The sequence below is a fragment of the Haemophilus parainfluenzae genome, from assembly GCF_014931395.1.
Classification (GTDB): Bacteria; Pseudomonadota; Gammaproteobacteria; order Enterobacterales; family Pasteurellaceae; genus Haemophilus_D.
In genome coordinates this window covers 57,672-115,342 of the sequence record NZ_CP063120.1, presented here as the reverse complement: position 1 = coordinate 115,342, position 57,671 = coordinate 57,672, and the positions used below count along the sequence as shown (strand labels likewise).

The following is a 57,671-nucleotide window of genomic DNA, read 5'->3' as shown; positions in this document are numbered from 1 at the left end:
CTTCGTGCGAAAAAATTTGCCAATCGCTTAAATGGTCGTTTCGGTATCAAAGTAGAATTGCAAGATGAGCGCTTAACGACGGTTTCTGCTAGAGATGAAATTTTCCAGCGTGGCGGTTATCGCGCTCTCAATAAAAGCAAAGTCGATGGGATCTCTGCTTGCTTGATTTTAGAAAGTTGGTTCGAAAGTTATTCAGAATAAGCCAAAAATAAACCGCACTTTAATGTGCGGTTTGTTGTATTGATGAGTTTATTTTTTTATCCAAATCAGACTCGCCATTCGGCCTGTTTTGCCATCTCGACGATAGGAAAAAAAGGTCTCTTTTTCTGTGAATGTGCAATGTTCACCGCCGTAAATTTGGGTAATCCCTAATTTATTGAGGCGTTGTGTAGCGATTTGATAAAGATTGCCGAGATATTTTCCTGATTCATTCGGATCGGGTCGAAAAGCCGTTTCTGCAATTGGGTCAAAAGCCATAAATTGCGCAATCACTTCTTTGCCAACTTGGAATGCATTAGGGCCGATAGCAGGCCCAAACCACGCAATAATTTCTTCGGGGGCAGATTGGAAACATTTCACGGTTTCTTCTAATACACCATCACAGAGTCCACGCCAGCCCGCATGTGCTGCAGCCACTTCAGTGCCTTGTTTATTGGTGAATAAAACTGGCAAGCAATCAGCGGTCATCACCAAACATACTTGGTTAGGTTGATTGGTGTAAACCGCATCGGCCTCTAAATTATTGCCCTCATAAGGCACCGTGATTACACGAATACTGTGTGTTTGAGTTAAAAACAATGGAAAGTGCGGCAGATTAAATTTTTCGACCAATAAAGTGCGGTTAGTTTTAACCGCACTTTTATCGTCTTCGACATGATCGCCTAAATTGAAACTATTGAAAGGCAGCAGGCTCACGCCACCTTCTCTTGTGGTTGTAAACGCTTGGATATGTGGTGGAACATTCCAGTTTGGAACAATGGTTTTCATCTTAATAATCCAACTCGTCTTTATGTTCGAGGTAATCCGCTTTTAAGGCATGAAGTAATTCGACAAAGTCATCCGGCAATGGCGCATACCATTCCATCATTTCTCCCGTAATCGGGTGAGCTAAACGCAACATAACCGCATGTAAGGCTTGGCGTTTAAAATTGCGTAGTACTTCAGTGAAGGCTTCGCTTGCATTTTTAGGTGGACGAGGACGACCACCATAAGTTTGATCGCCTAATAATGGATGTGCGATATGCGCCATGTGCACACGAATTTGGTGAGTACGCCCTGTTTCTAAACGTAAGCGTAAACGCGTGTAATTACGGAAGTTTTCCATAATGCGATAGTGCGTTACAGCGGGTTTACCCATTGGGTGAACCGCCATCAATGTACGTTTGGTGGCGTGACGAGCCATTGGCTGATCTACGGTTCCACCCTTGGTCATAATGCCACTGGCGATAGCTTCGTATTCACGAGTGATTTTACGTTTTTGTAAGTCACGCACAAGTTTGGTTTGTGCAGGAATTGTTTTAGCAACAACCATGAGACCCGTTGTGTCTTTATCTAAACGATGCACAATCCCTGCACGCGGTACTTCGGCAATAGGTGGATAGTGATAGAGTAGCGCGTTAAGTACCGTGCCATTTGGATTGCCCGCACCGGGGTGAACCACGAGATCTTTAGGTTTATTAATCACGATAATATCGTCATCTTCATAAACGATATTAAGCGGAATATTTTGTGGTTCAAAACGGTTTTCATCTTCCACTTCTACCGAAATTTCAATTTGCTCTCCGCCATAAACTTTTGCACGTGGAATATCGGCAATTTCACCGTTCATTTTTACCTGTTTTGCTTCAATCCAGGTTTTTAAACGCGAACGGGAATATTCTGGGAACAACTCTGCGAGGGTTTGGTCTAAACGCTGTCCCATTTGTTCGGGCTGAATTTCAGCCGTTAAGGTCATTTGTGGCATAAAAAATCCATCTAAAAATTTAAAAAGTTGGCTTATTGTGTAATGTTCTATACAATATTCGTTAATTGTAACTTATTTATTGATTTTCGTAAAAATTAAGGAAAAAAGAATGCGTAAAATAAAATCTCTTGCACTTATTGCATTGACCTCATTCGCGATTGCAGCTTGTAGCAGTGGTAATAAAGAAGTGGAACAGGCTTCTGTTGATGATCTTTATGCAAAAGGGGCGGCAGCATTGCAAGAAGGGAGCTATTCTGACTCGATTCGTTATTTAAAAGCGGCAACAGAGCGCTTCCCTGGTAGTACTTACCAAGAGCAAGCGATGCTTGATTTAATTTATGCAAACTATAAAACACAAGATTACACCGCAACGTTGGTCACTGTAGATAACTATTTACACCAATTCCCACAAAGTCCAAACCGTGACTATGCAGTGTATATGGCGGGTTTAACAAACTTAGCAACGGCCGATAACATGATTCAAGATTTCTTTGGTATCGATCGTGCAACGCGTGAAACAACTTCAATGAAAACAGCGTTTTCAAACTTCCAAAGCTTAGTGCGTGCGTTCCCAAATAGCCCATATTCACAAGATGCAGTAGCACGTATGGCATACATCAAAGATTCATTAGCTCGTCATGAATTAGAAATTGCAAAATTCTATGCAAAACGTGATGCATGGGTAGCGGTAGCAAACCGTGTAGTGGGTATGTTACAACAATATCCAGATGCTAAAGCGACTTACGAAGGCTTATTCTTAATGAAAGAAGCCTATGAAAAAATGGGTTTACAACAATTAGCAAGTCAAACTCAACAAGTCATCGATGCGAATAAAGATAAACAATTTGCGGACGTGAAAAAACCGGAAGAGTCTGATTTAATTCAACCGGTTAAAAAATAATCCCGTCCCTTGTGGGACGTGCTTAAATAAGCAAAATTATTCAAATAAAGGCTAGTCAAACCAATCAAATTGAGCTAGTATAAATTTAAAAGATTTCCTGGGGTGTTCGTGGATGGGTTATGTCCCTGAGCCGATACTTAGAACTTTATAAATCGGTTTCCCGCCATTGGTGTGTAGGCTTGACCTTTGACTTTGTCATTGGACTAAAGAAACCTAAAAATGGCCTTACCGGTTTCCTTGGACCGTCGGGTTCAAGGACTACTACTCGTAGCGGCACTCTGGGACCTTTCTCTTAAATCCATTCTTTCCAATCGAATGAAATCAACACAGCAAACGCTTCGCAATCAGCTTCGTCAGCAAATTCGTAAAACACGAGCAAATTTGACCGCACTTCAGCAGCAACAGGCGGAAGACTCCATCACTCAACAAGCTCTCGCATTAATTGAAGAACGAAATGCGCAGCATATTGCCTTGTATATTTCCTTTGATGGAGAAATCTCCACGGATAAACTCATCAAAATTCTTTGGGCGCAAGGTAAACAGGTTTATTTGCCCGTCTTGCATCCTTTCAATCCGAATCACCTTTTGTTTTTACGTTATTTGCCTGATACTCCGATGCTGAAAAATAAATTTGGCATTTGGGAACCTAAACTCAATGTGCAAAATGTATTGCCTTTGGATGAATTAGATATTCTTTTTACACCACTCGTCGCGTTTGATAGACAAGGGAATCGCCTTGGCATGGGCGGTGGTTTTTATGATCGCACCTTACAACATTGGCAGAAGTCTCCTTTTATCCCCGTGGGATTAGCCCATCAATGTCAGCAAGTCGAACAGCTTCCAACAGAAGTGTGGGACGTGCCACTTCATCAAATCTTAGTTGCTTAAACCTATCAAGAAGTAAAGTTTGATAGAAAAAATTAAAAATAGTTGATTTTTTCTCTTGAAATACCAAAAAAGGGTCTTATTTAATTACTCATAAAGGGGATGACCCCAACAATTTTATGCAGGAGAAGATAAGATATGAATATTGAAAAATTTACCACTAAATTCCAACAAGCACTCAGTGAAGCGCAGTCATTAGCGCTTGGTAAAGATAATCAGTTTATCGAACCAGTGCATTTATTGGCCGCACTTTTAAATCAACAAGACGGTTCAATTGCACCGATTTTGACAGCAAGTGGCGTGAATGTCGCGTTATTACGTAATGAATTAACCGCAGAATTGAATAAATTGCCACAAGTGTCAGGTAATGGCGGAGACGTGCAAATTTCTCGTCAATTACTTAACTTATTGAATTTATGTGACAAATTAGCACAACAAAAACAAGATAAATTTATTTCCAGTGAATTGTTCTTATTAGCAGCGCTTGAAGAGCGTGGCGCATTAAATGACATTTTGAAAAAATGTGGTGTGAAAAAAGAACAAATTTTACAAGCGATTCAACATATTCGCGGAGGACAAAGCGTGAACGATCAAAATGCAGAAGAAAGTAGACAAGCTCTTGAAAAATATACGATTGATTTAACAGCTCGTGCTGAAAGTGGCAAACTCGACCCGGTTATTGGTCGTGATGAAGAAATTCGTCGAGCCATTCAAGTATTGCAACGTCGTACCAAAAATAACCCAGTACTAATCGGTGAGCCTGGTGTAGGTAAAACCGCTATTGTGGAAGGTTTGGCACAACGTATTGTTAATGGTGAAGTGCCTGAAGGCTTAAAAAACAAACGTGTACTTTCTTTAGATATGGGCGCCTTGATTGCAGGTGCAAAATATCGTGGTGAATTTGAAGAACGTTTAAAAGCGGTATTAAATGAACTTGCAAAAGAAGAAGGTCGCGTGATCCTCTTTATTGATGAAATTCATACCATGGTTGGAGCAGGTAAAACTGACGGTGCGATGGATGCAGGTAACTTATTAAAACCAAGTTTAGCTCGTGGTGAATTACACTGTGTGGGTGCGACCACATTAGACGAATATCGTCAATATATCGAGAAAGATGCGGCGCTTGAACGTCGTTTCCAAAAAGTCTTTGTAGATGAACCAAGTGTAGAAGATACCATTGCTATCTTACGTGGTTTGAAAGAGCGCTATGAGATCCATCACCATGTAGATATTACTGACCCGGCAATCGTGGCAGCAGCAACACTTTCGCATCGTTATATTTCCGATCGTCAATTGCCGGATAAAGCCATCGACTTAATTGATGAGGCCGCTTCTAGCATCCGTATGGAAATTGACTCTAAACCAGAGCCACTCGATCGTCTTGAACGCCGTATCATCCAATTAAAATTGGAACAACAGGCATTACAAAAAGAAGAAGACGAAGCAAGCCGTAAACGTTTAGACATGTTAGAAAAAGAACTTTCTGAAAAAGAACGTGAATATGCTGAGCTTGAAGAAGTCTGGAAGTCAGAAAAAGCAGCACTTTCAGGTTCTCAACACATCAAACAAGCGTTAGATGCGGCGAAAACTGAAATGGAACAAGCGCGTCGTGCTGGCGATTTAAGTAAAATGTCTGAGCTTCAATACGGTCGTATTCCTGAATTGGAAAAACAACTTGCAGCCGCTGAAACCGGTGAAGGCAAAGAAATGAGCCTATTACGCTATCGTGTGACGGATGAAGAAATTGCGGAAGTACTTTCTAAAGCAACCGGCATTCCAGTTTCTAAAATGATGGAAGGTGAGAAAGAAAAACTCTTACGCATGGAAGAAGAATTGCACAAACGTGTAATCGGTCAGGAAGAAGCTGTTGATGCTGTCGCGAATGCAATTCGTCGTAGCCGTGCAGGGCTTTCAGATCCTAACCGCCCAATTGGTTCTTTCTTATTCTTAGGGCCAACTGGTGTGGGTAAAACTGAGCTTTGCAAAACATTGGCGAAATTCCTCTTTGACAGCGAAGATGCGATGGTACGTATTGATATGTCAGAGTTTATGGAAAAACACAGCGTATCTCGTTTAGTGGGGGCGCCTCCAGGCTACGTAGGTTATGAAGAAGGTGGTTATTTAACTGAAGCGGTACGTCGTCGTCCATATTCGGTAATTTTGTTGGATGAAGTGGAAAAAGCACATGCGGATGTATTCAACATCTTATTACAAGTGTTGGATGATGGCCGTTTAACTGATGGTCAAGGTCGTACTGTGGACTTCCGTAACACCGTGGTGATTATGACCTCTAACTTGGGCTCTGATTTAATCCAAGGTAGCAAAAACGAAAGCTATGGCGAAATGAAAGCCTTAGTGATGTCAGTGGTGAGCCAACATTTCCGTCCGGAATTTATCAACCGTATTGACGAAACTGTGGTATTCCATCCACTTGATAAAGAAAATATCCGTGCAATTGCAAGTATTCAATTAGAACGCTTAGCAAAACGTATGGAAACTCGTGGTTACGAATTAGTGTTTACTGAAGCGTTATTAGATTTCATTGGTGAAGTCGGTTACGACCCAATTTATGGGGCGCGTCCATTAAAACGTGCAATCCAACAAGAGATCGAAAACAGCTTGGCACAACAAGTTCTATCTGGTCAATTATTACCAGGCAAAGTAGTCACAATCGATTATGTAGATGGCAAAGTTCAAGCCAGACAATAATGTGTAAAATAAAAAGCCATTTAGTGAAAGCTAAATGGCTTTTTTATGCTTTGGTAAAAGAGAAAATAGGGTAGAATGATCCTGTTTATTGCATATAAAAATGAGGAAAGAAAATGACCGCACTTTTAAAAATTGGTTTGATTTCAATCTCTGATCGCGCATCAAGTGGTGTGTATCAAGATCAAGGGATTCCCGAGTTACAACAATGGTTAGAGCAAGCGTTGGTGGAGCCTTTTGAAGTAGAAACGCGATTAATTCCAGATGAACAGCCATTAATCGAACAAACCTTGAAAGAATTAGTGGATGAGTACCATTGTCATTTAGTGCTCACAACGGGCGGTACAGGGCCGGCAAAACGTGATGTGACACCGGATGCCACGTTAGCGGTAGCCGATCGTGAAATGCCTGGATTTGGTGAGCAAATGCGTCAAGTGAGTTTGCATTTTGTGCCAACAGCGATTTTATCTCGTCAAGTTGGCGTGATTCGTAAAAATAGCCTAATCTTGAATTTACCAGGGCAGCCAAAAGCCATCAAAGAGACTTTAGAAGGTGTGAAAGATGAGCAAGGTAAAGTCTTAGTAAAAGGGATTTTTAGTGCGGTGCCTTACTGCTTGCAATTAATTGATGGTATTTATATTGATACCAAGCCTGAAGTGATTACAAGCTTCCGTCCAAAAGCCGCACGTCGCGAAAATTTGGAGAAATAAAATGAAAAAAATTGAAGCCATTATTAAGCCATTTAAATTAGACGATGTGCGTGAAAATTTATCTGATATCGGTATCAGTGGCATGACAGTAACTGAAGTTCGTGGTTTTGGTCGTCAAAAAGGGCATACTGAGCTTTATCGTGGTGCGGAATATATGGTGGATTTTCTGCCTAAAGTAAAAATGGAAATTGTCGTGCCGGATGATTTACTTGAACAATGCCTTGAAACCATCGTTGAAACTTGCCAAACAGGCAAAATCGGTGATGGGAAGATCTTTGTTTATGATGTAGAACGTGTAATCCGTGTTCGGACAGGCGAAGAAAATGAGGAAGCCATTTAGTGGAAAAAAACGTAAATTTTAATCGCACTATAGTCGCTATGGCGGCTTTAGTGATTGTGTTTGCGGGAATTAAACTGGCAGCAGAAATTGTGGTGCCTTTTTTATTGGCATTATTCATCGCTATTATTTGTTCGCCAGTGATTAAAGCGATGACGCAACGCAAAGTGCCGCATGGTATTGCTATTGCCTTGCTGTTTATCTTAATTTTAATTGTATTCTTTTTCTTGGCGGGATTAATTAATAGCAGTGTGCAAGAATTTACACGCTCGATTCCTCAATATAAAGTGCTGCTTTCGGAGCGTATAAATGACCTCATGGCGTTAGCTCAAAAACTAAAATTGCCGATTGTGATTTCTCGCGAAGCCATTATGGAGCATTTTGATCCAAGTGTGATCATGAACTTTGTGAGCCGTTTATTATTAAACTTTTCTGGCGTGGTGACGAATGCTTTTGTGTTGATCTTAGCGGTGATTTTTATGCTGCTTGAAGCGCCAACCATGAAGCATAAACTTGCTTTAGTTTTAAGTGATAATGAACATGATGTTGTCGCGGAAGAACATCACATCGATCGTATTTTAGATGGTGTGATTAGTTATCTTGGTGTGAAAACGGTGATTAGTTTGCTTACCGGCGTCTCGACGTGGATTTTATTGGATGTAATGGATGTCCAATATGCGATTTTATGGGCAACCTTAAGCTTCTTATTAAATTACATTCCGAATATCGGTTCGATTATTGCAGCCGTGCCGATTGTTGTTCAAGCATTATTGCTGAATGGATTTGGTGTAGGCATGGGCGTAACCGTCGGTATTATTGCATTAAATATTGTGATCGGTAATATTATTGAACCGAAAATGATGGGTAAAACCTTAGGGCTTTCTACCTTGGTCGTATTCTTTTCGTTGCTTTTCTGGGGATGGTTGCTCGGTACAGTCGGTATGTTACTTTCAGTGCCGCTGACAATGGCGTTTAAAATCACTTTGGAAAGCTCTGAATCAACGAAGAAATATGCCGCTTTATTAGGAGATGTAAACGACTAAAGTGCGGTCATTAAATGTCATAATTTTAGTAATAAAAAAGCCACCGTTATGGTGGCTTTCTTTTTATCTGATGTTTAATAGATTAAGGTAAATCATCTACTTCTTTATCCACTTTTGGTGGAATCATATGTTCACGGCGTAGGCCGATATCATAAGCAATCGCAATCGCGATAAAGATTGATGAATAAGTACCAAAACCGATACCAATTAATAACGCTAATGAGAAGTTATGAATTGATGGACCACCAAAGAAGAACAAGGCAATCACAACAAGAAGCGTTGTGAGAGATGTCATGATGGTTCTCGATAAGGTTTGCGTTAAGGAAATATCAATAATATCGATGGTTTCTACACGGCGAATTTTACGGAAGTTTTCACGCACACGGTCGAATACCACGATACTATCGTTGATAGAATAACCTACAACGGAAAGAATCGCCGCCACGAAGGTTAAATCCATTTCGACTTGTAATGCAGAGAATACACCGAGTGTAATCACCACGTCATGCGCAAGTGAGGCAATACCACCAAAACCTAAACGCCATTCAAAACGTGAACCCACGTAAATTAACATCATTGCTAGGGTTGCAAGGGTCGCATAAACCGCACCTTGAGCCAGTTCTTCACCCACGTTTGGACCGACGAATTCGATACTGTTAATATGAATATTCGGGTCAATCGTTTGGAGCATGCTTTTAACGTGATCACCAATAGCAGAATCGTTATTATCAGCCGGTAAGCGGATCATCACATCTTGTACAGAACCCGTTGTTTGTACAATCGGGCTTGCAATCCCGTTTTGATTTAATGTGCCACGGATTTTCTCTAAATCAGCCGGTTGTGAGAAGTGAGTATCAAATACCACACCACCGGTAAAATCCAAGCCCCAGTTGAAGCCTTTTGTCACAATGAAGAAGAGGGAAATCGCCATTAAAATTGCGGAAAATGCATACCCTACAAATCTCACTTTCATAAATTCAGTGAGAGGGAATGGCAATTTAATCCCATTCACTTCACGGATAAAATGTCCGTTTTTATCTTTTGCAAATAATCTCATCTTATCCTACCTAAATTGATAATTTTTCAAGACGTTTACCGCCGTATAGGAAGTTCACGATAGCACGTGTTCCGGTAATTGCTGTAAACATTGAAATTGCCACACCTAATGCAAGGGTTACTGCAAAGCCTTGAATTGGGCCGGTACCCACAGCATAAAGAATGATTGCCGTTAAAATTGTGGTTAAGTTTGCATCGAAGATAGAGGTGAATGCACCGTTATAACCTTCGTTAATGGCTTGCTGGATTGGACGACCATTACGAATTTCTTCTTTGATACGCTCAAAAATAAGTACGTTGGCATCCACCGACATCCCCAGGGTTAATACGATACCCGCAATCCCCGGCATGGTGAGTGTTGCACCAGGTAGGATAGACATCAAACCGACTAATAAAACGATATTAATCACCAAGGCAAAGCTTGCGATAATACCAAAGACTTTATAGTAAACCAGCATGAAGACAATGACTGCAATTAAGCCCCAGAAGCTTGCATCAATACCTTGTTCTACGTTTTGTGCACCAAGAGAAGGACCGATTGTACGCTCTTCTACAATTTGCACTGGCGCAATTAATGCACCTGATTTTAATAACATAGAAAGGTTTTGTGCTTCTGCAGAACTGCTTACACCCGTAATTTGGAAGTTAGAACTGAAGCGACCTTGAATGGTAGCAACGTTAATCACTTCTTCACTTTTCTCTAAAATGGTTTTGCCATTTTCGTCTTTTTTACCGTTGTCTTTGTATTCTACATACAAGGTTGCCATTGGTTTTTTATAGTATTTCTTGGTAGTTTGCGACATGATTTCGCCGCCTTCACTATCCAAGGTTACACTTACTTGTGGCGTACTGGTGTTTTGGTCTAAACCAGAACTTGAGTTGATGATGTGTTCACCACCCAATACCGCACGTTTGTAAAGCGCAACAGGTCGACCTTGACGGTCATATTTGATTTCTGTATCAGAAGGCAACATACCACGAGCAGCTGATTCAGGATTTACTAATGAATTCACAATACGGAATTCAAGTGTTGCAGTTGCCCCTAAGATTTCTTTTGCACGAGCCGTATCTTGAACGCCCGGTAATTCGATAACGATACGTTCTGCACCTTGACGTTGGATAACCGCTTCAGCTACGCCTAATTCAGCAACACGTTTACGTAAAATCGTTAAGTTTTGCTCGATCGCTAAGTTACGTGATTCAGTTAATGATGCTTCAGAAAGCGCAAGGTTTAAAGTGTTATCACCAATATCAGACACGTCTAATGTTGGGTGTAACTGGCGAATAATACGCGCTGCTTTTGACATTTGGTCAGCGTTTTCTAACGTGACTGTGGTACCAAATTTGTCACCGTTTTTAATTGCGGTAAATTGAATTTTTTCTTTACGTAATTCGCTGCGTAATGTGTCTTGTAACTGTTCTTGACGTTTAGCTAAAGCAGAATTCATGTCCACTTCCATCAAGAAACGTACCCCACCACGTAAGTCTAAACCCCATTTCATTGGATTTGCACCAATGCTGCTTAACCAAGCTGGTGTTGCTGGTGCAAGGTTTAATGCGGTGGTGTAGTTAGTGCCAAGTTTTTCTGCAATTTTATCTTTGGCAAGAAGTTGGTCATCTGTGTTGTTGAAACGGGCAAGAATAGAGCCATTTTCAAGAACGATAGATTTGGTTGGAAGGTTATTTTCTTTCAGTACATTTTGTACTTCAGTTAATGCGGTGGTGTCTGCTTGTTGTCCGCGAGTACCGGAAATTTGCACCGCTGGATCTTCACCATAGATATTTGGAAGAGAGTATAAAGCACCAATGGCGACCACAAGGATCACCATTAGATTCTTCCATAATGGGTAACGATTTAACATAGTTTTCCCTTTAGGAATTTAAATTAGAGAGATTTTACAGAACCTTTCGGTAATACTGAAACGATGTAGTTACGGTTAATCGTGATTTCAGTGGTATCGTTTAAAGCGATAACAATTTCAGCACCTTCGGTTACTTTGGTGATTTTACCAATCAAACCACCAGCGGTTAATACTTCAGTGCCTTTCGCTAATTCAGACATTAATTTTTTGTGTTCTTTGTTACGTTTCGCTTGTGGACGGTAAATCATAAAATAAAAAATTAAACCGAAGATCACGAAAATAAATAACGTGGACATTGGGCTTTGTGCTTCCATTGTGTTTTCCTTATAAAATGAAAAGTTAAAAGTGTGCGTAAAATACCATAAAACGGCATTCAGTAAAAGCCGATGAAGGCAATAACACCTAGAATTTTTGGATTAATTGATTTTTTTCAAGCAAACTTCGAAGATTTGCTCAGAAAGCCAATGTTGATCTACTAATTCACATTGATTTTCTTCACAAAAAACAACAAAATTTTCCACCGCACTTTGACGATTTAATTGCAAAACTAATTCATCATTCGGCGCTAAATTTGCCAAAGCCTTCTTCGCCGTTAAAAGCGGAATCGGGCAGGAAAGTGCGGTTAAATCTAATTGATATTTCATGGATTAAGCTTGGCGACGCGCAAACATAATTTTGCCCATAGCAGTGAGTTGTTCTGCTGATAAATGTTGCTTACCAAGCTCAAATAGCGGCTCTTCAAGGGCAATGTGTCTATCATAGCTCGCCACAAATAGCGTAATCAGCCTTTCATCTACATCAGTGCGTTTCTCAGCAATTAATTCTTCTAGCTGCTCCGAAAGCTTTGCCCAATTTTCATGTAAAGTAACATGTTGGCGTTCTAATTCATCCACCGATTCTTTTGCTTGAGGCGCTTTTTCAATTAAAGCGGGGAAGAAGTCTTTTTCTTCATCCTCATGATGAAGGGGCGCCGCATGATTAAAATACTGCAAAATGGTTTTCACATCATTTAATACAGCTTGATTCACGCCATTCTTTTCTAAATAGCCTGGAAGAATGGTGAGCTGCTTACAAAAGCGTTTCACTTTGCTATGACAGGCGTAAAGCATATCAATCGGTTCATTCCAAGTGGCAAATTGCTGAGTTTCAAGGATTTGCATAAGGTTTCCTTTGTTAAAAGTGCGGTCAAAAAGCATTTCATTTTTCTACCGCACTTTCATTAATTATGATTTATCCGCTAATTGTAATGGAGGAACGGGTTTGCCCATGCGAGCATAGAATTCCACCACAAAATCATCAAAACGATCGTCTTCGATAGCTTGACGAATTTCCGCCATTAAACGTTGATAATAGCGTAAGTTATGAATGGTATTTAAGCGAGCGCCTAAAATCTCCCCACATTTATCTAAATGATATAAATACGCTTTTGTGTAATTTTTACAGGTGTAGCAATCACATTCTGGATCCAACGGGCTCGTATCATCACGATATTTTGCATTACGGATTTTCACAATGCCGTCTGTCACGAATAAATGACCATTACGTGCGTTACGAGTTGGCATTACGCAGTCAAACATATCAATACCACGACGTACGCCTTCCACTAAATCTTCAGGTTTACCCACGCCCATTAAATAACGCGGTTTATCAGCCGGGATTTGTGGGCAGATGTATTCTAAAATGCGGTGCATGTCTTCTTTTGGTTCGCCTACCGCTAAACCGCCCACCGCGTAACCGTCAAAGCCAATATTGACTAAGCCTTCTAATGATACTTTGCGTAATTCTTCAAATACACCACCTTGGATAATACCGAATAGGGCATTTTTATTGCCTAATTCATCAAAGCGATCGCGGCTGCGTTTTGCCCAACGAAGAGACATTTCCATGGATTTTTTCGCATAATCGAAAGTCGCTGGATAAGGCGTACATTCATCGAAAATCATCACGATGTCAGACCCTAAATCATATTGAATTTCCATGGATTTTTCAGGCGAAAGGAAAATGCGCTCACCGTTAATTGGGTTTTGGAATTTTACGCCTTCTTCGGTGATTTTGCGTAATTTACCTAAACTAAATACTTGGAAACCACCACTGTCAGTCAAAATCGGACGATGCCATTGCATAAAGTCGTGTAAATCACCGTGTTTACGCATCACTTCTTGTCCAGGACGAAGCCATAAATGGAAGGTGTTACCCAATAAAATTTCAGCACCTGTCGCACGCACTTCTTCTGGTGTCATGCCTTTTACGGTGCCATAAGTACCCACCGGCATAAATGCGGGGGTTTCTACGGTGAACGTGCCTTGTGGACGTTCAAACACCAAGCGACCACGACGCGCACTGCCGCTGGTTTTATCTAATTCATATTTCATTTTTTTCCTCAACGAATAAACAGTTCGTAGGTTGTTGTTCAATAAAAAAGCCTGTTAGTACAGGCTTCTTGTTAGGTATTTTATGAGTTGGTTGAAAATAAGTCAAACCACTTATTCTAACCCTTTCACATTGGGATTTTTAGTAATGAACATCGCATCGCCATAACTGAAAAAACGATAGCGATTTTCGACCGCACTTTTATAGGCATTCATGGTGTGGCTAAAGCCTGCGAAGGCAGACACCAACATAATCAACGTACTTTCCGGTAAGTGGAAGTTGGTAATCAACGCATCCACTACACGGAATGATTTACCCGGGTAAATAAAAATGGACGTATCAGAAAAATAAGGTTCAATTAAATCTGGGTTGCCATTTTCTTCCGCAGATAGGGCAGCTGTTTCAACAGAACGCACTGATGTTGTACCTACCGCAATCACACGTTTACCCGCTTTCTTCGTTTCAATAATGGCATTGCAGACTTCTTGAGAAAGTTCTACGTATTCCGCGTGCATAATGTGATCTTCAATATTTTCAACACGTACGGGCTGGAATGTACCGGCGCCCACGTGCAAAGTCACAAATTCAAAATTGACACCTTTTTCGCGTAATTTTTGTAAAAGCTCATCATCAAAATGCAAGCCAGCCGTTGGCGCAGCCACTGCACCAGGCACTTTGTTATACACAGTTTGATAGCATTCTTGATCCGCTTCTTCATCAGGGCGATCAATATAAGGCGGCAACGGCATATGACCGATTTCTTGTAACACATCAAGTACATTGCGACTCTTATCCGCTAATTCCACTTCAAAAAGCGTATCTTGACGACCAACCATGATTGCTTTTACGCCCTTATTTTCACCGAGCTTATCTTCGCCTAAAAATAATTCTGCGCCTTCTTTCGGGGCCTTTGATGAGCGAATATGCGCTAAGAAATGATGTTCACTTAACACACGCTCCACTAATACTTCAATTTTCCCGCCACTGGCTTTTCGACCAAACATACGAGCAGGGATCACGCGCGTATTGTTAAAAATCAATAAATCGCCTTCGTCGATTAAATCTAATACATCGGTAAAAGTGCGGTGAGAAATTTCCCCGTTTTCACCATTGAGTTGTAGCAAACGGCAAGAAGAGCGATCTTCTTTAGGATAACGAGCAATCAGCTCATCTGGTAAGTCAAAATGAAAGTCAGAAACACGCATAATTATAAATAATGAAAGCTAAAAATGGGGCATAGTCTAGAGCGAATAAGGGGGAAATACAAGGGAGAAATGTTGTTGGGTATGAATTGGGTTGAGAGATAGAGTAGGAAGGTAAATATTATACTATTCAAATTTATTAAGATTTGTTTCAACGTATAGCCACCGAAGGTGGCTGGTGTAAATCTGTTTCCATGCGCACGATATTGATAGGGTTTCAACACACAGCCGCCCGAAGGTGGCTGCAGATTTGAGGCCCATATTAAACGCACCAGTTAAGTTTCAACACACAGCCACCCGAAGGTGGCTGCCGATGACGGGGAATTTCTTGTTAGTGTCAGGAATGTTTCAACACACAGCCACCCGAAGGTGGCTGCCGTAGAATGTACCGTTGGCATTATGCCAGTGAGTGTTTCAACACACAGCCACCCGAAGGTGGCTGCTTCGCATCAGGATCTTTTTCTTGATAATAAATACTGTTTCAACACACAGCCACCCGAAGGTGGCTGCTCCCTACATAAAAAAGCAAGAAAAATCAGTGTATTAAACACTGTATTTCGCTAACTAATTTTATGATAAGGAGTTTGGTAAGTATAACCGCCACATTGTCGTTATACAAATAGATTAATTCATCCAAATTGTTAAAGAAAACGAAGATCGCTATCCTATCAGGATTTTAATGAGAACAATAGGTTAGCGAACTAAATGACAAGTACGTCTTTAAATATATCAACGGCCGGTTTGGCGCCATGATGTTCCACTTTATTACGCCATTTACTGCCTAAATGATAAAAATGCAGGCTGTCACATGTGGGGTCGTAGGTTTCCAACAGCTTGTTTTTCAACATGACCCACTGGTCAGGCGTGACATCGCATTCAAATACCGAATATTGCGCCCGAACGCCGTAATCTAAGCAATGTTTTGCGATACGGCGCAATCGCGCTTGCCCATTTGGATCGTCAAAAGAAATGTCGTAAGTAATCAGCATTAACATAGTTTATCTCATCAAAAACGGCGGATATTCCGCCAAATCCCCGCGCAAGTGCCGCGCCAACAGCATGGCCTGAATATACGGCAACAGCCCGATTTCCACTTCTTCGCCCAAAAACGGATGAACGATTTTCTCCTGCTTTTTCGCCTGCAAGGCTTGGAACAACAGCTTACGCGCCTCTGCTTTCAAACTTACCGCGCCGCTTGCTTCAGTAACAAAATCCTGCGGTTTGATTTGCCCGCGGTTAATCAGCGACAACACTAGCCTGTCTGCCCACCACGCGCGGAATTCTTCCAAAATATCCTGCGCTAGACTATCGCGCCCCGGCCGGTCGGCGTGTAGAAAGCCCACCTGCGGGTCTAGCCCCACGCCTTGCAGCGCGCCGCTGATGTCCTTGCCCAACAGACTGTACACAAACGATAACAGCGCATTCACCCCGTCTCTGGGCGGACGGCGGTTGCGCCCGTCAAAAGTAAAGCCGCTTTTTTCGCTCAAAAGCTGCCCGAACACACCGAAATAACGCGCCGCCGCATCGCCCTCAATGCCGCGCACCACGTCCAGCTCCGCCGCGTCCTTCAACTGCCGCAGCGAAATGTTCAAAGCATCGACCGCACTTTGAATCGCCGCATTCTCGCCATAATTGCGAATCTGCCGCTGAAGCACCCGCTTACCCGCCTGAATCTTCGCCGCAATGATATTGCGCGCAATCGGCACGGGATTTTGCTCCGACACCCGATACTGCGCCCGACGCAACAGCACATTGCCGCTCTGCCGCCCCTGAAGCCGTCCCAAGAAACGCCCGTTTTCCGTAAAAAAAGCCAAATTCACATTATTTTCACCGCAAAACCCCAGCAGAAACGGCGACACCAGCACATTCCCAAAACAGAAAATATGCCCGATGGAATGCACCGGCAACTGCGCCACCTTCTTACGCTCCTGCTCCACCACCAGCGTCTCCCGCTCCTTATGCAGGTAGCTGCCTTGGGTGGTGATGTAGAGCGTGTTTTGCAGTTTGCGCATGGGGAAACTCCTTGAATTTTGACCGCACTTTTTGGGGTTGATAAGGCTGGCTGTCTGAAAATTGTGATGCCTATGGTTGCTGGCAGTTTAATTTTTGTTGATAATCTTTAATCATTGAATTAAGACCTTGATTATCTAATCTCCAAGTTTCAATTTGTATATTGGTTGGTTTATCCCAATTTTTATTAATATTGATATTATTTTGCTCTATCTTATTACGAAGAAAAGTAATTTCCTTTAATAAATCTGCATTAACTTTTATCTGTTGTAATTGCTGACTACAGATTTTCAAATTGTTCTCAATATTTTGATGAGCAGATTTCCATTGGGTAATAATAGACTCAAGTTTACTATTTCCGTTTAAAGCTTGATCTCTGGAAGTTCTAATTTCTCTAACTTGAGATTCTAGTAATTTGATTTCTCTATCCTTATTTCCATTTTCTTTTCTTAATTGGCTAACTACTGAATTACTGGTCAGATAATTAATTTCTTTTTGTTTTTCATTTATTATCTGTTGATATTTTTTATTTTCTTCTTCTAAAGAGGGAATTTTATGATATTGGTTATAAAGAGAAAATAGACAAGCAAAAATTGTTGTCAATATAGTAACTCCCCCCAAAGCCTTCATCAATTTTGAATCATACCAGTGGATATTGCTATCATTAATATTTTCTACTTCTTGAGTATTTGAGCCGTCTTGAGAAGTAACATCCTGATTTTCATCTAACATATATTTGATCTCCTTAAAAAATTTTCTATTGAATATAAGGCTTTCTATTCAAAATACAAGTCCCCAAACAATCCCTCCACATACCCCACACTCCTATCCCGTTTCCCCAGCAACTGCGGCTGGCAAATCTCCGCTAGCGAGCAGGCTTTGCAGCGTTTGCCGTAGTCGGGCGGCGGGGTTTGTCCGCTGTTTAGGAGTTCGCGCACGGCGGCGATGGTGGTGAGTGTTTGGGCGCGCAGATCGTCTGAAAATACGACGGGAACACGGTGGCGGGTATGCATATACCACAGCGCGCCCTCAGAGACGGTTTGCCCCGTCATTTCTTCCAAGCACAAGCCTTGGGCGCAAAGCTGGATTTCGTCCATTGGGTCAGGTTTGGGTTTGCCACGTTTGTATTCCACGGGTTTCAGACGGCCTGTCTTCGTCTCCACTTCCACCAAATCCAACACGCCGCTGATGCCCAGCTTCTCCGCCGATACATGCACCGTCCGTTCGAAACGCACACCCTTGCGCGTTTCCGGCTCGCCAGAATCCACTCGCTCATGCAACGCCTTGCCCTGCGCGGTCAAATAGTTCTCCGCCCACGCCTGCTCGTTGTGAATCAAGGCGCATTGACGCGGGCAGAAGGCGTAGTGTTGCAGAGCGGAAAGGGGAATCAGGCGCATGTCCTGATTTTCGCCTTGGGTTTTGGTTAAAAGTGCGGTCATTTTTTTGAACGTTTTTTAAAGCAACTCTTCCACACTCACGCCATTCAGGCCATCTGAAATCACACTGATTTTGTAATCGCCAAAACCACTTGCAGGCGTACCTGATTCGCCGTTTACGCGTTCGACTTTCACGGCATCAAACAATTTATGTGCAGGCTGGCTACCAAGCGCGCTGTCGTGTTTGAAAACAATCAATTTACGCGCCGCCATTTCGCCACGGGCGGCGGAGCGGTCGTGTTCAAACATCAGCGTCAGGGCTTGCCAGAGTTTGGCTAAATCGTCGTCTGAAAAACCGGTTTTGGCGGCAAGGTTGGCGGAGATAAAACCGTGCACGCGGTAGAGCGCGTAAGGGACGATGTATTTGCGCCCCATAGTGTGTTCTTTTTCCAAGTCTTTTTCGTTGGTTACCGCCATGCGGGTGATGGAAACTTCCAGCGGCACAATCGGGTCGATGGATTGGGCGAACGCCAGTTGTACCGGGCCGCGCACTTGTCCGCTGTTGACTTCGGTGGTCATCACGGCGCCGAAGGTACGGATATCGAAGAAGTTTTTGCACATCCACGCGGTAATGTCGCGGGCTTTGGCTTCGTCTTTTGGCAGTTTTTTTTCTTTAGTATTTGGTTCAATCCCTAAAGCTTCATAAGCGCGTTTGTTTTGCAGGTTCAACACGCTTTTTTCTTTGACGTAGATTTCGTAACCGGCTTCGTTTTCGCTGCTGATTTCTACAAAATTACGGATTTTGCGTTTCAGGCAGACATCGGTTACCAAACCTTTACTGGATTCGGGATCAAGACGCGGCATATTGCCCGCATCGGGATCGCCGTTGGGGTTGCCGTTGGTTACGTCAAAAAAGTAAACAAATTCATAGCGGTTTTGAATGGCAGACATTTTCTGGCTCCTTAGTTTTCAATAGTTTCAGCGGTTTCTTTTTTAGCAAAATAGCTTTGTTTTTGATGGTAATAGCCGATGGCAAAGCGGCCTTGCTCGTCAATGCTCAAATGGCGCGGAAAGGTTTCGGGCAGTTTGGCAATGATTTCGCCCAAATCTTTATCCAAATTCACCGCCATGCCGGCTTTGTCTTTACGCAAGCGCGATAAATGGTGTTTTGCACCTGACAAAAGGCGCGGAAAAACCGAAAACGGCACGGCGGATGCAGAGCCGTAATAGAGGTCGGCAATGCCGGCGTTTAATTCGCCCAACGCCTGATATTGGATGCGCTCCAACACGGCAAACAGCCGCCCTAAAAGATAGGCGCGATTCTGGCTTTCATTGTTCAAACTCATAGGAACTCCTTCTTCGATAAAACCTTTTCTAAAACGCCGCTCTAATACGGCTTTCATCATTGCCACGCGCAGGCCGTTTACATCGCCGTCGGCGCGGATTCGGGTAATCAGTTGCGACAGTAAACTCAAGGGATACGGCGTGCCGCAAATCACGGCGCGGGTCATCTCACCTGCCAACACGGGCGAGATATTTTCGCTTTTGCCCAATACGGCAGTTTGCAATAAAAGTCGCCAAATCGACGGCGGCGTTTTCCATGCGCAAGGCTCAAGGGCTAAATCTTGCCAATGCTGCGCCAAATTTTCCGCCAACTGCCCAAACGTGGTATCCAGCCAAAAGCGAACAGAAATCCGCGCGGCGTTGGGGGCAAGCCCTAAAATGTAAAAACGGGTATTGGGAGAGAGTTCGGGTGCAATTTCTTGCAGCGGGCGACCTTTGCCCATTTGTTCCAACACATTGAAAATTTTGGCGCTTTCTTGTTCGTCATCCGGCGGCGTGAATACTTGCGCAAAGAAGCCCTCGGCAGCCTGCGCCATCGCGTTATCATCCGCTTCCGCCCAAAAGACCGTGCTGGCGTCACCAATGGTCAGGCAGTGATTGTTTTCGCGGCGCAACAGATAGTTCAGCGCGGTGGTGTAGGCAAAGGCGGATTGTTCGGAAACAGGGGCATTTGCACCTTGCTCTTTACCGAAAGAGGCAAAGGCTTCTTTGTTGAATGAAATAATCGAACCGCCGGAGCTTTGCCCGCCAAATACGCCTTTAATCGCTGGGTGCAGCCGTGTAATCGGGGCTGTATCGCCACTAATCAAGCACAAGCCTTCGAGTGCTTCATCGCTTTTCAGGCAGCCTGCCCATAAGGTTTGTGCGGCTTCGCGTTTATGGATAAGTGCGGTCGGTTTTTCAAGAGAAAATGCGATGTTGGCATCGAGCATTTCGGCAGGCAGATTTTCGACAGCAAAATGTGCAGGCTGCCAGTTTTGCAGAAAACGGCATAAGGCTTGCAAGCCTTCATCTTCACTGTTTTGCAGTAAATCGAGATGGTATTGCTTGAAGGCTTCAAAAGTTTTTTCAGACGACGTAAACGGTTTTTCTTTTGCTTCGGCTTTGTTTTTATTGGCTTCCACGCCAAGTGCGTAGGCGGTTTTATCCCACAAAAAATTCGGTTTGATACCCGACGTGCGTTTTTCAGGGCGCGGCACGCTCATCAGCTTCGGCTGCGGCTTTTTATCGGCAGTCAGATTCGGCACAGCGGTTTTCAGACGACCTTCTTTATCCAACACCAAAATCCAGCCGATTTTCTCCTCGCTAAAGCCATAAGGCGGCACTTTTGGGTTGCCCATTTCATCGGTTTCCATTGCCAAACGGCGGTAATAACGGGCAAGGGACGCAAGAATCATGCTTTCACCTCCTCGGCGTAAAACGGCGGTACATCAATCACGCCGTCTTTCATTTGCGCGCGGAAAAAATGCGGCGTGTTGCCGTGGTCAAAATCAATATCGTGCAGCATCCAGCCTAAATCGCGGTTTGCCTCGCTTTCCGATAATGCCGACAGCGGCAGCGGCTCGCCTTCGTCAATCAACGCAAAATCGGCAGGAAATTCACGCACGCCCAAACAAGGCTGCTGAAAGCATTGCCCCTTTTTCGCACGGCGTTTGAACATCTCGATATGCTTGGTAACGGTCTCATCCGCCCCCGCTTTTGCCGTCAGCACCGCATGGGCTTCAATCACATAAACCACATCTTTAAGCACCGTCGCTGCGCGCTGCTGGCGGTCGTCTTCAATCAGCATATATAAATCGGCAACGCTCTTGCGCTTCATCGCGCCGCTGACCTTGCCCGCCGAAATCTTGCCGCCCAACTCATTGCGCCGCACCGACTCAAACCGAATCGGCTTTAACACATAAATCCGGTCAATCACCCACCGAATCGCCGGCTTCCAATGCACCGCTGCCAAAATCCCGCGCGCCGCCGACGGCGTGATGACATCATAAGACACCCGCTCCACCTTCATCTCCGGACGGGTAAAACAGGCATAATCGCCCCAAACGTGTAGGCGGATTTGGTTCATTTGGTTCTCCTTTTGGTTGGAAAGTGCGGTTTCAGACGACGTTTTGAAAACGTTGGGAGAATTGACCGCACTTTTTTTACATCTTTTGTAACTTATCAATGATAGAAAGCACCGTAGAAATAATTCCATCATTAGAAATATCAGATTGACCCAGCTTTTTTATTTCATTTATTAATGACTGATCATTAAAATATAGTTCGGTACGATTTTTTATAACATCATCCCAAAGCTCTTCAGATATTGAGCCAGTACAGCCAATTGGAATTGGAATCACATTATGTTGTAAGCAAATCTCAAATTCTTCTTTCATGCCATTAGAAAGAACGATGTCTCCATTTTTATCCAATTTGTTTCCAAACATAAAAATAGCAATACCAGCTTGAGAAATGATTTCATTTCTGTAGTCAGTCCATCTTTCAGAAATAGATTTATTTCCTGATTGCATTTGCGGAAATGGTCTTAAAATTAATAAATCGTCTAAATTGCGATAGTTTGATTGATATTTATATTCTAACGCTCCATTAATAACGATACTGCCAATGCCCAAGCCATATCCGGAAATAATCTTATATTCTTTCTCTGCCAGTTTATAACTAAGATTATGTATAAGTTCTTTAGCTCTATCCTCAGTAAATGGATCGTAATTATGCGCTGCACCTGAAATAAAAATATTGCTACGTTTCAAGCGTCTTTCAATTTCTTTTAAAATAGCAGTAATGTCAGAATATTCCTGAATCATTATTGAATGAATGCCATATCTAATAAGGTCTTCTATTTTTAATTCTTGCTTAACTTTGGCATATGTATAACTTTCCTCATCTTGGAAGTCATCTCTTGATACTTCTTTAAAAAAACAATAATGTGTTGGCGTATTGTTTTTTAATAAAACCTTAATACGTCCTAAAATATATTCTAAATTTGGATCATCAAAACTGAAGCCTATAAACAAAAATGTTTTTGAAAGCAAATCCCCTCTTAACGCCGTAGCAAATAATTCCCTTTTATCCTGATAAGTTTCATAATCATCTTTGATTAATACAACTTCTTCTGGAAAATCTTTGTCACCATGCATTTTGTAAACAATAGCATCTTTCTTTTTAATATTATGAGAAAAATCATTATTTCTTATTTTTTTCTCAACAGTTTTTCCATCAGATTCTAAAGTTCTTTCTATTAATTGATCATAGTTAGTTGTCCAGAATGTACTAATACCAATCTTAGAAAGAAGTTTGTGATTCTCGCTACCTTGCTTTAAGGTTGTAAACTCATTAATTATTCTTTTATTAATTTTACCTCTTTCATATCGATTAGAGTAATATTGAGCAACTCCAATTAAGTCATGTTCTTTTTCAATATCAAGATCTAATTCATCTGCAAAATCTTTCAGCAACTCTTTCCAATTAACAAAACCAACTGACGCTGATAGCCCAGCTCCCGCAAAAATCGCAGCATCGCCATTTTTAATCTCTACAACAAAATCAGTGATAAATTTTTTCTGTTCCTTGGTGAATTCCATAGCAACTCCAATAAATATTTATATTGGGCTTTAGAAACCCTCTAAAGCCCAAAATGATTAACCTAAAAATCCTCTCAAATCATCTTTACCTAAGGCAGGATAAATCCCTAAATACTCTTGTCCTTGGAATGAACTGTATGCAGAATCAACCAAAGGTAAAATAGCTACGTTTCCAGACTTCAATCCATCAAAGTATCCTAATTCCCAAGGCATCCATTTAGAAGATGAGGCATTATCCGTAGCTAAATACAGCAATTTAGAAGATTGCTTCATTCTATTCCGCAACGTTTCAGCAGTTTCTTTTGTTACAGAATCCCTGGAAAGCTGTTTATCAACTACCCAATCTATGTAAACTTTTTGCTCCATTTTTTCTAAGATATTTGCCACCCCGAGGACAAACTCTGCATCCCTAATAGAATGTGATAGAAAAACATCAAAATTTTGTTGATTATTTTGAATTCTAACTATATTTTCCAATATGCTTGAGTAATCATTTAATTGCAATGTTAAAATAACACCACTCGTATGGTGAGGAGTTTCTTGTTTATGCATTGCTGCTAACTTTGCATATTCGCGAACTTCCTGTTTAGTAAAATAAGCCATTTATATACTCCTAAAATTTGGTGTTAATAATATATTTATCAGCATTTTCTTTAATTTCAATAGCGGCATTAATCCAGCCATTAATATTTGAAATAAATTTATCCCAATTACACTTAAGCATATAAGACTGAGAACATTTAGAGGTTAGATAATTTGCTGGATATGAATATTTTAAATTGTTTCTATTATTGTTTATGATATTAAAATAGAAACCAGGTTGATCCGTATAATTATAATTACCGTTCCAGTCTGGCAAAGCCACTAATAAAATTGCATTTCGCTTGCTTGAAGATAATGCTCTTTTTTTGTTTTTAATAGAGTATGCAATTTCCCAAGGAATCCACTGTTCACTTTCGGCAGTCCACAATTCCTTCATGTTCGGTGAAAGCAAGACTATTGTTACTGAACTGTCAAAAATCTTATCTGATAATTTTGTTTGAATAGTCTCATCTTTAAATTGAGCTAGACTTTCATTGTCTTTCTCTCCTTTGTTTATATGGATGCCATCTTTTTCTAATTTTGCTTGCAGAATATCAACATAATCTCGAGCTGTCGCTTCCTGATAAGGGGATAAGCGTTTTACGGATGAATCACTATATTTGTAAGAAATAAAAATTTTACGTCCCATAGGAACTCTCCTTCTAATAAAATGGTTGCAGGTTAATTTCAATAAGTAGCCAAATGCTAAATAATTTAATCAAATTTAAATTTCAAAATATCAAGTTCTCCTCTTTTATAAAATTAGTATCCTCCCAACTCAACCCCGCCACTTCATCATACAAATCCAGCCCAATCAGCGTATAAAACTGTTTGCCGAAGTTTTTCTCGTTTATCGGTTCGATACGCCCTGCTTTATGTAAAGCAGCGAGGACTTTTTCGGGGATTTGGATGGTGTAGGGTTGCAGTTTGCGTAAGAGTCCGCCGATGTTGTCGGCGTGGTGCAGACTGCTAATAAGGTTTTCGGCATCGACATCGAACGGAATAATCAGCGGCTGCATATGGCTTTCGATCATGCGGAATTTGTCGGCGATGGTTTGGAATGGGAAATCGAGGCTTTTCCCGGCGTTTCGGTGCATTTGCAGGATTTGTTTGTAATCCAGTTCTTTGCCTTTTAAGTCGTAAAGGTCTTTGAAATAGGCAGCGACGGCTTGGGTGGATAAGAGGTCGTCTGAAAAGCTGTCGGCGGTCAGGCGCATGACGGCGGCTTGGGTAGCTAGTTCGGGCGGGGCTTTCCATTGTTCTTCGGGTGCGAATATCCATACAAAGCTGTTTTCAGACGGTCTTTTGCCTTCGCGGTTGCATCGCCCTGCGGCTTGGGCAACGCTGTCTAAACCTGCTTCGGCGCGCATCACCAGCGGAAAATCCACATCAACGCCGGCTTCAATTAAGGAAGTGGCAATAACGCGGCAGGGTTCGCCGTTTTTCAAACAGCCTCGGATTTCATCGAGCTTTTGGCTGCGGTGTTTGGCGCACATTAAGGTAGTCAGGTGGAATGTGCCGTCAAGGTGTTTGGCTTGGTCGTACAGGCTGCGGGCGTGGCGACGGTTATTGACGATGACGAGCATTTGCGGGTGTTCGGCGAGTTTGGCGAGCAGGTCGGCGTCGGTTTGTGTGCCAATGTGTTGCACGGTGGTGCGGCGCAGTTTTTCGAAAAGTGCGGTCGGTTTTGGGGCTATTTCGCGCACGTTTTCAAAGCCTCGATAGAAGCCGTTTTCGGCTTGTACGGCAGGCTGGGTGGCGGTGCACATGACGACGCTGCAACGGTAGTTTTGTGCCAATTCTTTGATGGTTTGCATGATGGGCATCAACAGATTAAGCGGCAGCATTTGCGCCTCGTCGAGAATGATGACGGAACCTGCGATGTTATGCAGCTTGCGGCAGCGCGAGGAGCGGTCGGCAAAGAGGGATTCGAAGAATTGCACGGCGGTGGTTACGACAATCGGCGCGTCCCAGTTTTCCGAGGCAAGGCGTAATTTGTCTTTGGTGGCCTCATTTTGCAGTTTGCCGTCGTCGAAGGTGCTGTGGTGTTCCAACACGGCTTGTTCGCCTAATTCGCCAAAGGCTTTGCGAAATTCAGCGGCATTTTGTTCAATGATGCTGGTGAACGGAATGACATAAATCACGCGCCGCATACCGTGCCGTTTGGCATGTTCCAGTGCGAACGCCATGGAAGTGAAGGTTTTGCCGCCGCCGGTCGGCACGGTGAGCGTAAACAGCCCTTGCGGTTGTGCCGCTTGTTCTACGGCGTAATCGAGAATTTCGCTGCGCAGGCGGTTTAAGGCGGCATTACGTTTTTCGGCTTCGGTTTGCTCTGAAGCTTGGGCGATACGTCGTCTGAAAGCGTTGATGAATTGATTGAAATTGTGTTGTAAGGCGTTTAAATCGGGATAACCGCCGCGCTCGATGGCTTTGTTTTCTAGGTTTGAATAAAAGGCTTCGGTGTCAAGATAATCGGCATCTACCAAGCAGGAATAGAGCATTCGGGTGAAGAAGGCGTAGGAGAAAAAAGGATGATGCGCGTCGGCTTTGAGTGGCGGTGCGGATAGGGTTTCCGGGAGCTTGATTTCTTGTTGCCACAGGTTATCAAGAGCGGGAATATCTGCACCAAATTGCAACGCCAAACGCTGTTTTAACGTGCTGCGGTTATCACCTTCACCGTTTCCATTTGCCAACCCTGCATGGTGCCCCGCAATGCAAAAGGCTATCAGCTGGCCGATAGCATTTCCCCAACGCTCAATAGCAATTTTGGCTCCGGCGGTGGCATGATCGACTGATGGGCCACCATGCAATCGGCGGTTAAAGGCTTCTGAATATTTCCCTAAATCGTGAAGTTGTCCCGTCTGGTAGGCAATTTCCTGCGCCCCGAATACACGCGCAAACTCTGCTGCTATTTCCCCAACATTTACCAAATGGCTTTGCAAGGTTTGCCAATGTTTGTAAGGTAAGAGATTACCGAGTTCGTCTTGGGCTGAATGGGCGTAGCGGGAAAGTTTTGCAAACATAATATAATCCCTTATATTTATGATTACTTTAATTACTCGCTTAATTTACTCCTGATCTCATTTTAATGTCAAGAATGATTTTTTATATATTTTTTCATAAATAATATGAAGTTAATTGATTTTAAAATGGAGTATTTTATATGATTTGGAGTGCTTTTTAGGATATAAAAAAAGCCCTTTCAAAAAGGTGAAAGGGCAAAATATTTGGAGTCATACTATGAGTTGTTGAATTAACAAATCAGGTATGGGATGTATTATAGTGCATCTATTAACAAATGCAACAATTTTTTAACAAATTAATTGTGTGGATTGCGCGTGTTGGTGTTGACCAAGTTACGCATTAGCAACGCATAATCAAGTTGGACGTCTTGTGGCACATCTAAAAAGACAAAGTGACCATCGCCAAGTGCAGCTTCCACATTTTCGTTTTTGCGATTAAGCATTTTTTCAATCTTAAAGACGATATTGCCTTGTGGTGTCATCATTTCCACTTCATCACCAAGTAAGAATTTGTTTTTCACTGCCACTTCAGCCATACCTTGTTCATTACGTTTACCGGTAAATTCACCGACAAATTGTTGGCGTTCAGAGATAGAGTAGCCGTATTCGTAATTTTGGTATTCATCGTGCGTATGGCGACGTAAGAAACCTTCGGTATAACCACGATGCGCAAGGGATTCCAACGTATCCATTAAACTTTCATCAAATGGTTTGCCCGCAGCCGCATCATCAATGGCTTTGCGGTAAACTTGTGCGGTTCTAGCGCAGTAATAGAATGATTTAGTACGACCTTCGATTTTTAGAGAATGCACACCAAGTGTGGTCAATTTTTCCACGTGTTGTACTGCACGCAGATCTTTTGAGTTCATAAAGTAGGTGCCGTGCTCATCTTCAAAAGCGGTCATTTGCTCATCAGGCTTTTGTGATTCGGTGTAAAGGAAGACTTTATCCGTTACCGCACCTTCGCCTAAAGTTGGCGCGACATTTTTCACTTCGATTTGTTGAGCGGGATCGATTTTCGGCACGATGTTGCCTACTTCATCTGTGGTGCCTTCTTCCATTTTGTATTCCCAACGGCAAGCATTAGTGCAAGTACCTTGGTTTGGGTCGCGTTTGTTGATATAGCCAGAAAGCAAGCAGCGGCCAGAATACGCCATACATAACGCACCGTGTACGAAAATTTCTAGTTCGATATCAGGCACGTGTTGGCGAATTTCAGCGATTTCTTCGATGGACAATTCGCGCGATAAAATCACACGAGTTAATCCCATTTGTTTCCAGAATTTTACCGTTGCCCAGTTTACCGCATTCGCTTGAACAGAAAGGTGAATATCAATATCCGGGAAGTTTTCACGCACCAACATGATTAAGCCTGGATCTGACATAATTAAGGCATCTGGGCCCATATCGATCACAGGTTGTAAATCTTTAATAAAGGTTTTGAGTTTAGAGTTATGCGGTGCAATGTTTACGACCACATAGAATTTTTTGCCAAGCGCATGGGCTTCATCGATCCCGATTTTTAAATTGGCGTGATTAAATTCATTGTTGCGTACACGTAAGCTGTAACGTGGTTGGCCTGCATAAACGGCATCTGCGCCATAAGCAAAGGCGTAGCGCATATTTTTAAGGGAGCCCGCAGGGGAGAGTAATTCAGGTTTAAATGGGGTTGTCATAATGTTCTCTTGTCTGATTTCAGGTCAGTAGCTTGCTTTTGGCAAGCCGTATTAAAGGCCTGTATTTTAGGCGGATTTAGGGATTTGTAAAGTAAAAGTGCGGTTAGTTTTTTGATTGTTTTTTAAGGCGAGAAATAAAAAAGGCGAACCATTGTTCGCCTTATCAAGATTGTATTTAATTAAATCGCCCAGCCGCCTGCGTAGAATGCGACAAGTACAACAGCGATGATAATTGTGCCGATGTTGAGTTTTTTCACATCGCCACTCACGATACGACCAATCACTAATGCCGCAAAGCCAAGCATGATACCGGTTACGATGTTTGCCGTTAATACGATGAATACCGCACAAACTAATCCGCTCATTGCGCCTACGAAATCATCGAAGTCTAATTTGCTTACATTGCTTAACATTAATAAGCCCACATACATTAATGCTGGTGCAGTTGCATAACCTGGCACTAAGAAGGCAAGTGGTTGGAAGAATAACATTAATAAGAATAATACGCCGACGACGATAGCGGTGATACCGGTTTTACCGCCCGCAGCTGTACCTGCTGCAGATTCGATATAAACGGCGGCTGGCGCAGTACCGAATAAGCCCGAGAATAAGCTACTTACAGAGTCAGAGGTTAAGGCTTTACCGCCATTGATGATTTGTCCGTCTTTATCTAATAAGTCAGCTTGTCCTGCAACGGCGCGAATAGTACCTGTTGCGTCAAATACCGCCGTCATCACTAACGCAAAGACAATCGGTAAAATGGCAGGTTGTAATGCACCTTGGAGATCTAATTGTAAGAAAAGTGAGTTTTCACCAAAGGTTGGCATTTTGAAGATTTGGCCATTGAATGTTACGTTTGGATCGAAGATTAAACCTACGATAGTAATCGCGATGATCACCCATAAAATCCCGCCTTTTACTTTCATTTTTTCTAAACCGATAATGAATGCAAGACCGATTAAAGACATCATTACTGGGAATGAGGTGAAATCGCCTAATTTAACCGGTAAACCCGCTTGATTGCCGACCACTAAGCCTACGCCATTTGCGGCGATTAAAAGTAAGAATAAGCCGATCCCAATCCCTGCACCGTGTGCAATGCTTGACGGTAGATTACGTAAGATCCATGAGCGAATACCTGTTGCAGAGATTAAGGTAAACACTAAACCCATGAGGAATACGGCGCCTAATGCCACAGGAATAGAAACATGTTGACCAATTACTAAGCTAAATGCGGTAAAAGCAGTTAATGAAATGGCACAACCGATCGCCATTGGCGCATTTGCCCAAAAGCCGATTAAAATCGATCCAAGTCCCGCGACTAAACAGGTTGCGATAAAGACAGATTCTGCCGGAAAGCCTGCATCACCAAGCATTTTAGGCACAACAATCACGGAATACACCATGGCTAAGAAGGTGGTTAAACCTGCGATGATTTCTTGACGAACCGTTGAACCGCGTTTGCTGAGTTCAAAGGTTTTTTCTAAACTTGACATAAAGTCCCCTAGGTTAATAATCAAAAAGATGTGCTATTTTATAGTAAATCATTCAAAAGTAAACGTTTGCGTAGTCGTTTTATAGAAGTTTGATAGGAAAGTGCGGTCAGTTTTGAGGATGTTTTTCCCATATTTTTTTATCGGCTAAAAACTGCTATACTCTGAGAGTTTTTAACGTAATCAAAAAAGGAAAAACAATGGCTGATTTTAATCAAATTTTAACGCCAGGCGATGTAGATGCCGGCATTATCAATGTGGTAAATGAAATTCCAGAAGGGAGCTGCCACAAAATCGAATGGAACCGTAAAGTTGCCGCGTTCCAATTAGACCGTGTTGAGCCAGCGATCTTCGCAAAACCAACTAACTATGGTTTCATTCCACAAACTTTAGATGAAGATGGCGATGAGTTAGACGTTTTATTATTAACTCGTCAACCACTTGCAACGGGTGTATTCCTTGAAGCAAAAGTAATCGGTGTAATGAAATTCGTTGATGATGGCGAAGTGGACGATAAAATCGTTTGTGTGCCAGCAGATGATCGCGATACCGGCAATGCATACAACAGCCTTGCAGATGTACCTGCGCAATTAATCAAACAAATTGAATTCCACTTCAACAACTACAAAGCATTGAAAAAACCAGGTTCAACGAAAGTGACTCACTGGGGCGATGTAGAAGAAGCGAAAGAAGTGATTCGTGAATCAATCAAACGTTGGAATGAACGTTAATTTTCATGTTAATGAATTAAAAAGGCATCAAGTTGATGCCTTTTGTTTTTATAGATGAATAAAAGCTCAATTAAAATGAGCTACGCCCCTATAACCAGCATGTATTTAATCGTACTCATAATGAGTCTCAAAAAGGAAGTAAGTAATGAAAAGGCTAATGCTAGATATCCTATTTTCTATTTAAGTACATGACAAATTAAAAGGAAAAGAAATGAGATATATTATTCTAACGTTCTTGTCTTTTCTTGCTGCCTTTATTTTATTTTTTTTGGCATTAGTTTATATAAATCTAGATGTTGGAATTGATAATATTCAATATGGCAGACTTTTATATAAGTCTCTTGAAGCATCGATTAAATTACACATAATTATTTTACCTATGCACTTTTGGCTATCTAGAATACAAAAGGGTAAAAGTAAAACAAGATAGTAACTGTATAATATAAGATAATAAAAACTAGTTATGTCTATTTTAAAATTTAAATAGTATGCAAGTTAAACCATCAAAGTATAAAGTGCGGTCAATTTTCAAAGAGTTTTAAAGCTTCTCAAAAACTGACCGCACTTTTTGTATTATTGAATATCGTTAAAATGAGAAACGTAGTTCTGCATTAACATTATTCGCTTTCGTATCGTGGTTGTAAGCACCTTGATAGCCGACTTTCACACTCAATACTGGTGTAAATTGAGCTTGTAATGCAACACCTGTCGTGACGACATTTTTCAATTCTTTACCATAAAGATTTGCTACACCTTGGTTATTGATAACCAAGCTGCCTTCAGCGGCTTTATCTTTATGGAAGCGATGATAAGCCACATCACCTAATAAGTTTAATTGAACACCACCAATTGCAAATGGAATGGATGGACGTAAACCTACAGAGGTGACGATTAAATCACGATTGTTGTCTTTTAACTGCACTTCGCCTTTTGTCATACCTTTGTTTTTGATGTGCATATAGCTTACGCCAGCATAAGGTTCAATTGCAAAATGTTCGCCTTTTAAGCCTGTGTAGGCAAGTTCAGCAAAGACATTTTGTGTTTGGCTATGGCTTTTCACCCCTTGTGCAAATTCAGCACGTTGTTCGTGTTTACCCCAGCTTTGAATAAAGCCGATTTTCGGTGTTAACACGTTGAAGCGATGTTCAGCTGTTAAGCTTAAATGCACGGCACGATCTTTCGAAGTGCGGTCAATTTTGTGGCTGTTTTGTGTTGAACCAACAAATACACCTAAATGTTTGTTTGTATCAATGGTCGCATCAATACCCACAAGTTGATTGTACGCATGACTGCTTAAATTATCCGTGCTGAAGTGGGTGAATGTGCCACTGGTCCAAATTTGTGTACCGGTATTAAGTTGTGCTCTTACTGCACCTGGTTGGGCAAGTTGCTGACGAAGCAATAAGCCATTTAACACATTGTGTTGTTGGGCAGCGAGATCTTCATCATAGCTTAAACGAGCAAAGGCTTGGCGAGCATTCTCTTCAGTTCCCAAAATAAGGTTTTGGTAAGCTGGGCTGTTTGTTGCTGCATCTAAGGTGTTTGCAATAGTCGCTTCATTTTCAGTGGTTGCTGCAGATGAAAGGGCTTTTTTCTGAACGGTCACTTTCAACGTATTCGCATTACTTTCATTTTTCACCGTAAGGAAATCATAAGTGCGAGGTGTTTCAACTACCGCATTTTCAGCTCCTACAAATGAGCCAGAACCTTGTACTGAAACCACTTTTTGTGGATCTTGTTGTAATTGAGGCAGAATTTCTTCGTCAAATTTATTTGGCACTAAAATAGAGCCATCTGCAAAAGTTGCATTGACGTTAGCAATACCATTATTCAGTAAGAAACGACCACCTTTTTCCACTGTTGCAGTGACTGTTTTCGCAGTACTGGTTAAGGTTTCAGTAACAAATCCATTCTCACTTGGTTTAGTGACTTCCGCTTTCGGTAACACTTCCAATGTTGCACCTTGTTTTACGATGACTTGTTGTGCCGAACCAAGGGATTGATTTAACCCTGAAAGCTGACCGTCATTCACGGTAATTGCTCCGGTGAAGCTGTTATTACCGGTGAGGGTTAAGGTGCCAGAACCATTTTTAGTTAATGCACCGACATAACCTTGTGCAGCACGTTCATTACGTGCGGCTTCACGCGCTAAACCGACTTGATATTCCGCTTTTTCTTCAGCTGTCGCGCCTGCACGATTTTGCATTAACGCTTGTAATTCTGCTTTGCGCGTTGTCCAAGTCGCGGCTTCAGCTTGATCTTCGACCTGACGTGCTTTGATCGCTTTATCGCTAATATCATTTGACCAAACATCATTTTGGTTGAGGTTGATTTTCACGTTTCCTAAGAATTGACCTGGACCAAACATGGCTTTGCCAAGATCTAAAATCCCCCAACCCCAAACGTTACTTGGTACACCTTGTTCAGTTTCCCAACGTTCTAACGGTTTACCTTCAAGCCCTTTACGAAGTGTGGTTTGTCTCGCAGTAGTGAGCATAACATCGCGCGCTTGATCGGTTGTCATATATGGATAGCGAGAAAAGATGACACCTAATGCACCACTTACATGTGGGGCAGCCATTGAAGTACCACCAGCTGATTTGTAAATAGGGTCACCATAAGTATTGTTGTCTTGTAATTGAATGTAGGAGGAATAGATGTTGGCGGATGGCGCTGCAATCGTCCACCATTTTGAATGGCCTGCGAGGTTAAATTCTTGAATATCTGCACCTGCTTTTTCATCACTCACATCGTCATTCGAATCATTAGGATAGCCTTCACCACCGACTTGCCCCGTGACGTTTACCCAGTATTTTTCTGCATCAGGTCTGAAATAAGGCAACATCGCACGCGTAAAGGACTCAGCCATCATACTGCGGTTACCCGCTGTAAAGACTTGAATTACTTGTTTATTTTTTGCCACTTCATAAGCCGCATCAACAAAGTTTTTTTCACCGCTCGTGACAAATTGATAATAAGCTTTTTCAGCCTCACCTAAGTTACTTAAATAAATATGTGCCGCAGGACTGGAAATTGGCTCAGGTGCTTTTGGCACATCATAATATTGCACGCCATATTCAGGCACATTACGCCAATCATATTTTGGTTTATAGCCTAAGGCACCGGCAAAGGATGAATTGACACGACGGTTTGAACCCCAACTGTTATTAATTACTTTGGCACCGGCATCCGCTAGGGCAGAGTAGCCTTGTAAGAAGAAATCATAGTCTTGGTTTGGACCATAGGTCATGTTGTCGTTACCACCAGTATTGGCAGAATAGAGGTTAGCACCGAAAGCCACACCGTGCATTTCATTGCCATCACGGCTTGCCGCCATTGTCCCTCCAACATGCGTACCGTGTGCATCATTGGTATATTTATGCCATGCCCCGTCAATATTGAAGGCTTCACCTTTAGTGAAGATGCCATTATCTGTTTTATCGAAATTGCGTTTACCGTTTTTTACTGGTTCATTTTTATTAATTGGACCATTTCCCACCGATGCATCGGGATAACGCATGCCATCTTTACTATAAGTCCCTTCTGTTTTTACAACGTGGATTCGACCGTCTTGAAATTCAGGGTGGTTTAATAGTACGCCAGAATCCATCACGCCGATTTTTACGCCTGAACCATTAAAGCCAAGGGCATAAGCCGTGGAGGCATTCATTGAGGTTAAGCCCCAGTCTTTGAGGTATTCAGCGCTTTCCCAACTTTTGGTATTACCGGCTTGGCCTTGTTCAGAATAAGCGGCTGCATTCGCAGCATACCAACCAACAAGTAGTGCGAGTGCGGTTTTTTGAAGTGTTTGAGGTTTCATATTGTCTTCCTTTATCTTTTTGATTTTAGGAGACTATTATTCGCCTCATCGCGAAGCGCTTCAATGACTCAAATCAAAATTCCAGAGAAAAATGTTTATTCTGTGACAACGATCACACCAAAGTGCGGTCAAAAGAGGGGATAAATTTATGTATCGTAGAAATCAATGTTATAATTCACGAACAAAATGATTAAGGAGCAACCCATGGCGATTTTAGTAACAGGTGGAGCCGGCTATATCGGTTCACACACCGTAGTGGAATTATTAAATGCAAATAAAGACGTGGTGGTATTGGATAATTTATGCAATTCCTCCCCAAAATCTTTAGAACGCGTCAAAGAAATCACGGGCAAAGACGTGAAATTTTATGAAGGCGATATTTTAGATCGTGCTTTATTACAAAAAATCTTTGCTGAAAACAGCATTCAATCGGTAATCCATTTTGCGGGTTTAAAAGCCGTGGGTGAAAGTGTTCAAAAACCTGCTGAATACTATATGAATAATGTTGCAGGCACGATTGTTCTCATTCAAGAAATGAAAAAAGCAGGTGTGTGGAACTTTGTATTTAGTTCATCTGCAACGGTTTATGGCGATCCGGAAATTATTCCAATTACAGAAGATTGCAAAGTGGGCGGCACAACCAACCCTTACGGTACCTCTAAATACATGGTGGAACAAATTCTGACCGATGTAGCGAAAGCTGAACCGCAATTTAGCATGACGATTTTACGTTATTTCAATCCAGTAGGCGCTCACGCAAGCGGCTTGATTGGTGAAGATCCAAATGGTATTCCAAATAACCTATTACCTTACATCAGCCAAGTTGCGATCGGTAAATTACCGCAACTTTCGGTATTTGGTAGCGATTATGATACTCATGATGGCACAGGTGTACGTGATTATATTCACGTGGTGGATTTAGCGATTGGTCACTTAAAAGCATTAAATCGCCATGAAAATGACGCAGGGTTACACATTTATAACTTAGGTACAGGTACCGGTTATTCTGTGCTTGATATGGTGAAAGCGTTTGAACAAGCAAACAATATCAAAATTCCATATCGTCTTGTTGCACGTCGTCCGGGTGATATTGCAACCTGCTATTCCGATCCAAGTCTCGCCGCGAAAGAGTTAAATTGGACAGCAGAACGTGGTCTTGAGCAAATGATGAAAGACACTTGGAATTGGCAAAAAAATAATCCGAAAGGATATCGAGATTAATCTCACTCTTGTTGGGCGGAGCATCATTCCGCCCTTAATATTTTAATCAGATAAAACACGCTCAAAAATAACCGCACTTTATGTCAGAACAATCCCTTTCTAGTCAAATATTTACCCGCAAAATGCTGATCTGTGTTTTCACTGGATTTAGTTCGGGCTTACCACTTTTCGTGTTATTGCAAATGTTGCCAGTGTGGCTGACAGATAAGAAACTTTCCGTTGAATTAATCGGTGCCTTGACAGGGGTGATGGTGCCATATGGTTTGAAGTTTTTATGGGCGCCGTTATTAGATCGCTATTTCCCACATTTTTTAGGGCGTCGTCGTAGTTGGTTATTGATTTCTCAAGTGATTTTGCTGATTTCCCTTTATGCGATTAGTCAGTTTGATCCTGTGGCACAGTTGGGAACAGTGGCTAAACTTGCGACATTTATTGCCTTTGTATCTGCGACACAAGATATTGTGCTTGATGCTTATCGCCGTGAAATTTTGACCGATAATGAATTAGGATTGGGAAACACCATCCATATCAATGCTTATCGTGTTGCAGGTTTAATTCCTGGGGGGCTCTCGCTTTATTTAGCGACGATTCATCCATGGGAAACCGTCTTTTTACGGACCGCACTTTGTATGCTAGCGGGCATATTTATGACGCTCTTTTTGGCGAAAGAACCAAACATTGCGCAAGTCGATCGCGATCAACCTTTCTATATGGTGTTTTGGATACCGTTAAAAGAATTTTTCCAACGCAAAGGTGTCGCGCAAGCCATCGGTTTTTTACTCTTTTTGTTCTTGTATAAATTTGGTGATTCATTTGCCACTACGTTACAAACGAAATTCGTCTATGACATGGGCTTTGAAAAAGAACATATTGCGTTGGTGGTAAAAAGCACTTCACTTTGGGCGAGTATCTCTGCCGGTCTCGTGGGTGGCGTGATTATGTTACGCCTAGGCATTAACCGTGCATTATGGGTATTTGGTTTTATCCAATTAATCACTATTGGTGGATTTATTTGGTTAGCGGCATTTGGGCATTTTGACCAAATCGGTGCTGCTGAACTTTGGAAATTAGGTTTCGTGATTGCGGGGGAATATATCGGTGTCGGTCTCGGCACCGCTGCCTTTGTCGCCTTTATGGCTCGCGAAACGAATCCACTTTATACAGCCACTCAGTTAGCCTTATTTACCAGCCTTTCTGCTTTACCGAGTAAAGGGCTTGGTATGTTATCGGGTTACTTGGTCAAAGCAGTAGGTTACTATCATTTTTTCTGGATTTGTTTATTCCTCGCTATCCCAGGAATGATTTGTTTATTCTGGGTGGCACCATGGAATGAAAAAGGAAATGAAAAAGCTTAAAATAAAATAAAGTGCGGTCAAAATTAACAGCAAAATCATTTGACCAAACAAGGCTTTAACGGTATTTTAAACAGGTCTATTATTTATTGGAGATTCGTATGAAAATTATTCTTTTAGGTGCTCCTGGTGCAGGAAAAGGCACACAAGCACAATTTATTATGAACAAGTTTGGTATCCCACAAATTTCAACAGGGGATATGTTCCGTGCTGCGATTAAAGCGGGGACAGAATTAGGTAAACAAGCAAAAGCATTAATGGATGAAGGGAAATTAGTGCCAGATGAATTAACCGTTGCATTAGTAAAAGATCGTATTTCTCAACCAGATTGTGCAAATGGTTTCTTATTAGATGGTTTCCCACGTACGATTCCACAAGCGGATGCATTAAAAGATTCTGGCGTAAAAATTGATTACGTTTTAGAGTTTGATGTACCGGATGAAGTGATCGTTGAACGTATGAGTGGTCGTCGCGTACACCAGGCATCTGGCCGTTCTTATCACATCGTTTACAACCCACCAAAAGTGGAAGGTAAGGATGATGTAACGGGTGAAGATTTAATTATCCGTGCGGATGATAAACCAGAAACGGTGTTAGATCGTTTAGCGGTTTACCACAAACAAACTAGCCCATTAATTGATTATTACCAAGCTGAAGCGAAAGCAGGTAATACGCAATATTTCCGTTTAGATGGTACTCAAAAAGTGGAAGCTGTAAGCCAAGAGTTAGATAAAATCTTAGGCTAAAATAGACTGGAAACTGACCGCACTTTGAAGAGAAAAGTGCGGTTAATTTTTCAAAAGGATTTTGAGACCGTAAATTGAGAACGTATTTGGGGACATTATGAGCAAGAAAAGAACAATAGCATTGACGATTTCGGCTATCGCAGTGGCACTTGGGATCGGCGCACAATTTTACACCAATCATAAAATCGATCAGGTGTTAAAAAATTTCCCTTATTCTTTGGATAACCAAGCAACATTAAATGTGACGCAAACCGCGAAAAACTTTTTTATTCGCGAGTTAATCTTTAGTGTAAAAGACAGCGATGCGAAAAGCACAAATGTGATTTCAACTAAGCTCACCGCTCTGCCTTTCTTCATTACAGCGGAGTCTCAGTTATCTGATCAATTAGTTCGTCAATTAAATAAAACATTAAATATCACGATTGATAAAAACACGATTAATAGTAAATTTTCGCCGGTAGGGGATTATTTACAGTCTGATATTTTGACGGAATTCCGTGATTTTGCGAATAAGTCCCAAAACCTTTCTATTGGTCTTCATTTCTTAAAAAATAAAGAAGTTGAGCTAAAAACAACTCTAAGTGGTTTTAATTACGATAAAGACACTAAACTGGAACAAATTGAAGGTGAAGCTCGCCTCGTGCCAGTCGGTGAAAATCAATACGACCTATCAAGTATTGACTTAACCGCGAAAAATGCTGAAGTCGCATTGTTAAATGGTGAAAATACCCATGTTTATATGAAAAATGCGACTTACCATTTTGACGTGAAATCAGGTGAGGCAGATAAGCGTGATCTGAGTACGAAATTCAGTAGTGATATTTTACGCATTGCGAATAAAACCCGCACGACAGAGGAAGGTCAAGCAACTGCGGGTGGTTTGAATTTATTCATTAAACAAAATGGCGTGCCAAGTGCGGTCAATTTTCATCATGAATTTAAAAAACTAAGTGATGGCTCACTAGACATTAAAGACGGCGTCAATTTGTTAACAAAAATTTTTACACAAAACGATCGTTTTGAGGGTTCGTTATCCGTGCTTTCCGTCAATGTGCCTAAAAATAATCAACCTTACTTTAACTTACAAAATGCCGGTCTTGAACTTAAGTTGGCGAATACGGATTTAACCAAGGCTAATGTGGATTTTAAACTGAATGTTGATAGTGTGAAGCAAACCCCTGCCGATGAAGCGCGTAAATGGGAAGCCAAAGGCGGTAAAGTTAATATTCAGTTAGATGATTACAACGTGGCAAATGAATTGGCATTTGTACCGTTTTTATTAGATGCTTTTGCTGAGAAAGAGGCACCGTTAAAAGACAATAAAGACTTTTTGAATGCCAAAGATAAATGGGTGAAAGAATTTAGTGGTAAAACCAATATTGAGGCAGCCTTAAAATCATTTAATATGGCCGATTTAGTGCTTGATGACGTATCAGCCAGTGATAAGACGGAAACACTAGACAATGATCAATATAATGAACATATCACATTGTCAGCGAATAAAGCCAGTTACCCAAGTGCAGGCTTCCAATTTGAAAAATTAGCGATTGATGCACCATTTAAAATTAATCATAGCAAAGCGCATTTATCAGCAAGATTTTGCTCAGCACCATTTTATGGGGCATTATGCAGCACGCATTTAACGTCAGCCACATTTGATAAATATATCAAAAATTCTTGGAAAGAGCTTGATTTAATCGTTGATAATGCAACGTTGAATTTCAATCTAAATACTTATCCGGAGACCAATGCTTATCCAGTTAAATTGGAAGTAAGTGGTATTGTGCCCCAAGTGCCTGAAGATGATTCATCAGACATGATTCCAGATAATATTGAAGGCACATTCAATCTAACATTAAGTAAAATGTTGTTTGATGATCAAAATGAAAAAGCCTTAGCCATTAAGGAAAATTCATACTTTTGGCAATATTTAAGTAGCTTTGTGAAGTATGATGGAAAACTTCACCGAGAATTTGTGGAAGAAGGTGATAATTACGTTTCTAGAGTGGAAAAAACGGAAAATGGCTACTTAATTAATGGTCGTACGCTTGAAGATCTTCGTCAGGAAAGCATGATGGAAACTGACGAGGGGGAGGAAGAAAAGCCGGCAGTGACTGACTAGCTGTAAAAGATAATATAAAAAATGACCGCACTTGCGATTCAAAGTGCGGTCATTTTTTTAGCTGTTTTTGATTACTTCACTAATCCACCACTTGCTTGTAAATCAGCATGGTAGGAAGAGCGAACAAATGGGCCACAGGCCGCGTGTTCAAAGCCCATTGCATTAGCTTTATCACGGAACTCATCAAATTCGGCTGGCGGCACATAGCGCGCAACCGGTAAGTGATGGCGACTTGGTTGGAGATATTGACCCAGTGTAAGCATGGTTACGCCGTTTGCACGTAAGTCTTCCATCACTTGAAGAATTTCCTCATTGGTTTCACCCAATCCAACCATTAAACCTGATTTAGTTGGGATGTTTGGGAACATTTCTTTGAAATCATGGAGCAATTTTAAAGACCACTGATAATCAGCGCCCGGACGAATTTCTTTATATAAACGTGGCACATTTTCCAAGTTGTGGTTGAACACATCCGGTGGATTGTCTTTTAATTTTTCTAAGGCTTGGGTAATACGTCCACGGAAATCAGGAACCAAAATCTCAATTTTAATGCCAGGGTTTAATGCACGCACTTCTTTTACACATTCAGCAAAATGACCTGCACCACGATCAGGCAAATCATCACGGTCTACAGAGGTAATCACCACATATTTCAACTTCATATCTTGGATAGTTTCAGCTAATTTACGTGGTTCATCCGGATCGGGTGGTAATGGTTTACCATGTGCAACATCACAGAAAGGGCAACGACGAGTACAAATCGCCCCTAAAATCATAAAGGTTGCCGTACCGTGGTTAAAGCACTCGTGTAAATTTGGACAAGACGCTTCTTCGCAGACAGAATGTAGGCCATGACGACGCATCCCGTTTTTGATAGTCTCGATCTTTAATGAGCTAGATGGCAATTTGATTTTCATCCATTCAGGCTTTTTCAATAACTCTTGATTAGGATCGATGTTTTTAACAGGGATAATTGATGTTTTGGCTGCATCACGGTATTTCACACCGCGTTCCATTTTAAAAGGCGTTGACATTGTTCTTTCCTAAAGAAAAATGCCTGATTCAGGCATTTTTAAATGTGTTATAAAAGTGAATGTTATAAATTTGTAACATTATAGCCTAAAAGTTCGGCAAAGTGTTTAATTAATTTGGGGGAAACCTTGTCAAGTGTTGCCTCTTCTTTACCAATAAAGTCAGCAAGCTGACACATTTCAAGCCCTGCATAGCCACAAGGATTAATGTAATGGAAAGGATTGAGATCCATATTGATATTAAACGCAAGCCCATGGAAAGAGCAGCCTTTGCGAATGCGTAAACCTAATGAACAGATTTTTTTGCCATCAATATACACACCAGGTGCATCAGGTTTGGGATAACCTTCAATGCCGTAGTCTGCAAGGGTTTTCACAACAGATTGTTCAAGTGCGGTCACTAATTGGCGAACATTTAAATGTTCATGGCGCTTGATATCAATGAGCACATACATGACCTGCTGACCAGGACCATGATAGGTAATTTGACCACCACGATCCGATTGAACAACAGGAATATCACTGTGTTGTAATAAGTGTTCTGGTTTGCCAGCTTGGCCTTGTGTGAAAACAGGATGATGCTCAACTAGCCAAATTTCATCGGTGGTTTTTGCATTTCGATTATCCGTGAATTCCTGCATTTTATGCCAGATTTCCTGATAATCTTGTAATCCTAATTGACGGACAATTAAATCAGTATTGCTCATCTTAGAGAACCATTTTAACGCCTTCAACTTTTGCAAGTTCTTTGTAAAGAGTTTCTACTTGCTCAAAGTTTTGCGCCACAATATCAATTGAAACTGAATTATAAGTGCCTTTACTACTGCGTTTTTCCTTTGGAATATAATCACCCGGTAAATATTTTTGTATCACCGCGATGATGTCTTGTGCTAACCCCTCGCGGTTAACACCTGCGACTTTAAATGTTATTGCTGCGGGGAATTCCATTACTTCTTTTAGTTTTTCATAATCGTTTTCGGTTGCCATGTTGTTTCCTTAATTTAAGAATAAGGTGCGTGAATCAGCTAAATTCACACACCTTACGAATTTATTGATGTGATATAAATGGGGAAGTACGGTTAATTTTCAAGGTGTTTAGTCAAATAATCCTTTAACTGTTAATACTAACCAGTCCCAACCTTTACCTAAGAAGCCGCCTTCTTGTACATCTTCTAATGCTTGAAGATTCAGGGTGGCGACATCTTTACCATCTAATTGATAAACAATTTTACCCACCACTTGACCTTTTGCTAAAGGTGCTTGTAAGTATTTGTTATCTAATTCATAACGTGCTTTTAAGTCAGCTTGTTTACCTTTTGGCACGGTAATAAAACCATCTTGCAATACACCGACTTTTACCTCACCTTTATCACCGTAGTAAACCGATTGTTTTGAAATTTCTTCATTGGCTTTGTAGGTTTTTAAGGTTTCAAAGTTAGCAAACCCCCATTGTAAGAGTTTTTTACTTTCGACTTCACGGCCTTTATAAGTTGGTACACCCATGACAACAGAAATCAAACGCATATTGTTTGGACTTGTGGCTGATGCGACAAGGTTATAACCAGCTTGGCTTGTGTGACCGGTTTTCATACCATCAACATTAATGGTTTTATCCCATAATAAGCCATTACGGTTAGGTTGTTTGATTTTGTTGAAAGTAAAATCTTTTTCTGCGTAGATTTTATATTCTTCCGGTAAATCACGAATAATATGTGCACCAATAATCGCCATATCACGTGCAGTTGAATATTGGTTTGGATCGTCTAAACCATGTGGTGTGGTGAAGTTAGTATTTTTTAAGCCAAATTGTTGAACGTATTTATTCATGGTATCAACGAAGTTAGCCACGGTACCCGAAATATGTTCAGCTACAGCAACACAGGCATCATTACCAGAAACAATGATAATCCCTTTGTTTAAATCACCCACAGACACTTGTTGATTTAAATTTAAGAACATTTTTGATGAATCAGGGAAATTTCTACCCCAAGCGCTTTCGCTAATCGTCACCATATCTTCATTATGGATTTTACCTTGTTTTAATGCTGCACCAACCACGTAGCTAGTCATCATTTTTGTTAATGAAGCAGGGTATTGGCGTTGGTCTGGGTTAAGTGATGCAAGTACCGCACCAGAATTGTAATCCATTAAAACATAAGTTTGCGCATTCACTTCCGGTACTGCGATACCGTATTGAATATCTTCAGCCGTAGCAAATGTTGAGGCTGCCATTAATCCCGAGAATAGTACAATTTTTTTCAATTTTGCAGATTGTTTTAACATAGCATTTCCTTTAATAGCTTATTGGTTTTTATAAGTATAAACGATTACGGGTTGCCCATTGATCGTTTTTTGTAGTTTTGTTTTTAATTGATTCATATCCGCTTGATCCGCAATTGGTCCAAAATGGATTTCGTAGTTTCGCCCATTTTGGTTAATTTCGGTTTTTATGTCGTTTAACGCGAGCTTTGTAATGATGCTTTCTGCTTGATTTTTTGACGACAGCGCGAGTAGTTTTAGCTTGAAGACAGTTTTTGCATCGTTTGTGCTGTCTAAGTTTTGATTTTTTTTTTCGTTATTTTTATTGATCACTAAACGATCACTGGCTTCTTGCGTTTTAGCATGCTTGGCGAGTGTTTTTGCTCCCGCACCTGAAATTTGACCTTTGTGATCCACATGTAAAGCTTCAATTCTTACTTGTCCTGTACCACGAGCAATAAGGCCTAATTCTTTTGCTGCAGAATGGGATAAGTCAATGATACGTTTCTCACTGAATGGACCGCGATCATTAATTCGCACAATCACTTTGCGATTATTATGCAAGTTTGTGACAACTGCATAAGAGTTTAAAGGCAACGTTTTATGGGCTGCAGTGAAAAGAGCCGAATTATAGCGTTCACCATTAGCTGTTTTACGACCATTAAATTTATGGTGGTAATAACTTGCTGTCCCTTCTTTTGAATAGGACTTTGCCTCATCACCTTGTGTGGTGTATGTTCTACCATTCACTTCATAGCTTTGTGGCGCTTGAACGGTCGTAGTAATCGACAGCGAATCCCCTTGAATACCATACATTTTTTGTGTATCTGCAAAAGCAGAGAAACTTGAGCTGCTTATCAAGGTGAAAAGTGCGGTCGTTTTTAAGATGTTTTTTAATGTCATACTTATTACTTTCAAGATTATCGGTGCTCTTCATAAGAAAGCCAAAAGGAAAATTAGTTCCCTTTCATAAAGCGAGGTTTGTGAGTATGAATAGACATCACTAAACCAAAGCTCGCCATAATGGCCACATATGAAGTACCGCCGTAGCTAAAGAGTGGTAAAGGCACTCCTACGACAGGCAAAATGCCGCTCACCATACCAATATTCACGAAGACATAAACGAAGAATATCAGTGTGGTTGCACCAGCAAGAATACGCCCGAAAGAGGTTTCTGCATTTACCGCAATCATTAAGCCACGGATAATAATAAACAAATAAATTGCCATCAGAATAAGAAAACCGACCATTCCATGTTCTTCACTCATCACGGCAAAAATAAAATCAGTGTGTGGTTCAGGCAAAAATTCTAATTGGGATTGTGTCCCTTGCATCCATCCCTTGCCAGATATACCGCCTGAACCGATGGCAATTTTGGATTGCAAAATATGGTAACCTGCACCAAGAGGATCTTTCTCTGGGTCAAGTAAGGTTAATACACGCATGCGTTGGTAGTCATGCATTAAATACATCCACATGATAGGAATAAATGCCGCTAATCCTACTACTGCAGCAAGAATAAGCCACCAACTCATCCCTGCTAAGAATACCACGAATAAGCCTGATGCACTAACCAGAATTGATGTGCCTAAGTCTGGTTGAATAGCCACAAGTAAAGTTGGCACAATAATCATGGCGATAGCAATAAAGGTTTCGCTCATTTTCGGTGGTAATGGACGGTTACCTAAATATACCGCTACCATTAATGGTACCGCGAGTTTGACAATTTCAGAAGGCTGAAAGCGAATAAACCCAAGATCTAACCAACGTTGAGCCCCTTTACTGGTTGTTCCGATAGCATCAACCAAAATCAGCATGATAAACCCCACCAAGTATAAGTAAGGGGCGAGTCGCTGATAAAATTTAGGGGGGAGTTGCGCCATAATCATCATGACAGCAAAACCTAATATGACCTGAATAATACGATTTTGGAACATCACTTCACTGGCGCCGGATGCACTATAAAGCACAAGCATGCCATAGGCTGTAATAGCAGCTAATCCAATAAATAATAAAAAATCAATATGTAAGCGTTGCCATAATCGCAGGCATAAAGGCACTTTTTCTTCCATTATTCATTCTCACTTGGTTGAGATTCTAGTGCGGGCGCATCTAAATCAGTTTGGTCCGTCTTTTTCTCTTTTTCAGTATTTTCTTGACGTTCAATTTGTGGCAAGCGTTTATTCAAGTAGAAATCCATAATTTGACGTGCAATTGGTGCTGCATTACTTGAACCACCTCCCGCGTTTTCTAAAATAATCGTCACAACTAATTTCGGATCTTCATAAGGCGCATAAGCCGTAAACCAAGCATGGTCATGTAATTCTTTTTTCAATCCCGCTGCATTATATTTTTGGTTTTCTTTTAAGCTGAATACCTGTGCGGTACCGGATTTCCCTGCTACATGGTAATTCGTGCCGATAAAGGCTTTTCGTCCAGACCCTGCACCTGAATTCACCACATTGAACATGCCGCGCTTAGCCGCATCCCAATAAGCTTGTTTCGGATCGGTAATATCTTCATATAAAAGCGGGTCTTGATACGGCTCAATGGTGGCACCTTCAACGGATTTCATTAAATGTGGCGTATGAATTTTACCGTTATTGACCACAATAGAGGTCGCTTTTGCCACTTGTAATGGTGTCGCTGTCCAATAACCTTGGCCAATCCCCACTGAGATTGTATCGCCTTGTACCCAAGGTTTTTTGTAACGTTTTTGTTTCCATTCTTTACTCGGCATATTAGCCATAGCTTCTTCTTGAATTTCAATCCCTGTTGGCATACCAAATCCAAAACGTTTCATCCACATGGAAAAACGATCAATACCTAAATTAAAGGCGGTTTGATAGAAGAAGGTATCCGATGATTCAGTAATGGCTTTGTTTAAATCCGTATAACCATGCCCTGTTTTTTTCCAATCTCGGAAACGTTTTGTTGAGTTTGGTAATGTCCAGTAACCAGGGTCAAAAATTGTGGTGTTAGGTGTAATCACCCCTTCAGTTAATGCCGCAACTGCAACGAATGGTTTTACGGTAGAGGCCGGTGGATAGACCCCTTGTGTCGCACGACTGTAAAGTGGTCGAGTAGGGTCTTCTAGTAAACGCTTGTAATCGCTAGAAGAAATGCCATCGACGAATAAATTATTGTCATAGCTTGGTGTGGAAACCATCGCCAATACGCTGTTATCTTTCGGATCAAGCACAACAACAGCGCCTTTTTGACCTGAAAGAAGCGACATAATAAAGCGCTGAAGGGTAAAATCGATGGTCAGATGAATACTTTTACCCGCGGTGGCAGGTTGCTCACGTAATTTTCGAATAACTTTACCACGATTATTAATTTCAACCTCTTCAAACCCAGTTGTTCCATGGAGTTGTTCTTCGTAATAACGCTCGATACCCAATTTTCCCATATCCGTAGAACCGGAATAGTTAGCAAATTTTTCTTCTTTTTTTAGACGCTCAACATCTCGGTCATTAATACGTCCAACATAACCCAAAATATGGGTCATGGTTTCACCATACAGGTAGTTTCGTTTGAAATAAGGACGAACATCAAGGCTTGGATATTTATACTGGTTTACTGCAAAACGGGCAATTTGTTCTTCCGTTAAACTTGGTTTGAGTAAAATCGGCGTATAACGTGTACCGCGACGACGTTCTTTTTTGAAATGCTCAATGTCTTCATCAGTGAGTCCCACAACATAGCGCAATTCTTCAAAAGTGCGGTCTAAATTTTCTGTTTTTTCTGGCACGATATATAAACCGAAAAAAGTGAGGTTTTCTGCCAGTAACTCGCCGTAACGGTCGTAAATTAATCCGCGAGTAGGAGGAAGCGGAAGTAATTTAATACGGTTACCATTTGAGCGAGTTTGGTACATGTCGTAATTCACCACTTGGAGATGGTAAATATTAGCAAATAGCACACCGCTTAGGGCTAAAATACCGATGAATGCTACCAATGTTCGACGTGCAAACAAGTTCCGTTCCGCTTTTTTATCGCGGATCGGTTCATTGGTTGGTGCAGAAAAGAATTTTTTTAAATTCATCGGTAATGTAATACGTTATTCTCTGTGATAAGGGTGGTTTGTCGTCAGTGACCACGCGCGGTATAAACTTTCTGCCACGACAACTCGCACTAATGGATGGGGCAGTGTGAGTGGTGACAGGGACCAACTTTGTTCTGCTGCAGCTTTACATTCAGGGGATAAGCCTTCTGGCCCGCCAATAAGCAGGCACACATCACGACCATCATTTTTCCAACTCTCTAATTGCTCAGCAAGTTGTGGCGTTGTCCAAGGTTTGCCTGGGATATCTAATGTTACCACTTTACCTTTTCCGCAAGCGGCAAGCATCGCTTTACCTTCTTGCTCTAAGATGCGTTTAATATCCGCATTTTTTCCACGCTTACCTGCAGGAATTTCAATGAGTTCAAAAGGCATGTCTTTAGGGAAACGACGTTGGTATTCTTCAAATCCAGTTGTCACCCAAGCCGGCATTTTTGTGCCTACAGCGATTAATGTGATTTTCATCCTTTTCCCTTTTAAAACACAGTCAAAATTGACCGCACTTTATGCCCAAAGTTTTTCTAACTGATACATTTCACGTGCATCACGTTGCATAATATGTACGATGGTTTGACCGAGATCCACCACGATCCAATCAGCTGTATTACGACCTTCTTCACCAAAGGTTTCATAACCGGCTTTTTTACATTCTGAAATAAGGTTATCGGCCATAGCTGCGACTTGGCGGCTAGATGTGCCGGTACAAATAATCATATTTTCAGTAATCGATGATTTACCTTTTACATCAAAATGCACAATTTCGGTGCCTTTTAAATCATCGAGTTTATCAATTACAAATTCAATTAATGACATTTCTTTTCCTATCTAAATGAAGCGATGAATTCTATCATTGAATGAGGGAAAGGGGTAGGCTTGGGGCTGATTTTATTTGAATTGTTTTATGGTTGTAACGGTGCTTAGCATAAATATTGGGGCAGTTATACTGCCCCAAGTTTGAAAGGGAATTAAACCCATAAAAGAATCGCTAACAATTGCGGTGAAATGATCCGTAAGAACATGGTGAGCGGATAGACTGTCGCATAGGAGAGTGCTGCGGCACCGCTTCCTTCTTTCAGTTCATTGGCGAAAGCAAGCGCAGGAGGATCCGTCATTGACCCCGCTAATAGACCACAGAGTGAAAGATAATTTAATTTTACATATAAACGTGCAATGAGACCTACAATCATTAATGGTACAAGAGTGATAAAAATACCGTAGCCCATCCATTCAAGACCAGAACCATTGGTGAGTGTGTCAACAAAGCTACCGCCAGATTTTAAACCGACTACAGCAAGGAAGAGCACAATACCAATTTCGCGCAATGCCAAGTTCGCACTCGGCGGCATAAACCAATAGAGTTTTCCTATAGAGCCAATTCGAGCCAAGATCAACGCTACGACTAATGGTCCGCCTGCTAGCCCTAATTTTAATGCTACTGGGAAACCAGGAATGTAGAAAGGAATGGAGCCGAGTAATACCCCTAAGCCAATCCCAATAAACACTGGTAACATTTGTACTTGTAGCAGTTTTTGTTTCGCATTCCCGATCACTGAAATGGCTTGGTTGAGAATGTCAGTTTTTCCAACCATGTGTAATACGTCACCAAATTGAAGGGTAGTATGGCCAGTTGGCACCAATTCCACACCTGCACGGTTTAAACGCGAAATGACTACACCATATTTTTGATGAATACCAAGATGACGAATTTGTTTTCCGAGTACTTTTTCATTGGTGACGACCACGCGCTCAGAACGAATTTCGCCACTCAAGCTGGCTACCGGGATATCAACTTCTTCCCCAATGATAAGATGCATTTTTTTCAAGCCTTCAGGATTGCCGACCAAATGTAAAATATCCCCAAGTTGAACATCAGTATCCGCTTTCGGCACAATAACAAGCTCACCCCGTTTCAAGCGAGAGCAGACGACATCTTCATCATCAAAACCTGGAATTTCAATCAAATGGATACCATTGAGATTAGTATTGGTGACTTTCAGAGACATGCTTTTGAGTGCTTCTTTGTCATGACCACTTTCTTTTTCAAAATTTGCTGCTTCTTTATCCACTTTAATTTTAAAGAAAAGACGAATAAGCCACATAGAAAGTAAAATGCCACAAATTCCAAAAGGATAAGCCATTGCATAGGCCATCCCCATGTTAGACGTCGTCTGCGACATGCCTAATTCAGAAAGAATTTGCTGACCCGCACCGAGAGATGGGGTATTGGTGACTGCACCGGAGTAAATACCAAGCGCGACATCAAGAGGAATATCCGCCAGCTTATAAATGAGAATTGTCACCACTGCACCAAGTGCAACGATTAAAATGCCCAACCCATTTAAGGTTAAGCCTGATTGTCGTAAGGAAGCAAAAAAGCCCGGCCCCACTTGAATACCAATCGTATAAACAAACAGAATTAAGCCGAACTCTTGCACGAAATGTAATGTATGGCTATCTAATTTAATGCCATATTGGGTGGTAAAATGGGCAACTAAAATCCCACCAAATAGCACGCCCCCAATACCCAGACCTACACCTTTAATTTTAAAATGCCCGATCCATAGGCCAATCACGGCAACGAGGGCAAGCAAACTAATGGTAATCGCAGTTTCACTCATACCGACCTCTAATTTATTAAAAATTTAACTATTTTGGATTATATCAACTTGATTTCTTACCCGCTTGTGACAAAGTCAAAAAATGTTATCTCCATCACATTTTTTCTTGCTTAAAAATAAACACCGCCTAAAATGACCGCACTTTTTTGATTTTATAGGTTGATTATGGATTACGCTCAAGAAGCTATTAATTCGCTTTTATGGATAGCAAAAACATTAGCGATGACGGCTGTGGTGTTTAGCTTTGGTATTTTCTTATTAGTCCGTTTTACCCATTGGGGGAAACAATTTTGGCAATTCGCGGGTGGGTATCTTTCACCGCGCCGAAGTATTAAACCTTTGCTATTTTTCTTATTAATTGTGGCGATGACATTAGTCAGTGTGCGTATTAGCCTGGTACATTCTGAGTGGTATAACAATATGTACACATCCTTGCAGGAATTTAATGAACCTGTGTTTTGGGATCAAATGGTACTGTTTTGTGTGATTGCGACAAGCTCAGTGATTGCTGCGTTGCTGAGCTATTATTTAGAGCAACGTTTTTCTATTGATTGGATCGAATGGTTGAATGGTCAGCTAGTGGATAAATGGATGAATAATCGCGCGTACTATAAAACGCAGTATGTTTCCGCTAACTTAGATAACCCCGATCAACGTATTCAACAAGATGTGCAATCCTATGTGCGAACTACGCTCTCTTTAAGTACTGGGGTGATTGATGCCGTCACCTCCATGATTTCTTATACGATCTTATTGTGGGGATTAGCGGGACCAATGATGGTATTTGGTACTGAAATTCCACGCATGATGGTGTTCTTGGTATTTGCTTATGTGATTATCACTACAGCAATTGCATTCCGTTTAGGACGTCCGTTAATTATGTTGAATTTCGTCAACGAACGCTTAAACGCTAACTATCGTTATTCTTTAATTCGTATCAAAGAATATGCGGAAAGTGTGGCATTTTATGCGGGTGAGAAAGTCGAAAGTAGCCAACTTTATAAACAATTCGGTGCGGTGATCAATAACATGTGGGATATTGTTTATCGAACCTTAAAATTCTCTGGTTTTAACCTAGTGGTCAGCCAAGTTTCCGTTGTGTTCCCTTTGTTAATTCAAGTGGGGCGTTATTTCGAGAAGCAAATTAAACTCGGCGATCTTATGCAAACGCTACAAGTATTTGGTAAGTTGCATTCAAATCTTTCGTTCTTCCGTAATTCTTACGATGGTTTTGCCGGATATAAAGCCACATTAGATCGTTTAACAGGCTTTAGTTATGCGATTGATATGGCAAATCGTCAATCTACCTCCCATTTACACGAACATGAAACTGACGTGATCTTTAAGAATTTAACCATCAGTAATCCATTTGGAAAAACCTTAATTGAGAATTTAAATTTGACGTTGCCACAAGGTTCAACTCTATTAATTCAAGGTAATTCAGGCGTGGGTAAAACTACGTTGTTGAGAACAGTGGCAGGGCTTTGGGCTTATTCTGAAGGGGATGTGTATTGTCCTACCCATCAGCTTTTCTTATCGCAAAAACCTTATTTACCGCAAGGTAGTTTGTTAACGGCACTGGCTTATCCGAATGAAGAAAAGGCCTTTAATCGTGATGAGATGATTGAGGTATTAAAACAAGTGTCTTTAGGGCATTTACAAGATCGTTTAGATCAAGAACAAGATTGGACTCGTATTCTTTCGCTAGGTGAGCAACAGCGTTTGGCTTTTGCTCGTTTGCTGTTACACAAACCGAAAGTCGCCTTTCTGGACGAAGCCACGGCGAGTATGGATGAAGGCTTAGAAGATACGATGTATCGTCTGTTAAAAGAATGCTTACCTCATACAACGGTTATTAGTGTGGGGCATCGTTCAACCTTACAAGCTTTCCATCAGCAACAATTGATGATTTTAGGTAATGGTGAGTGGCAATTCACTGACCGAAATCAGGTATAAAATGACACTAAAATTGCCCGCACTTACCTTGTTAGAAAAAATCGCGAGGTAAGTGTAGAGGATCAAGGCAAAAAATCCTGTTATCAAGCTCGATTTTTTGGTACATTTAGCACAATTTTTTTCTATGCTCAGAAATGAGTAATTTTTCACCAAACTAATGACGGAATTCTTATGTTATTCAAAAAAATTCGTGGTTTATTTTCAAACGATCTTTCTATCGATCTAGGTACAGCAAATACATTAATTTACGTGAAAGGCCAAGGTATCGTACTTGATGAGCCATCAGTAGTGGCAATTCGTCAAGATCGTATGGGCGCATACAAAAGCATTGCGGCAGTAGGTAAAGAAGCAAAACAAATGCTTGGTCGTACACCAAAAAGCATTGTAGCTATTCGTCCGATGAAAGATGGTGTAATCGCAGATTTCTCTGTAACTGAGAAAATGTTGCAATATTTTATTAAACAAGTACATAGCGGTAACTTCATGCGTCCTAGCCCGCGTGTACTCGTTTGTGTGCCGGCTGGTGCAACTCAAGTTGAACGTCGTGCAATCAAAGAATCAGCATTAGGTGCAGGTGCGCGTGAGGTCTATTTAATTGAAGAGCCAATGGCTGCAGCAATCGGTGCAAACTTGCCGGTTTCTACAGCGATCGGTTCAATGGTCATTGATATCGGTGGTGGTACCACTGAAGTCGCAGTGATTTCTTTAAACGGTATCGTGTATTCATCTTCGGTACGTATTGGTGGTGACCGTTTTGATGAAGCAATCATTTCTTATGTTCGTCGTACTTTTGGTTCTGTGATTGGTGAACCAACTGCAGAGCGTATCAAGCACGAAATTGGTTCAGCTTACATTCAAGAAGGCGATGAAATTTTAGAAATGGAAGTGCACGGTCATAACCTTGCTGAAGGTGCGCCTCGCTCATTCAAATTAACCTCTCGTGATGTACAAGAAGCTCTTCAACAACCATTAAATGGTATTGTTGCAGCAGTACGCACAGCACTTGAAGAATGCCAACCAGAACACGCCGCAGATATTTTTGAACGCGGTATGGTGTTAACGGGTGGTGGTGCCTTATTACGCAACATTGATGTGTTGTTATCAAAAGAATGTGGTGTACCGGCAATCATCGCAGAAGAACCATTAACTTGTGTGGCTCGTGGCGGCGGTGAAGCAATCGAAATGATCGATATGCACGGCGGCGATATTTTTAGCGACGAAATTTAATCTCTAAAAGTGCGGTCAGAAAAATCGGCGTTTTTAATTCGTCTGATTTTTTGACCGCACTTTTCCTTTCAACCCTAGGACAGTGAATGAAACCCATTTTTGGTAAAGCACCACCATTAGGTATCCGACTCGCATTAGCGGTGATTGCTTCGATGACACTCATTTTAGTTGATGGACAAACTTCATCAATGACGAAGGCGCGTAGTGTGATGGAAACTGCCGTTGGCGGATTGTATTACCTTGCGAATGGGCCAAGAACAGTTCTAGATGGTGTATCAAGTAACTTGGTTGATACCAATAAACTACTTATTGAAAATAAAGTATTGCGTGAGCAATTGCGTGAGAAAAATGCTGATCTTTTATTATTGGATCAACTCAAAGTAGAAAACCAACGTCTTCGTTTACTGCTTAATTCGCCTTTACGGACCGATGAATACAAAAAAATTGCCGAAGTACTTACTGCTGAAACTGATGTTTATCGTCAGCAAGTGGTGATTAATCAAGGGGAACGTGATGGCGCTTATGTTGGTCAGCCCGTGATTGATGAAAAAGGAATGATTGGGCAGATTATATCTGTAGGTGAAAATACGAGTCGCGTATTGCTTTTAACGGATGTAACCCATTCTATCCCAGTGCAAGTTTTACGTAATGATGTACGCGTGATTGCGAGTGGTACGGGGCATTCTGATGAACTTACTTTAGATAATGTGCCTCGTTCCGTGGATATTGAAAAAGGCGATTTATTGGTGACTTCTGGTTTAGGCGGTCGCTTTGTAGAAGGCTATCCAGTGGCAGTCGTGCAAAGTGTGTCTCGCGATGGTTCTAATTATTTTGCAACAGTGAAAGCGAAACCTTTAGCTGAATTAGATCGTTTACGTTATTTACTTTTACTCTGGCCGAGCAATCTTGATATGTCGAAAGTGAAATCCATGTCACCGGAAGAAGTACGTCGTCTTGTTCAGCAACGTTTGGAAAGTCAGGCTCATGAAGCGAAAAATTCTGTGAGCAAAACTAAAATAACGGATGATCAAGGGGATAGCTCTCAACCGCATACAGGAAAAGAAATCGTGGATCCTGAAATACCGACCACAATGCCTCAACAAGAGGAACCGGTTTCTCCAGAGCAGCAAGAACATAGGGATGAAGATTAATGCAAGGGCGTTTTATTTTTCAATGGGCAACCATTTTATTCTTCTTTGTTGTGGCATTAGTGATGGAGTTAGCGCCATGGCCAGCAGGTTTCCAAGCTTTTAAACCTTCTTGGTTAGTTTTAGTTTTACTCTACTGGAGCCTTGCATTACCGGATAGAGTAAGTATTGGTTGGGCATTTTTACTCGGGGTTTTATGGGATATTGTGCTTGGCTCTATTCTAGGCGTGCATGCATTGGTGCTTTCTGTTGCCTTCTATTTTGTTTCCAAATATTACTTAATGTTGCGCAACCTTTCCCTTTGGTTCCAAAGTTTATTAGTGCTTCTTTTTGTTTTTGCCATTCGAGTGGCAATTTTCTTGGTTGAATTCTCGTTACACGGAGCATTCTTTAACTGGCAGGAAATCTTTGGTGCCATTGCATCAGGCATGTTATGGCCGTGGGTATTCTTATTGATGCGCACAGCACGTCGACGAGTCGGATTGCATTAATCATAAAAAAGCTGATGAAGATATTCATCAGCTTTTCTTTTTAGTTTTTACGACGGTAGTTTGTTTTTCTTGTCGTAGTATTTCTCGTTTAAGGCGTAGGGTTGCGTTTTAAACGATAAGGTTTTGGAATATCAGTAATCAATGAATTCGGGTCATATTGGCTGACCGGAATAGAATGCCCAATGTATTCTTCAATTGCCGGTAAATTCATCGCATATTCTTCACAAGCAAAGCTGATAGATACACCACTTTCACCCGCTCGACCAGTACGGCCAATACGGTGAACGTAATCTTCTCGATCATCAGGTAAATCAAAGTTAAAGACGTGTGTCACATCTGAAATATGTAACCCACGTGCGGCAACATCGGTTGCGACGAGAATATCGAGTTCCCCATCAGTAAATTGTTTGAGCAATGAAAGACGTTTTTTCTGTGCTACATCACCCGTGAGTAATCCTACTCGATGACCATCTGCGGCTAAATAGCCCCAAATTTCTTCACATTTATGTTTAGTATTCGCAAAAACAATGCAACGCTCTGGCCATTCCTCTTCCATTAACGTGAGTAAGAGGGGGATTTTGTCTTCATTTGAGGGATAGAATAGTTCCTCTTTAATTCGATGCCCCGTTTTTTGTTCTGGTTCAATTTCAATGTATTCTGGGGAATTCATATCTTCAAAGGCAAGTTCTCGTACTTTGTAAGAGAGCGTTGCAGAAAAGAGCATGGTGAGGCGTTCTTGCGGAGAAGGACATTTACGTAATAAATAACGAATATCACGAATGAAACCTAAATCAAACATACGATCCGCTTCGTCCAATACTACGACTTGGATATCATCTAAACGGATAATCCCTTGTTTCACGTAGTCAATTACACGACCAGTGGTACCAATTAAAATATCCACACCAGCTTCAATCGCTTTAAGTTGTTTATCATAGCCATCACCACCATAAGCAAGTGCGGTTCGTAATCCACTTGTTTTCGCTAATAACTCAGCATCATGATTAATTTGCACGGCCAGTTCACGGGTTGGTGCAAGAATTAATGCACGGGGTTGATTGGTGGCAAAATTAGGTTGATGTGTTAATAAGTGATGAAATGTTGCCGTTAAAAATGCCATCGTTTTACCTGTGCCGGTTTGCGCTTGGCCTGCAACATCTTTTCCTTGTAATGTGATAGGTAATGATAAAGCTTGAATCGGGGTACAATATTCAAATCCCTTGTCTTGTAGGGCTTTTTGTACGATAGGATGTAATGGAAGATCAGCAAATCGCTGCTGACTTAAATAATTTTCTTGCATAATAAATAACAGGTTCTCAGAAGTAAATGGGGCTAAGGATAGCACGAAGTCGGAAAAATATCCTTAAAAATGACACGCTTATTAATAGGTTTAAGCTTTGGATTGTGCAGATTGGGTTCGTTCCCATTTTCTTGCAATATAGCTACAAGTTGGGTGCAATGTCAGCTTTTTAGCCTGGATAAAATGAATTAAGGCTTGATAGAGTTTGTCTGCCACACCTTGCCCACGAAGAGAATCATCAACAAACGTGTGATTAGCATTTATGGTATCTGGTGTTTCATAAAAATAGGTGAGTTTCGCGATTTTCTTGCCTTGCTCATCGAGTAAGAAAAACTCTCCCTGTTTACCATTATCTTGATGCTGAAGACTCATTTGATACTCCATTCATCACTGAGATTGGGATCCATGGCAAAATCAGCAGTATCACTTGGAATGGCTTTTTCTTCTGCAGCCCATTCGCCTAAATCAATGAGTTGGCAACGTTTGCTGCAAAAAGGGCGAAATTGACTTTCCTGTGTCCAAGGCACGGGCTTTTGGCATGTCGGGCAAGGGACTTCAAAAATTTCATCAGACATTTTTCTTTCTCGATTCACTTAAATAAAATTGGTGCAATTCTAGCACTTTTTGTTTTAAGTGCGGTAAGTTTTCTGGCAATTTTGCATCATTTGAAATGATATCATCCGCCCATTTTAATCTTTCTTCTCGGCTGACTTGTGCATTCATAATAGCTTGAATTTGCTGAATATTATTATGATCTCTCGATGATACACGAGCTATCTGAGTCTCAGGTTTAACATCGATAACAAGCACGCGATCGCAAAGTGTGGTGAGCTTGTTTTCAATAAGCAGTGGAACGACAAACAAGGTATAAGGCGCGGTCTGAGCATTTAACTGCGCTAACATTCTTTCGCGAATAGTAGGATGTAATAAATGATTGAGCCAGTTTTTTTCATTTTCGTCTGCAAATACTTTTTTTCGTAGCTCAGCTCGATTTAATTCGCCCTCTTCAGTCAGAATCGATTCTCCAAAGTGCTCAGCAATTTGAGCAAGCAGCGGTGAGCCTTTTTCAACCACTTCTCTAGCCACTATATCCGCATCAACAATGGGTACACCAAGTTCAACAAAGAGATTTGCAATCGTGCTTTTTCCACTACCGATGCCGCCAGTGAGTCCTACAATATAAGTCATGATATTCCTTGCTACTTGATTTAAGAGGAGGATGTTTTACATCCACTTCTTAAACATAATATTTTTCAATGTTGCCAATATATTACATTTATAGGTTGATTGCACTGGTGATGATTAACGATAAGCAAAGAAAGGGCGCGAAAGGTAAAACGGGCTGACGAGAAATCCAATAACCTATGATGCCTAATAGACAGGCAATGAATAAGAAAAGTGGTAAGTGTGCGATGGTGAGATAAGCGCCTATTCCTAAAGCGAGCCAATAATCGCCACGG

At 41.3% G+C, this 57,671-nt stretch carries 54 protein-coding genes and 1 other RNA gene (2 of these 55 cut by a window edge); 17 read left to right on the top strand and 38 right to left on the bottom strand.

From position 1 onward, the window contains the following. Positions 1-201 carry the final stretch of a Holliday junction resolvase RuvX gene (gene ruvX / locus INP94_RS00540; protein WP_197543696.1) on the top strand. The gene continues 219 nt to the left of window position 1, outside the view, so only the last 201 of its 420 coding nucleotides appear in the window; the start codon falls outside the window, past its left edge; its stop codon occupies positions 199-201. Positions 202-249: 48 nt separating this feature from the next. Here ruvX and pgeF read toward each other — a convergent pair whose 3' ends face one another. Beyond that, entirely contained in the window at positions 250-987 is a 738-nt protein-coding gene (gene pgeF / locus INP94_RS00535) for a peptidoglycan editing factor PgeF (RefSeq protein ID WP_197543695.1), read from the bottom strand. Between the two features lies 1 nt (position 988). Next, entirely contained in the window at positions 989-1,963 is a 975-nt protein-coding gene (gene rluD, locus INP94_RS00530) for a 23S rRNA pseudouridine(1911/1915/1917) synthase RluD (RefSeq protein ID WP_197543694.1), read from the bottom strand. Between the two features lie 109 nt (positions 1,964-2,072). Here rluD and INP94_RS00525 point away from each other — a divergent pair, with 109 nt between their 5' ends. From INP94_RS00525 to INP94_RS00495, 7 genes are all read left to right on the top strand, one after another. Next, the gene (locus tag INP94_RS00525) at positions 2,073-2,864 is read left to right on the top strand and encodes an outer membrane protein assembly factor BamD (protein ID WP_005697879.1); all 792 of its coding nucleotides are present in this window, start codon (positions 2,073-2,075) and stop codon (positions 2,862-2,864) included. A gap of 91 nt (positions 2,865-2,955) precedes the next feature. Next, positions 2,956-3,153: non-coding RNA, 6S RNA (gene ssrS, locus INP94_RS00520), on the top strand. 26 nt (positions 3,154-3,179) lie between these two features. Continuing rightward, the gene (locus INP94_RS00515) at positions 3,180-3,752 is read left to right on the top strand and encodes a 5-formyltetrahydrofolate cyclo-ligase (protein ID WP_197543693.1); all 573 of its coding nucleotides are present in this window, start codon (positions 3,180-3,182) and stop codon (positions 3,750-3,752) included. A gap of 135 nt (positions 3,753-3,887) precedes the next feature. Further along, a complete protein-coding gene (gene clpB, locus INP94_RS00510) occupies positions 3,888-6,458 on the top strand; it encodes an ATP-dependent chaperone ClpB (protein WP_197543692.1) in 2,571 nt (856 codons plus the stop codon). Between the two features lie 113 nt (positions 6,459-6,571). Beyond that, complete coding sequence (gene mog, locus INP94_RS00505; RefSeq protein WP_197543691.1) at positions 6,572-7,165, top strand: molybdopterin adenylyltransferase; 594 nt, start codon at positions 6,572-6,574, stop codon at positions 7,163-7,165. A gap of 1 nt (position 7,166) precedes the next feature. Next, positions 7,167-7,505, top strand: a complete 339-nt coding sequence (gene glnB / locus INP94_RS00500) for a nitrogen regulatory protein P-II (RefSeq protein ID WP_005697836.1) — start codon at positions 7,167-7,169, stop codon at positions 7,503-7,505. After that, positions 7,505-8,545 carry an AI-2E family transporter gene (locus INP94_RS00495; protein WP_197543690.1) on the top strand — a complete coding sequence of 347 codons (1,041 nt, stop codon included), beginning with the start codon at positions 7,505-7,507 and terminating at the stop codon, positions 8,543-8,545. The genes glnB and INP94_RS00495 overlap by 1 nt, the downstream gene beginning before the upstream one ends. A gap of 82 nt (positions 8,546-8,627) precedes the next feature. On the opposite strand, the gene secF is transcribed toward INP94_RS00495, so the two are convergent. The 20 genes from secF to INP94_RS00395 all read right to left on the bottom strand — a co-directional run bounded on the left by secF (position 8,628) and on the right by INP94_RS00395 (position 30,126). Then, the gene (secF, locus tag INP94_RS00490) at positions 8,628-9,602 is read right to left on the bottom strand and encodes a protein translocase subunit SecF (RefSeq protein ID WP_005697896.1); all 975 of its coding nucleotides are present in this window, start codon (positions 9,600-9,602) and stop codon (positions 8,628-8,630) included. A 10-nt stretch (positions 9,603-9,612) separates the two neighbouring features. Continuing rightward, complete coding sequence (gene secD, locus INP94_RS00485; RefSeq protein ID WP_197543689.1) at positions 9,613-11,463, bottom strand: protein translocase subunit SecD; 1,851 nt, start codon at positions 11,461-11,463, stop codon at positions 9,613-9,615. A gap of 23 nt (positions 11,464-11,486) precedes the next feature. Then, on the bottom strand, positions 11,487-11,777 hold the full coding sequence (yajC, locus tag INP94_RS00480; RefSeq protein ID WP_005695468.1) for a preprotein translocase subunit YajC: 291 nt from the start codon (positions 11,775-11,777) through the stop codon (positions 11,487-11,489). A 102-nt stretch (positions 11,778-11,879) separates the two neighbouring features. Then, positions 11,880-12,107: a sulfurtransferase TusA family protein gene (locus INP94_RS00475; protein WP_049376154.1), complete on the bottom strand. Its 228-nt coding sequence runs from the start codon at positions 12,105-12,107 to the stop codon at positions 11,880-11,882. Positions 12,108-12,110: 3 nt separating this feature from the next. Continuing rightward, positions 12,111-12,623: a hemerythrin domain-containing protein gene (locus INP94_RS00470; protein WP_197543688.1), complete on the bottom strand. Its 513-nt coding sequence runs from the start codon at positions 12,621-12,623 to the stop codon at positions 12,111-12,113. Positions 12,624-12,686: 63 nt separating this feature from the next. Then, complete coding sequence (gene tgt / locus INP94_RS00465; RefSeq protein WP_049369520.1) at positions 12,687-13,835, bottom strand: tRNA guanosine(34) transglycosylase Tgt; 1,149 nt, start codon at positions 13,833-13,835, stop codon at positions 12,687-12,689. A gap of 111 nt (positions 13,836-13,946) precedes the next feature. Further along, positions 13,947-15,038, bottom strand: coding sequence for a tRNA preQ1(34) S-adenosylmethionine ribosyltransferase-isomerase QueA (gene queA / locus INP94_RS00460; RefSeq protein ID WP_197543687.1), 1,092 nt, complete (start codon positions 15,036-15,038; stop codon positions 13,947-13,949). A 698-nt stretch (positions 15,039-15,736) separates the two neighbouring features. After that, a complete protein-coding gene (gene cas2 / locus INP94_RS00455) occupies positions 15,737-16,030 on the bottom strand; it encodes a CRISPR-associated endonuclease Cas2 (protein ID WP_197543686.1) in 294 nt (97 codons plus the stop codon). A 3-nt stretch (positions 16,031-16,033) separates the two neighbouring features. Further along, positions 16,034-17,047, bottom strand: a complete 1,014-nt coding sequence (gene cas1c / locus INP94_RS00450) for a type I-C CRISPR-associated endonuclease Cas1c (RefSeq protein ID WP_197543685.1) — start codon at positions 17,045-17,047, stop codon at positions 16,034-16,036. A gap of 70 nt (positions 17,048-17,117) precedes the next feature. Next, positions 17,118-17,777 (bottom strand): hypothetical protein, encoded by a 660-nt coding sequence (locus INP94_RS00445; RefSeq protein ID WP_197543684.1) that lies wholly within the window; start codon positions 17,775-17,777, stop codon positions 17,118-17,120. Positions 17,778-17,821: 44 nt separating this feature from the next. Continuing rightward, positions 17,822-18,484 (bottom strand): CRISPR-associated protein Cas4, encoded by a 663-nt coding sequence (cas4, locus tag INP94_RS00440; protein WP_197543683.1) that lies wholly within the window; start codon positions 18,482-18,484, stop codon positions 17,822-17,824. A gap of 15 nt (positions 18,485-18,499) precedes the next feature. Further along, positions 18,500-19,372: a type I-C CRISPR-associated protein Cas7/Csd2 gene (cas7c, locus tag INP94_RS00435; RefSeq protein WP_197543682.1), complete on the bottom strand. Its 873-nt coding sequence runs from the start codon at positions 19,370-19,372 to the stop codon at positions 18,500-18,502. 11 nt (positions 19,373-19,383) lie between these two features. Beyond that, entirely contained in the window at positions 19,384-21,162 is a 1,779-nt protein-coding gene (cas8c, locus tag INP94_RS00430; protein WP_197543681.1) for a type I-C CRISPR-associated protein Cas8c/Csd1, read from the bottom strand. Beyond that, positions 21,159-21,833, bottom strand: coding sequence for a type I-C CRISPR-associated protein Cas5c (gene cas5c / locus INP94_RS00425; protein WP_197543680.1), 675 nt, complete (start codon positions 21,831-21,833; stop codon positions 21,159-21,161). Before cas5c ends, cas8c begins: the two co-directional genes overlap by 4 nt. Positions 21,834-21,909: 76 nt before the next feature. Continuing rightward, positions 21,910-23,349 carry an SIR2 family protein gene (locus INP94_RS00420; protein ID WP_197543679.1) on the bottom strand — a complete coding sequence of 480 codons (1,440 nt, stop codon included), beginning with the start codon at positions 23,347-23,349 and terminating at the stop codon, positions 21,910-21,912. A 57-nt stretch (positions 23,350-23,406) separates the two neighbouring features. Continuing rightward, positions 23,407-23,952 (bottom strand): toll/interleukin-1 receptor domain-containing protein, encoded by a 546-nt coding sequence (locus tag INP94_RS00415; RefSeq protein ID WP_197543678.1) that lies wholly within the window; start codon positions 23,950-23,952, stop codon positions 23,407-23,409. Positions 23,953-23,962: 10 nt separating this feature from the next. Continuing rightward, a complete protein-coding gene (locus tag INP94_RS00410) occupies positions 23,963-24,580 on the bottom strand; it encodes a TIR domain-containing protein (protein ID WP_197543677.1) in 618 nt (205 codons plus the stop codon). Positions 24,581-24,662: 82 nt separating this feature from the next. Further along, entirely contained in the window at positions 24,663-26,954 is a 2,292-nt protein-coding gene (gene cas3, locus INP94_RS00405) for a CRISPR-associated helicase Cas3' (RefSeq protein ID WP_197543676.1), read from the bottom strand. Between the two features lie 296 nt (positions 26,955-27,250). After that, positions 27,251-28,630: a prephenate-dependent tRNA uridine(34) hydroxylase TrhP gene (gene trhP, locus INP94_RS00400; protein WP_197543675.1), complete on the bottom strand. Its 1,380-nt coding sequence runs from the start codon at positions 28,628-28,630 to the stop codon at positions 27,251-27,253. A gap of 179 nt (positions 28,631-28,809) precedes the next feature. Next, positions 28,810-30,126 (bottom strand): NCS2 family permease, encoded by a 1,317-nt coding sequence (locus tag INP94_RS00395; RefSeq protein WP_005695475.1) that lies wholly within the window; start codon positions 30,124-30,126, stop codon positions 28,810-28,812. A gap of 197 nt (positions 30,127-30,323) precedes the next feature. Between INP94_RS00395 and INP94_RS00390 the strand changes: the two genes are divergently transcribed. Further along, positions 30,324-30,854, top strand: coding sequence for an inorganic diphosphatase (locus INP94_RS00390; RefSeq protein WP_005695476.1), 531 nt, complete (start codon positions 30,324-30,326; stop codon positions 30,852-30,854). A 586-nt stretch (positions 30,855-31,440) separates the two neighbouring features. Here the strand turns inward: INP94_RS00390 and INP94_RS00385 are convergent. Then, complete coding sequence (locus INP94_RS00385) at positions 31,441-34,674, bottom strand: S8 family serine peptidase (RefSeq protein WP_197543674.1); 3,234 nt, start codon at positions 34,672-34,674, stop codon at positions 31,441-31,443. Between the two features lie 204 nt (positions 34,675-34,878). Between INP94_RS00385 and galE the strand changes: the two genes are divergently transcribed. The 4 genes from galE to INP94_RS00365 all read left to right on the top strand — a co-directional run bounded on the left by galE (position 34,879) and on the right by INP94_RS00365 (position 40,115). Continuing rightward, positions 34,879-35,895, top strand: a complete 1,017-nt coding sequence (gene galE, locus INP94_RS00380; RefSeq protein ID WP_197543673.1) for a UDP-glucose 4-epimerase GalE — start codon at positions 34,879-34,881, stop codon at positions 35,893-35,895. An 80-nt stretch (positions 35,896-35,975) separates the two neighbouring features. Beyond that, positions 35,976-37,250 (top strand): MFS transporter, encoded by a 1,275-nt coding sequence (locus tag INP94_RS00375; protein ID WP_197543672.1) that lies wholly within the window; start codon positions 35,976-35,978, stop codon positions 37,248-37,250. 98 nt (positions 37,251-37,348) lie between these two features. Further along, positions 37,349-37,993 carry an adenylate kinase gene (gene adk / locus INP94_RS00370; protein ID WP_005695482.1) on the top strand — a complete coding sequence of 215 codons (645 nt, stop codon included), beginning with the start codon at positions 37,349-37,351 and terminating at the stop codon, positions 37,991-37,993. 97 nt (positions 37,994-38,090) lie between these two features. After that, on the top strand, positions 38,091-40,115 hold the full coding sequence (locus INP94_RS00365; protein WP_197543671.1) for a hypothetical protein: 2,025 nt from the start codon (positions 38,091-38,093) through the stop codon (positions 40,113-40,115). Positions 40,116-40,186: 71 nt separating this feature from the next. Here the strand turns inward: INP94_RS00365 and lipA are convergent, their stop codons facing one another. From lipA to INP94_RS00315, 10 genes are all read right to left on the bottom strand, one after another. Further along, positions 40,187-41,149, bottom strand: coding sequence for a lipoyl synthase (lipA, locus tag INP94_RS00360; RefSeq protein WP_005695484.1), 963 nt, complete (start codon positions 41,147-41,149; stop codon positions 40,187-40,189). 62 nt (positions 41,150-41,211) lie between these two features. Further along, a complete protein-coding gene (gene lipB, locus INP94_RS00355) occupies positions 41,212-41,853 on the bottom strand; it encodes a lipoyl(octanoyl) transferase LipB (RefSeq protein WP_197543670.1) in 642 nt (213 codons plus the stop codon). 1 nt (position 41,854) lies between these two features. Beyond that, positions 41,855-42,133, bottom strand: coding sequence for a DUF493 family protein YbeD (gene ybeD / locus INP94_RS00350; RefSeq protein WP_197543669.1), 279 nt, complete (start codon positions 42,131-42,133; stop codon positions 41,855-41,857). A gap of 108 nt (positions 42,134-42,241) precedes the next feature. Then, positions 42,242-43,429, bottom strand: a complete 1,188-nt coding sequence (locus tag INP94_RS00345; RefSeq protein ID WP_197543668.1) for a serine hydrolase — start codon at positions 43,427-43,429, stop codon at positions 42,242-42,244. Positions 43,430-43,447: 18 nt separating this feature from the next. Then, positions 43,448-44,308, bottom strand: a complete 861-nt coding sequence (locus INP94_RS00340; protein WP_197543667.1) for a septal ring lytic transglycosylase RlpA family protein — start codon at positions 44,306-44,308, stop codon at positions 43,448-43,450. A gap of 53 nt (positions 44,309-44,361) precedes the next feature. Beyond that, the gene (gene rodA, locus INP94_RS00335; RefSeq protein ID WP_111327313.1) at positions 44,362-45,477 is read right to left on the bottom strand and encodes a rod shape-determining protein RodA; all 1,116 of its coding nucleotides are present in this window, start codon (positions 45,475-45,477) and stop codon (positions 44,362-44,364) included. Next, complete coding sequence (gene mrdA, locus INP94_RS00330; protein WP_197543666.1) at positions 45,477-47,453, bottom strand: penicillin-binding protein 2; 1,977 nt, start codon at positions 47,451-47,453, stop codon at positions 45,477-45,479. Before mrdA ends, rodA begins: the two co-directional genes overlap by 1 nt. Before the next feature lie 15 nt (positions 47,454-47,468). Beyond that, positions 47,469-47,936, bottom strand: coding sequence for a 23S rRNA (pseudouridine(1915)-N(3))-methyltransferase RlmH (gene rlmH / locus INP94_RS00325; protein ID WP_049372831.1), 468 nt, complete (start codon positions 47,934-47,936; stop codon positions 47,469-47,471). 39 nt (positions 47,937-47,975) lie between these two features. Further along, entirely contained in the window at positions 47,976-48,284 is a 309-nt protein-coding gene (rsfS, locus tag INP94_RS00320; protein ID WP_197543665.1) for a ribosome silencing factor, read from the bottom strand. A 152-nt stretch (positions 48,285-48,436) separates the two neighbouring features. Next, entirely contained in the window at positions 48,437-50,089 is a 1,653-nt protein-coding gene (locus INP94_RS00315) for a putative transporter (RefSeq protein ID WP_197543664.1), read from the bottom strand. A 165-nt stretch (positions 50,090-50,254) separates the two neighbouring features. Here INP94_RS00315 and INP94_RS00310 point away from each other — a divergent pair, with 165 nt between their 5' ends. The 4 genes from INP94_RS00310 to mreD all read left to right on the top strand — a co-directional run bounded on the left by INP94_RS00310 (position 50,255) and on the right by mreD (position 54,911). Further along, entirely contained in the window at positions 50,255-52,045 is a 1,791-nt protein-coding gene (locus INP94_RS00310; RefSeq protein ID WP_197543663.1) for an ABC transporter ATP-binding protein/permease, read from the top strand. 171 nt (positions 52,046-52,216) lie between these two features. Then, positions 52,217-53,272 (top strand): rod shape-determining protein, encoded by a 1,056-nt coding sequence (locus INP94_RS00305; protein WP_014064069.1) that lies wholly within the window; start codon positions 52,217-52,219, stop codon positions 53,270-53,272. Positions 53,273-53,358: 86 nt separating this feature from the next. Next, positions 53,359-54,423 (top strand): rod shape-determining protein MreC, encoded by a 1,065-nt coding sequence (gene mreC, locus INP94_RS00300; RefSeq protein WP_197543662.1) that lies wholly within the window; start codon positions 53,359-53,361, stop codon positions 54,421-54,423. Further along, positions 54,423-54,911 (top strand): rod shape-determining protein MreD, encoded by a 489-nt coding sequence (mreD, locus tag INP94_RS00295; RefSeq protein WP_197543661.1) that lies wholly within the window; start codon positions 54,423-54,425, stop codon positions 54,909-54,911. Before mreC ends, mreD begins: the two co-directional genes overlap by 1 nt. Positions 54,912-54,999: 88 nt before the next feature. Here mreD and rhlB read toward each other — a convergent pair whose 3' ends face one another. The 5 genes from rhlB to INP94_RS00270 all read right to left on the bottom strand — a co-directional run. Beyond that, positions 55,000-56,211, bottom strand: coding sequence for an ATP-dependent RNA helicase RhlB (gene rhlB / locus INP94_RS00290; RefSeq protein ID WP_197543660.1), 1,212 nt, complete (start codon positions 56,209-56,211; stop codon positions 55,000-55,002). A gap of 90 nt (positions 56,212-56,301) precedes the next feature. Beyond that, a complete protein-coding gene (locus INP94_RS00285) occupies positions 56,302-56,583 on the bottom strand; it encodes a GNAT family N-acetyltransferase (protein WP_197543659.1) in 282 nt (93 codons plus the stop codon). Further along, positions 56,580-56,786 carry a DNA gyrase inhibitor YacG gene (yacG, locus tag INP94_RS00280; protein WP_005695505.1) on the bottom strand — a complete coding sequence of 69 codons (207 nt, stop codon included), beginning with the start codon at positions 56,784-56,786 and terminating at the stop codon, positions 56,580-56,582. Before yacG ends, INP94_RS00285 begins: the two co-directional genes overlap by 4 nt. Further along, positions 56,779-57,399, bottom strand: a complete 621-nt coding sequence (coaE, locus tag INP94_RS00275) for a dephospho-CoA kinase (RefSeq protein ID WP_197543658.1) — start codon at positions 57,397-57,399, stop codon at positions 56,779-56,781. Before coaE ends, yacG begins: the two co-directional genes overlap by 8 nt. Before the next feature lie 88 nt (positions 57,400-57,487). Beyond that, positions 57,488-57,671, bottom strand: partial view of a prepilin peptidase gene (locus tag INP94_RS00270; protein ID WP_197543657.1) — the end only. Its footprint extends 494 nt past the window's final position; the window shows 184 of its 678 coding nt (coding positions 495-678); the start codon falls outside the window, past its right edge — the gene reads right to left on this strand; its stop codon occupies positions 57,488-57,490.

Excerpts from the sequence above, each read along its gene's own strand:
- INP94_RS00410 (WP_197543677.1), bottom strand. The coding sequence starts at position 24,580 with ATGGGACGTAAAATTTTTATTTCTTACAAATATAGTGATTCATCCGTA.
- INP94_RS00305 (WP_014064069.1), top strand. The coding sequence starts at position 52,217 with ATGTTATTCAAAAAAATTCGTGGTTTATTTTCAAACGATCTTTCTATC.
- rhlB (WP_197543660.1), bottom strand. The coding sequence starts at position 56,211 with ATGCAAGAAAATTATTTAAGTCAGCAGCGATTTGCTGATCTTCCATTA.
- ybeD (WP_197543669.1), bottom strand. The coding sequence starts at position 42,133 with ATGGCAACCGAAAACGATTATGAAAAACTAAAAGAAGTAATGGAATTC.
- cas4 (WP_197543683.1), bottom strand. The coding sequence starts at position 18,484 with ATGACCGCACTTTTAACCAAAACCCAAGGCGAAAATCAGGACATGCGC.
- INP94_RS00415 (WP_197543678.1), bottom strand. The coding sequence starts at position 23,952 with ATGGCTTATTTTACTAAACAGGAAGTTCGCGAATATGCAAAGTTAGCA.
- cas5c (WP_197543680.1), bottom strand. The coding sequence starts at position 21,833 with ATGAACCAAATCCGCCTACACGTTTGGGGCGATTATGCCTGTTTTACC.
- yajC (WP_005695468.1), bottom strand. The coding sequence starts at position 11,777 with ATGGAAGCACAAAGCCCAATGTCCACGTTATTTATTTTCGTGATCTTC.
- secD (WP_197543689.1), bottom strand. The coding sequence starts at position 11,463 with ATGTTAAATCGTTACCCATTATGGAAGAATCTAATGGTGATCCTTGTG.
- yacG (WP_005695505.1), bottom strand. The coding sequence starts at position 56,786 with ATGTCTGATGAAATTTTTGAAGTCCCTTGCCCGACATGCCAAAAGCCC.
- INP94_RS00390 (WP_005695476.1), top strand. The coding sequence starts at position 30,324 with ATGGCTGATTTTAATCAAATTTTAACGCCAGGCGATGTAGATGCCGGC.
- cas2 (WP_197543686.1), bottom strand. The coding sequence starts at position 16,030 with ATGTTAATGCTGATTACTTACGACATTTCTTTTGACGATCCAAATGGG.
- INP94_RS00525 (WP_005697879.1), top strand. The coding sequence starts at position 2,073 with ATGCGTAAAATAAAATCTCTTGCACTTATTGCATTGACCTCATTCGCG.
- mrdA (WP_197543666.1), bottom strand. The coding sequence starts at position 47,453 with ATGAATTTAAAAAAATTCTTTTCTGCACCAACCAATGAACCGATCCGC.
- secF (WP_005697896.1), bottom strand. The coding sequence starts at position 9,602 with ATGAGATTATTTGCAAAAGATAAAAACGGACATTTTATCCGTGAAGTG.
- pgeF (WP_197543695.1), bottom strand. The coding sequence starts at position 987 with ATGAAAACCATTGTTCCAAACTGGAATGTTCCACCACATATCCAAGCG.
- mreD (WP_197543661.1), top strand. The coding sequence starts at position 54,423 with ATGCAAGGGCGTTTTATTTTTCAATGGGCAACCATTTTATTCTTCTTT.
- lipB (WP_197543670.1), bottom strand. The coding sequence starts at position 41,853 with ATGAGCAATACTGATTTAATTGTCCGTCAATTAGGATTACAAGATTAT.
- INP94_RS00340 (WP_197543667.1), bottom strand. The coding sequence starts at position 44,308 with ATGACATTAAAAAACATCTTAAAAACGACCGCACTTTTCACCTTGATA.
- INP94_RS00445 (WP_197543684.1), bottom strand. The coding sequence starts at position 17,777 with ATGTTAGATGAAAATCAGGATGTTACTTCTCAAGACGGCTCAAATACT.
- adk (WP_005695482.1), top strand. The coding sequence starts at position 37,349 with ATGAAAATTATTCTTTTAGGTGCTCCTGGTGCAGGAAAAGGCACACAA.
- rsfS (WP_197543665.1), bottom strand. The coding sequence starts at position 48,284 with ATGTCATTAATTGAATTTGTAATTGATAAACTCGATGATTTAAAAGGC.
- cas7c (WP_197543682.1), bottom strand. The coding sequence starts at position 19,372 with ATGTCTGCCATTCAAAACCGCTATGAATTTGTTTACTTTTTTGACGTA.
- INP94_RS00310 (WP_197543663.1), top strand. The coding sequence starts at position 50,255 with ATGGATTACGCTCAAGAAGCTATTAATTCGCTTTTATGGATAGCAAAA.
- mreC (WP_197543662.1), top strand. The coding sequence starts at position 53,359 with ATGAAACCCATTTTTGGTAAAGCACCACCATTAGGTATCCGACTCGCA.
- queA (WP_197543687.1), bottom strand. The coding sequence starts at position 15,038 with ATGCGTGTTTCTGACTTTCATTTTGACTTACCAGATGAGCTGATTGCT.
- INP94_RS00315 (WP_197543664.1), bottom strand. The coding sequence starts at position 50,089 with ATGAGTGAAACTGCGATTACCATTAGTTTGCTTGCCCTCGTTGCCGTG.
- clpB (WP_197543692.1), top strand. The coding sequence starts at position 3,888 with ATGAATATTGAAAAATTTACCACTAAATTCCAACAAGCACTCAGTGAA.
- INP94_RS00470 (WP_197543688.1), bottom strand. The coding sequence starts at position 12,623 with ATGCAAATCCTTGAAACTCAGCAATTTGCCACTTGGAATGAACCGATT.
- tgt (WP_049369520.1), bottom strand. The coding sequence starts at position 13,835 with ATGAAATATGAATTAGATAAAACCAGCGGCAGTGCGCGTCGTGGTCGC.
- rlmH (WP_049372831.1), bottom strand. The coding sequence starts at position 47,936 with ATGAAAATCACATTAATCGCTGTAGGCACAAAAATGCCGGCTTGGGTG.
- glnB (WP_005697836.1), top strand. The coding sequence starts at position 7,167 with ATGAAAAAAATTGAAGCCATTATTAAGCCATTTAAATTAGACGATGTG.
- lipA (WP_005695484.1), bottom strand. The coding sequence starts at position 41,149 with ATGTCAACGCCTTTTAAAATGGAACGCGGTGTGAAATACCGTGATGCA.
- cas8c (WP_197543681.1), bottom strand. The coding sequence starts at position 21,162 with ATGATTCTTGCGTCCCTTGCCCGTTATTACCGCCGTTTGGCAATGGAA.
- trhP (WP_197543675.1), bottom strand. The coding sequence starts at position 28,630 with ATGACAACCCCATTTAAACCTGAATTACTCTCCCCTGCGGGCTCCCTT.
- mog (WP_197543691.1), top strand. The coding sequence starts at position 6,572 with ATGACCGCACTTTTAAAAATTGGTTTGATTTCAATCTCTGATCGCGCA.
- cas1c (WP_197543685.1), bottom strand. The coding sequence starts at position 17,047 with ATGCGCAAACTGCAAAACACGCTCTACATCACCACCCAAGGCAGCTAC.
- rluD (WP_197543694.1), bottom strand. The coding sequence starts at position 1,963 with ATGCCACAAATGACCTTAACGGCTGAAATTCAGCCCGAACAAATGGGA.
- INP94_RS00345 (WP_197543668.1), bottom strand. The coding sequence starts at position 43,429 with ATGTTAAAACAATCTGCAAAATTGAAAAAAATTGTACTATTCTCGGGA.
- INP94_RS00395 (WP_005695475.1), bottom strand. The coding sequence starts at position 30,126 with ATGTCAAGTTTAGAAAAAACCTTTGAACTCAGCAAACGCGGTTCAACG.
- INP94_RS00385 (WP_197543674.1), bottom strand. The coding sequence starts at position 34,674 with ATGAAACCTCAAACACTTCAAAAAACCGCACTCGCACTACTTGTTGGT.
- INP94_RS00515 (WP_197543693.1), top strand. The coding sequence starts at position 3,180 with ATGAAATCAACACAGCAAACGCTTCGCAATCAGCTTCGTCAGCAAATT.
- rodA (WP_111327313.1), bottom strand. The coding sequence starts at position 45,477 with ATGGAAGAAAAAGTGCCTTTATGCCTGCGATTATGGCAACGCTTACAT.
- galE (WP_197543673.1), top strand. The coding sequence starts at position 34,879 with ATGGCGATTTTAGTAACAGGTGGAGCCGGCTATATCGGTTCACACACC.
- INP94_RS00475 (WP_049376154.1), bottom strand. The coding sequence starts at position 12,107 with ATGAAATATCAATTAGATTTAACCGCACTTTCCTGCCCGATTCCGCTT.
- INP94_RS00365 (WP_197543671.1), top strand. The coding sequence starts at position 38,091 with ATGAGCAAGAAAAGAACAATAGCATTGACGATTTCGGCTATCGCAGTG.
- coaE (WP_197543658.1), bottom strand. The coding sequence starts at position 57,399 with ATGACTTATATTGTAGGACTCACTGGCGGCATCGGTAGTGGAAAAAGC.
- INP94_RS00285 (WP_197543659.1), bottom strand. The coding sequence starts at position 56,583 with ATGAGTCTTCAGCATCAAGATAATGGTAAACAGGGAGAGTTTTTCTTA.
- INP94_RS00420 (WP_197543679.1), bottom strand. The coding sequence starts at position 23,349 with ATGGAATTCACCAAGGAACAGAAAAAATTTATCACTGATTTTGTTGTA.
- INP94_RS00375 (WP_197543672.1), top strand. The coding sequence starts at position 35,976 with ATGTCAGAACAATCCCTTTCTAGTCAAATATTTACCCGCAAAATGCTG.
- cas3 (WP_197543676.1), bottom strand. The coding sequence starts at position 26,954 with ATGTTTGCAAAACTTTCCCGCTACGCCCATTCAGCCCAAGACGAACTC.